Source organism: Kitasatospora sp. NPDC127035 (assembly GCF_042726075.1).
Classification (GTDB): Bacteria; Actinomycetota; Actinomycetes; order Streptomycetales; family Streptomycetaceae; genus Kitasatospora.
In genome coordinates, this window is sequence record NZ_JBHXDN010000062.1 from 7,587 (window position 1) to 58,693 (window position 51,107).

The 51,107-nt window shown below is 75.1% G+C and carries 24 protein-coding genes; 17 read left to right on the forward strand and 7 right to left on the reverse strand.

Annotation, left to right across the window (positions count from 1 at the left end):
• Positions 1-279 precede the first annotated feature (279 nt).
• From ACFWIC_RS31760 to ACFWIC_RS31795, 8 genes are all read left to right on the forward strand, one after another.
• Positions 280-21,756: an SDR family NAD(P)-dependent oxidoreductase gene (locus tag ACFWIC_RS31760; protein ID WP_380520608.1), complete on the forward strand. Its 21,477-nt coding sequence runs from the start codon at positions 280-282 to the stop codon at positions 21,754-21,756.
• A 62-nt stretch (positions 21,757-21,818) separates the two neighbouring features.
• The gene (locus tag ACFWIC_RS31765; protein WP_380520616.1) at positions 21,819-27,794 is read left to right on the forward strand and encodes a type I polyketide synthase; all 5,976 of its coding nucleotides are present in this window, start codon (positions 21,819-21,821) and stop codon (positions 27,792-27,794) included.
• On the forward strand, positions 27,791-28,546 hold the full coding sequence (locus ACFWIC_RS31770; RefSeq protein WP_380361863.1) for a thioesterase II family protein: 756 nt from the start codon (positions 27,791-27,793) through the stop codon (positions 28,544-28,546). Before ACFWIC_RS31765 ends, ACFWIC_RS31770 begins: the two co-directional genes overlap by 4 nt.
• Positions 28,547-28,555: 9 nt before the next feature.
• Entirely contained in the window at positions 28,556-29,611 is a 1,056-nt protein-coding gene (locus ACFWIC_RS31775; RefSeq protein ID WP_329881374.1) for a sulfotransferase, read from the forward strand.
• A gap of 151 nt (positions 29,612-29,762) precedes the next feature.
• Positions 29,763-29,990, forward strand: a complete 228-nt coding sequence (locus tag ACFWIC_RS31780) for a hypothetical protein (RefSeq protein ID WP_329881373.1) — start codon at positions 29,763-29,765, stop codon at positions 29,988-29,990.
• Between the two features lie 34 nt (positions 29,991-30,024).
• Positions 30,025-31,371: a crotonyl-CoA carboxylase/reductase gene (ccrA, locus tag ACFWIC_RS31785; protein ID WP_329951194.1), complete on the forward strand. Its 1,347-nt coding sequence runs from the start codon at positions 30,025-30,027 to the stop codon at positions 31,369-31,371.
• 2 nt (positions 31,372-31,373) lie between these two features.
• Complete coding sequence (locus tag ACFWIC_RS31790) at positions 31,374-32,363, forward strand: beta-ketoacyl-ACP synthase 3 (protein ID WP_329881371.1); 990 nt, start codon at positions 31,374-31,376, stop codon at positions 32,361-32,363.
• 228 nt (positions 32,364-32,591) lie between these two features.
• Positions 32,592-34,610 (forward strand): SpoIIE family protein phosphatase, encoded by a 2,019-nt coding sequence (locus tag ACFWIC_RS31795; RefSeq protein WP_329951196.1) that lies wholly within the window; start codon positions 32,592-32,594, stop codon positions 34,608-34,610.
• Positions 34,611-34,679: 69 nt separating this feature from the next.
• Here ACFWIC_RS31795 and ACFWIC_RS31800 read toward each other — a convergent pair whose 3' ends face one another.
• Entirely contained in the window at positions 34,680-35,423 is a 744-nt protein-coding gene (locus ACFWIC_RS31800; protein WP_329881369.1) for an SOS response-associated peptidase, read from the reverse strand.
• 354 nt (positions 35,424-35,777) lie between these two features.
• Here ACFWIC_RS31800 and ACFWIC_RS31805 point away from each other — a divergent pair, with 354 nt between their 5' ends.
• Both ACFWIC_RS31805 and ACFWIC_RS31810 read left to right on the forward strand, forming a co-directional pair.
• Entirely contained in the window at positions 35,778-36,266 is a 489-nt protein-coding gene (locus tag ACFWIC_RS31805; protein ID WP_380361871.1) for a hypothetical protein, read from the forward strand.
• Between the two features lie 242 nt (positions 36,267-36,508).
• Positions 36,509-37,396, forward strand: coding sequence for a DUF4394 domain-containing protein (locus tag ACFWIC_RS31810; RefSeq protein ID WP_380520609.1), 888 nt, complete (start codon positions 36,509-36,511; stop codon positions 37,394-37,396).
• Between the two features lie 198 nt (positions 37,397-37,594).
• On the opposite strand, the gene ACFWIC_RS31815 is transcribed toward ACFWIC_RS31810, so the two are convergent.
• Both ACFWIC_RS31815 and sigK read right to left on the reverse strand, forming a co-directional pair.
• Complete coding sequence (locus ACFWIC_RS31815; protein WP_329881366.1) at positions 37,595-38,377, reverse strand: anti-sigma factor; 783 nt, start codon at positions 38,375-38,377, stop codon at positions 37,595-37,597.
• On the reverse strand, positions 38,374-38,958 hold the full coding sequence (gene sigK / locus ACFWIC_RS31820; RefSeq protein WP_329951199.1) for an ECF RNA polymerase sigma factor SigK: 585 nt from the start codon (positions 38,956-38,958) through the stop codon (positions 38,374-38,376). The genes ACFWIC_RS31815 and sigK overlap by 4 nt, the downstream gene beginning before the upstream one ends.
• A gap of 471 nt (positions 38,959-39,429) precedes the next feature.
• On the opposite strand from sigK, the gene ACFWIC_RS31825 reads away from it, so the two are divergent.
• Positions 39,430-39,843 carry a hypothetical protein gene (locus ACFWIC_RS31825; protein ID WP_329881364.1) on the forward strand — a complete coding sequence of 138 codons (414 nt, stop codon included), beginning with the start codon at positions 39,430-39,432 and terminating at the stop codon, positions 39,841-39,843.
• A 271-nt stretch (positions 39,844-40,114) separates the two neighbouring features.
• The gene (locus tag ACFWIC_RS31830; RefSeq protein ID WP_329951200.1) at positions 40,115-40,570 is read left to right on the forward strand and encodes an ATP-binding protein; all 456 of its coding nucleotides are present in this window, start codon (positions 40,115-40,117) and stop codon (positions 40,568-40,570) included.
• Between the two features lie 125 nt (positions 40,571-40,695).
• Here ACFWIC_RS31830 and ACFWIC_RS31835 read toward each other — a convergent pair whose 3' ends face one another.
• Complete coding sequence (locus ACFWIC_RS31835) at positions 40,696-41,805, reverse strand: HoxN/HupN/NixA family nickel/cobalt transporter (RefSeq protein ID WP_329881362.1); 1,110 nt, start codon at positions 41,803-41,805, stop codon at positions 40,696-40,698.
• Between the two features lie 378 nt (positions 41,806-42,183).
• On the opposite strand from ACFWIC_RS31835, the gene ACFWIC_RS31840 reads away from it, so the two are divergent.
• A complete protein-coding gene (locus ACFWIC_RS31840) occupies positions 42,184-42,516 on the forward strand; it encodes a metalloregulator ArsR/SmtB family transcription factor (RefSeq protein WP_329881361.1) in 333 nt (110 codons plus the stop codon).
• A 45-nt stretch (positions 42,517-42,561) separates the two neighbouring features.
• Here ACFWIC_RS31840 and ACFWIC_RS31845 read toward each other — a convergent pair whose 3' ends face one another.
• From ACFWIC_RS31845 to ACFWIC_RS31855, 3 genes are all read right to left on the reverse strand, one after another.
• Entirely contained in the window at positions 42,562-43,239 is a 678-nt protein-coding gene (locus tag ACFWIC_RS31845; RefSeq protein WP_380520610.1) for a hypothetical protein, read from the reverse strand.
• A 246-nt stretch (positions 43,240-43,485) separates the two neighbouring features.
• Positions 43,486-45,549 carry a discoidin domain-containing protein gene (locus ACFWIC_RS31850; protein WP_380520612.1) on the reverse strand — a complete coding sequence of 688 codons (2,064 nt, stop codon included), beginning with the start codon at positions 45,547-45,549 and terminating at the stop codon, positions 43,486-43,488.
• Positions 45,550-45,785: 236 nt separating this feature from the next.
• A complete protein-coding gene (locus ACFWIC_RS31855) occupies positions 45,786-46,010 on the reverse strand; it encodes a hypothetical protein (protein WP_329881358.1) in 225 nt (74 codons plus the stop codon).
• A 198-nt stretch (positions 46,011-46,208) separates the two neighbouring features.
• Between ACFWIC_RS31855 and ACFWIC_RS31860 the strand changes: the two genes are divergently transcribed.
• From ACFWIC_RS31860 to ACFWIC_RS31875, 4 genes are all read left to right on the forward strand, one after another.
• Positions 46,209-47,444, forward strand: a complete 1,236-nt coding sequence (locus tag ACFWIC_RS31860; RefSeq protein ID WP_380520613.1) for a GNAT family N-acetyltransferase — start codon at positions 46,209-46,211, stop codon at positions 47,442-47,444.
• 16 nt (positions 47,445-47,460) lie between these two features.
• On the forward strand, positions 47,461-47,922 hold the full coding sequence (locus ACFWIC_RS31865; RefSeq protein WP_380520614.1) for a hypothetical protein: 462 nt from the start codon (positions 47,461-47,463) through the stop codon (positions 47,920-47,922).
• A gap of 106 nt (positions 47,923-48,028) precedes the next feature.
• Positions 48,029-49,801, forward strand: a complete 1,773-nt coding sequence (locus ACFWIC_RS31870; RefSeq protein ID WP_380363304.1) for an oleate hydratase — start codon at positions 48,029-48,031, stop codon at positions 49,799-49,801.
• Positions 49,802-49,971: 170 nt separating this feature from the next.
• Positions 49,972-50,628, forward strand: coding sequence for a GNAT family N-acetyltransferase (locus ACFWIC_RS31875; protein WP_380520615.1), 657 nt, complete (start codon positions 49,972-49,974; stop codon positions 50,626-50,628).
• Positions 50,629-51,107 lie beyond the last annotated feature (479 nt).

Below are 51,107 nucleotides of genomic sequence, written 5' to 3' on the forward strand. Positions count from 1 at the left end.
TTTTTTTTATACGCCCCCGCCAACGGGGCGGCCGCCGCCGCCCGGGGCGGCGCCCCCCCCCCCCGGAACTCCGGGGGCGCGGCCCGCGCGCGTCCGGGGTCGGGCCCGCACCCCGGTCCCAGGGCACCCCGGTCCCGGCAGGGGAGGGGTAGGGGTAGGCCGCCGCCCGGGAGGCGGCCTACGTTCGGCCCAGGCTGGCAGGAGTGCGGACACGCGCTTCGGCGGTCCCCCGCATCGCTTCCCCGCGCTCCGCGCGAACCGAACTTGGTGAGGCCTGAGTTGGTGGCTCAAGAGAAGCTCCTCGACTATCTCAAGCGGGTCACGGCGGATCTGCACCAGACCCGTGAGCGGCTCCACAAGGCTGAGTCCGCCGATCGGGAGCCGATCGCGATCGTGGCCATGAGCTGCCGCTACCCGGCCGGCGTCCGCAGCCCCGACGACCTGTGGCGGCTGGTGAACGCCGGCGCCGACGCCATCGGCCGCCCGCCCGCGGACCGCGGCTGGGACCTCGACGACGCCTACGACGAGGGCTCCGGGACCACCGACGGGCGGTCCTCCGAGGGCGGCTTCCTGGACGGCGCCGGCGAGTTCGACGCGGCGTTCTTCGACATCAGCCCGCGCGAGGCGCTGTCGATGGACCCGCAGCAGCGGCAGGTGCTCGAAGCGTCCTGGGAGGCCCTGGAGCGGGCGGGGGTGGACCCGACCACGCTGCGCGGCAGTCGTACCGGCGTGTTCATCGGCTCCAACACGCAGGACTACGTCCGGCTCATCGGCGGCAGCGTGCAGGCGGCCGAGGGCTTCCTGATCACCGGCACCACCGCGGCCGTCCTCTCCGGCCGGGTGTCCTACACGCTCGGCCTCGAAGGCCCCGCCGTCACGATCGACACCGCCTGCTCCTCGTCGCTGGTCGCCATCCACCTCGCCGCGCAGGCCCTGCGCGCCGACGAGTGCACGATGGCGCTGGCCGGCGGCGTGACCGTGATGGCCACCCCGGGCGCGTTCACCGAGTTCGGCCGCCAGCGCGGTCTGGCCGCCGACGGCCGCTGCAAGGCGTTCTCCGCCGAGGCCGACGGCATCGGGCTCTCCGAGGGCGTCGGCCTGCTGCTGCTGGAGCGGCTCTCCCGGGCCCGGCGGCTCGGCCACCCCGTCGTCGGCGTCATCCGGGGCAGCGCCGTCAACCAGGACGGCGCCAGCAACGGCATCGCCGCTCCCAACGGCCCCTCCCAGCAGCGCGTCATCCGGCAGGCGCTGGCCAACGCCGGGCTCTCGGTCGACGACGTCGACCTGATCGAGGCGCACGGCACCGGCACCCGGTTGGGCGACCCGATCGAGGCCCAGGCCGTGCTCGCCACCTACGGGCAGGACCGCACCGCCGGCCGCCCGGCCCGGCTGGGCTCGGTCAAGTCGAACATCGGCCACACCCAGGCCGCTGCGGGCGTCGCCGGTGTGATGAAGGCCGTGCTGGCGATGCGGCACGAGACCATGCCGAAGTCGCTGCACCTGGACGAGCCCAGCCCGCACGTCGACTGGGCGGCCGGTGACGTCGAACTGCTCACCGAGGCCCTCCCCTGGCCCCGCCGGGACACCCCCCGCCGGGCCGGTGTCTCCTCGTTCGGGGTCAGCGGCACCAACGTCCACATGATCATCGAGGAGCCGCCCGCGCCGACCGAGGCCGGGACCGACGCGGACGACGCGGACGGCGCGGACGACGCGGACGGGGCCGGCGCGGCCGCGGAGCAGCCGGCCCCGTCCGGGCCGGCCCCGCTGCTGCCGGCCCCCGTGGTGCTGTCCGCCCGGGACGCCGACGCCCTGCGCGCGCAGGCCCGGCAGCTCTACACCTTCGTCGAGGACCGGCCCCGGGTGCGGATCGCCGACCTGGGCCACGCCCTGGCGACCGGCCGCGCCGCGCTGGAGCACCGCGCCGTGCTGCTCGCCGACGACCGGGAGTCGCTCCTGAGCGGCCTCGCCGCCCTCGCCGTCGGCGAGCCCGGCTCCGGCCTGGTCACCGGCGAGCCGGCCGAGGGCAAGCTCGCCTTCCTCTTCACCGGCCAGGGCGCCCAGCGGACCGCCATGGGCCGCCGGCTCGCCGAGCGGTTCCCCCGGTACGCGGAGGCGTTCGACACCGTCGCCGCCGCCCTCGACCGCCACCTCGTCCGGCAGCCTGGGGACCTCCCGCTGCGGGACGTCCTCGACAGCGACCTCCTGCACCGGACCGGCTACGCCCAGCCGGCGCTGTTCGCCGTCGAGGTCGCCCTGCTGGAGACCGTCCGCGGCCTCGGCCTGGAGCCCGAGATCGTCGCCGGCCACTCGGTCGGCGAGATCGCCGCCGCCCACGCCGCAGGCGTGCTCTCCCTGGACGACGCCGCCGCCCTGGTCGTCGCCCGCGGCCGGCTGATGCAGGCGCTGCCGTCCGGCGGCGCCATGCTCGCCGTCCGCGCCACCGAGGACGCCGTCCGGGCGGCCGGCCCCGACGACCTCGACATCGCCGCCGTCAACGGTCCGTCCGCCGTCGTGCTCTCCGGCCCCGAGGCCGCGGTCGACCGGTTCGCCGAGAAGGCCCGCGCCGCCGGCTGGAAGACCAGCAGGCTCAACACCAGCCACGCGTTCCACTCCCGGCTCATGGAGCCGATGCTCGCCGAGTTCGGTGCGGTGGTCCGCGGCCTCGACTTCGCCGAACCCACCCTCGCGGCGGTGTCCGCCGTGACCGGCCGCCCGGTCGCCGTCGGCCAGTGGAGCGACCCGCAGTACTGGGTCGACCAGGTGCGCAGCCCCGTCCGCTTCGCCGACGCCGTCCACGCGCTGGACGCCCTGGGCGCCGGCCGCTACCTGGAACTCGGCCCCGACACCGTGTTGGCCGCGATGGCCGCGGAGACGCTGCCGGACGCCGGGGCGTGCGTCGCCGCGCTGCACCGGGACCGCGACGAGGTCACCGCGTTCCTCACCGCCCTGGCCAGGATCCACGCCGCGGGCTCCGCCGTGACCTGGTCGGCCCTGCACCCCGTGCGCCCCGCCGAGCCGCTCGACCTGCCCACCTACCCGTTCCGGCAGGAGCTGTACTGGCCCTCACCGGCCGACCTGGTCACCGTCGACGCCGCCGGACTGGGGCTGACCGCGACCGGGCACCCGCTGCTCGGCGCGGTGCTGACCCTCGCCGACGGCGACGGCAGCGTCTTCACCGGGCGGATCGCCGTCCAGACCCACCCCTGGCTCGCCGATCACGCCGTGCTCGGCACCGCCGTCCTGCCCGGCACCGCGATGGTCGAACTGGCGCTGCGGGCCGGCGAACAGGTCGACACGCCGGTGCTGGAGGAGCTCACCGTCCAGGCCGCGCTCACCGTCCCCGCGTCCGGGGGCGTCGCGCTGCAGGTCGTCACCGGCGCCGCCGACGAGAGCGGCCGGCGCACCGTCGGCGTCCACTCCCGCCGCGAGGACGCGCTGCCCGACGAGCCGTGGACGCTGCACGCCACCGGGTACCTCGCCCCCGCCGGCCCGCAGACCCCGCCGGACGACCTGGACGTCTGGCCGCCGGCCGGCGCCACCCGCCTGCCGGTCGACGGCTTCTACGAACGGCTGTCCGGCGCCGGCTTCGGCTACGGGCCGGCGTTCCAGGGCCTGACCGCCGCCTGGCGGCTCGGCGACGACGTCTACGCCGAGGTGACCCTGCCGGAGTCCGAGACCGGCCAGGCCGCCCGCTTCCAGCTCCACCCCGCCCTGCTGGACGCCGCGATGCACGGCGCGGCCCTCGCCGGGGCCGGCGCCGACGGCTCGGCCCGGATGGCGTTCGCCTTCACCGACCTCGCCGTGCACGCCGTCGGCGCCACCGCCCTGCGCGTCCGGCTCACCCCGTCCGGCACCGACCGGGTCGCGCTCCTCGCCGCGGACGGCACCGGCGCCCCCGTCGTGACCATCGGCTCGATGGTCATGCGGCCGGTCGCCGCCGGCCCGCTCGCGGTCGGGCCGCGCCAGGCACCCCGCTCGCTGTTCGGCGTCGACTGGGTCGAACGCCGGCTGGAGGAGACCCCGGCCCCGACCGGCTGGGCGGCCCTCGGAGCCGTCCGGGACACCGGCCTGCCGCTGGCCGGCCCGGACGCCCCGGCCGACCCGCCGGCCGTCCTGCTGCTGGACTGCCCGCCCGGGCACGCCGACCACGACGACCCGGCCGGTCCGGCCGCCCGCGTCCGCACCGCCACCCGGCGGGTGCTGGCCGCGCTCCAGGAGTGGATCGGCGACGAGCGGTACGCCGGGACCACGCTGGTCGTCACCACCACCGGCGCCGTCGCCGGCGGCCCCGGCGAGGAGCCCACCGACCTCGCGCACGCCGCCGTCTGGGGCCTGGTCCGCTCCGCCCAGTCCGAGTACCCGGCCAGGATCGTCCTGGCCGACGTCGACGGCAGCGCGGCGTCCTGGGCCGCCCTTCCCGCCCTGGTCGCCGCCGGTGACGTCCCGCAGGCCCTGGTCCGGGGCGGCGCCGTCGCCGCGCCCCGGCTGGCCCGCATCCTGCCCGACCCGGCGATGACCCCGCCCGACGCGCCCGCCTGGCGGCTGGAGAAGGCCGCCGGCGGCGACACCCTGGACCAGCTGCGGCTGGTCGCCTGCCCCGCGCCCGAGAGTCCGCTGGAGCCGGGCATGGTGCGGGTCGCCGTCCGCGCCGCTGGCCTGAACTTCCGCGACGTGCTGATCGCTCTCGGCGTCCACCCCAGCGACAACCCGCTCGACCTCGGCAGCGAGGGCGCCGGCGTCGTCCTGGAGGTCGGCCCTGACGGGCCGGACCTCGCCCCGGGCGACCGGGTCATGGGCGCGTTCGCCGGGGGCTTCGGCCCGGTCGCGGTCACCGACGGGCGGCTCCTGGCCCGGATCCCGTCCGACTGGACGTTCGCCGAGGCCGCCGCCGTGCCGATGGCCTACCTCACCGCCTACTACGCGCTGGTCGACCTGGCCGACGTGCAACCCGGCGAGACCGTGCTGGTGCACGCCGGCGCCGGTGGCGTCGGCACCGCCGCGATCCAGATCGCCCGGCACCTCGGCGCCCGGGTCCTGGCCACCGCGAGCCCCGCCAAGTGGGACGCCCTGCGCGCCCTCGGCCTGCCCGACGAGGACATCGCCTCCTCCCGCACCACCGCGTTCGCCGCGGAGTTCGCCCGCGCCACCGGCGGCCGGGGCGCCGACGTCGTGCTCAACTCCCTGGCCAACGAGCTCATCGACGCGTCCCTGACCCTGCTGCCGGCCGGCGGCCGGTTCCTGGAGATGGGCAAGACCGACCTGCGCGACCCGGCCCTCCTCGCCGCCGACCACCCCGGCGTCCGCTACCGGCCGTTCGACCTCTTCGAGGCCGGCCCGGACCGGATCGGCGCGATGCTCACCGAGATCCTCGCGCTGTTCGACGCCGGCGAGCTGCGGCTGCCCCCGGTGCGCGCGTGGGACGTCCGGCAGGCCCGCGACGCGTTCCGCTTCGTCAGTCAGGCCAAGCACATCGGCAAGAACGTCCTGGTGATGCCCCGCCAGGCCCGCGAGAGCGGGACCACGGTCGTCACCGGCGCCACCGGCACGCTCGGCCGGCTGCTCGTCCGCCACCTCGTGCACACCCGGGGCGTCCGCGACCTGCTGCTGCTCAGCCGCAGCGGCACCGACGCGCCCGGCGCCGCCGACCTGTGGTCCGAGCTGACCGACGCCGGCGCGAGGGTCCGGCTGGTCCGCTGCGACGTCGCCGACCGCACCGACCTCGACCGGGTGCTCGACGGCGTGGACGTCCGTGCCGTCGTGCACGTCGCGGGCGTCCTGGACGACACCGTGCTCACCGCACTGACCCCCGACCGGCTCGACGCGGTGCTCCGCGCCAAGGTCGACGCGGTGGTCAACCTGCACGAGGCCACCGCCGGCGCCGACCTCGACGCGTTCGTCCTGTACTCCTCGGTCGCCGGCCTGTTCGGCACCCCGGGACAGGGCAACTACGCCGCCGCCAACGCGTTCCTCGACGCCTTCGCCGCCGCCCGCCGCAGCCGCGGCCTGCCCGGCACCTCGCTCGCCTGGGGCGCCTGGGACACCGACGCCGGCATGGCCCAGAACCTGTCGGAGGTCGACCGCCGGCGGCTCAGCCGCGGCGGCATCGCACCGCTGGCGGTCCCCGAGGCCCTCGGCCTGTTCGACACCGCCCTCGACTCCGAGCATCCGCTGCTGGTGCCGATCCGGATCGACCACACCGTGCTGCGCGCCCGCCAGGGCGACGCCGGCCTGCCCCCGCTGCTGCGCGGCATGGTCCGCGAGAACGTCCGGCGCGCCGCCACCGGCGCCACCGCCGCCTCCCTGCTCCAGCGCCTCGCCGAGCTGGCCCCCGCCGACCAGGACCGGCTGCTCCTCGACCTGGTCCGCACCCAGGTCGCCGCGGTGCTCGGCCACGGCTCCGGTGACGCCGTCCCGGCCGGCCGGGCCTTCAGCGAGCTGGGCTTCGACTCGCTGACCGCCGTCGAACTGCGCAACCGGCTCAACGCCGCCACCGCGCTGCGCCTGCCGGCGACGCTCACCTTCGACTACCCGACCCCGCAGGCGCTGGTCGCCTTCCTGCGCGGCGAACTGGTCGGCGCGCTGGCCGAGCAGGTAGGCCCGGCCACTGCCGTCACGTCCCGGCCCGCCGGGACCGACCTCGACGACCCCGTCGTCATCGTCGGCCTGGGCTGCCGCCTCCCCGGCGGGGCGGACACCCCCGAGGCGTTCTGGCGGCTGCTCGCCGACAGCCGGGACGGTGTCTCCGGCTTCCCCGACGACCGCGGCTGGGACCTCGACTCGCTCTACCACCCCGACCCGGACCACCCCGGCACCTCCTACGTCGACGAGGGCGGGTTCCTCGCCGGGGCCGGCCGGTTCGACGCCGGGTTCTTCGGCATCAGCCCGCGCGAGGCCGTCACCATGGACCCGCAGCAGCGCCTGATGCTGGAGACCTCCTGGGAGGCGCTGGAGCGCGCCGGCATCGACCCGACCGCGCTGCGCGGCAGCCGGACCGGCGTGTTCGCCGGCGTCCTCTACAGCGACTACGGCACGCTGCTGCGCCAGGCCAGCGCCGGAGCCGAGGGCTACGCCGGGGCGGCCAGCGCCGGCAGCCTGGTCTCCGGCCGGGTCTCCTACACCTTCGGGTTCGAGGGCCCGGCGATCACCGTCGACACCGCCTGCTCCTCCTCCCTGGTCGCCCTGCACCTCGCCGCCCAGGCGCTGCGCTCCGGCGAGTGCGACCTCGCGTTGGCCGGTGGCGTCACCGTCATGGCGACCCCGGGCGCCTTCGTCGAGTTCAGCCGGCAGCGCGGCCTCGCCGCCGACGGCCGGTGCAAGGCCTTCGCCGCCGCCGGTGACGGCACCGGCTGGGGCGAGGGCGCGGGCGTCGTCCTGCTCGAACGGCTCTCCGACGCCCGCCGGGCCGGCCACCCGGTGCTCGCCGTGCTCCGCGGCAGCGCCGTCAACCAGGACGGTGCCAGCAACGGCATCACCGCGCCCAACGGCCCCTCCCAGCAGCGCGTCATCCGCCAGGCCCTCGCCACCGCCGGGCTGACCCCCGCCGGGGTCGACGCGGTCGAGGCCCACGGCACCGGCACCTCCCTCGGCGACCCGATCGAGGCCCAGGCCCTGCTGGCCACCTACGGCCAGGACCGGACCGGGGGCGTGCCGCTCTGGCTCGGCTCGGTCAAGTCGAACATCGGGCACACCCAGGCCGCGGCCGGCGTCGCCGGCGTCATCAAGATGGTGCTGGCCATGCACTACGGCGTGCTGCCCCGCACGCTGCACGTCGACCGGCCCTCCCCCCAGGTCGACTGGGCGGCCGGAGCGGTGGAGCTGCTCGCCGAGGGCCGTCCCTGGCCGCGCGCCGCGCACCCGCGCCGGGCCGGGGTCTCCTCGTTCGGCATCAGCGGCACCAACGCCCACATCATCCTCGAGGAGGCCCCCGCCGCCCAGGCGGAGGAGCCGCAGGCCGGCCGCCCGCTGCCCGTCGTGCCGCTGGTGCTCTCCGGGCACGACGCCGCCGGCCTGGCCGGCCAGGCCGCCCGGATGCTGGACTTCCTCGACACGCGCCCCACCGCGCGGCTGCTGGACGTCGGCCACTCGCTGGCCGGCCGGGCGGCGCTGCCGCACCGGGCGGTGGTGCTGGCACGCACCGGCGACCAGACCGTGACGGAACTGCTCGACCTCGCCGACGGCGTGCGGAGCGGAGGCGTCGCCGCCGAGGGCCGGCTGGCGGTGGTGTTCACCGGTCAGGGGTCGCAGCGGGTCGGGATGGGCCGGGAGTTGTACGACACCTTCCCGGTGTTCGCGACCGCCTATGACGAGGCGTGCGAGGCGCTGGGGCTGACGCTGCACGGGCTGGACGCGGAGTCGCTGGACCGGACGGGTTCGGCGCAGCCGGCGATCTTCGCGGTGGAGGTGGCGCTGCTGGCGCTGGTCCGTTCGTGGGGTGTGACGCCGGATGTCGTGGCGGGTCACTCGGTGGGTGAGATCACGGCCGCGTACGCCGCCGGGGTCCTGACCCTGGCGGACGCGGCGAAGCTGGTGGCGGCGCGGGGCCGGTTGATGCAGGCGCTGCCCCCGGGCGGCGCGATGCTGGCGGTCGGGGCGTCGGAGGCGGAGGTGTGCGGGGCGTTCCCGGACATCGACCTGGCTGCGGTCAACGGGCCGGCCGCGGTGGTCGTGTCGGGCGCCGAGGACGAGATCGTGCGGATCGCGGATCTTGCCTCGGAGCGGGGCTGGAAGACGTCGCGGCTGCGGACGAGTCACGCGTTCCACTCCCGGCTGATGGAGCCGATGCTCGACGAGTTCGCGGAGGTCGTCCGGAGCCTGCGGTTCGGTGCACCCCGCCTGGCCGCGGTCTCCACCGTCACGGGAGCCGCAGTCTCCGAGGGGGAGTGGTCGGACCCGGAGTACTGGGTCGACCAGGTCCGCCGCCCGGTCCGCTTCGCCGACGCCGTCACCGCCCTCGACGCCGACCGGGTCCTCGAACTCGGCCCCGACGGCGTCCTCACCGCACTCGTGCAGGACACCCGCCCCGAGCTGACCGCCGTCGCGGCCCTGCGCCGCGACCGCGAGGAGTCCGAGACGCTGCTCACCGCGCTCGGGCGGCTGTTCACGGCCGGCGTCGCGGTGGACTGGGCGGCGGTCTTCGCCGGCACCGGCGCGACCCGGCTCGAACTGCCCACCTACGCCTTCCAGCACGTCACCTACTGGCCCCGCCCGCGCCGCGGGCTGCACGTGACCGACCCGGCCGGCCTCGGCCTGGTCGGCACCGGCCACGCCCTGCTCGGCGCGGCGGTGGAACTGCCCGACTCGCCGACCACCGTGCTCACCGGCCGGCTCTCGGTGGCCACCCACCCCTGGCTGGCCGACCACGTCGTGCTCGACCGGGTCGTGGTGCCCGGTACCGCGCTGGTCGAGATGGCGCTGGCCGCCGGCGACCGGGCGGGCGCCCCGGCGCTGGAGGAACTGGTCCTGCAGACCCCGCTGACCCTGACGGCGGGCGGCGGCGTCCAGGTGCGCGTCACGGTCGCGGCCGGTGCGGACGACGGACGGCACCAGGTCACGCTGCACGCCCGTGCCGACGAGACCGAGCCGTGGACCGTCCACGCGACCGGTTCGCTCACCGCCCAGGGCGAGGAGCCGGCCGACCCCGGACTGGTCGTCTGGCCGCCGGCCGGAGCCGAGCCGGTACCGGTCGAGGACTTCTACCCGGCGCTGGCCGCCACCGGAATGGCCTACGGGCCCGCCTTCCGGGGCCTGCGCAAGGTCTGGCGGCACGGCACGGAGGTGCTGGCCGAGGTCGGCACCGAGGAGGCGGTCGCCGGATACGCGCTGCACCCGGCGCTCTTCGACGCCGCCCTGCACGCCGTCGGAGCCGGCGGGCTGCTGCCCGAGCACGGCGTCCGCCTGCCCTTCGAGTTCGCGGGCGTGCGGATCTCCGGCGAGGCCGGAACGGTCCTGCGGGTGCGGCTCACCCCCGGGACGCGCCCCGACAGCGTGCGGGTGGCACTGGCCGACGAGTCCGGCCTGCCGGTCGCCGAGGTCGAGCAGCTGACGCTCCGGCCGGTCTCCGGGGTCCAGCTCTCGGCCGCCGACCGGCTCCTCTACGGCGTGGAGTGGGTGCCGGAGGAGACCGAGGTGTCCGCGGAGCCCCGTGTCACGATCCCGCTCGGCGCCGCGCTGCCCGCCCCCGCCCCGGTGGTGACGGTCGACGCGACCGCGCCCGGCGCGGCGGGTGAGCGCGCAGCCGCCCTGCTCACCCTGCTGCAGACCTGGTTCGCCGACCCGGCCCGGGCCGACTCCCGGCTCGTCGTGCGGACGTCGGGCGCGGTCGGCGAGGAGATCACCGACGCCGACGGCGCCGCGCTGTGGGGTCTGGTGCGGTCGGCGCAGGCCGAACACCCGGACCGGCTCCATCTGGTGGACGCGGCCGAGGACGTGTTCTATCCGCTGCCGGAGGCCCTGGTCCGCGACGGCGTCGTCCGCGTGCCGCGCCTGGCCCGGATCCGGGCGTCGGGCACGGCGGACCTCGGCGACGGCCTCGTGGTCGTCACCGGTGCCACCGGCACCCTCGGGCGACTGCTCGTCCGGCACCTGCTGCAGACGCACGGCGTCCGTGACCTGCTGCTGCTCTCCCGGTCCGGCGGGGCCGCCGACCCCGACCTCGACCTCGACGGCGTGACCGTACGGTCGGCCGCGTGCGACCTGGCCGACGCCGACGCCGTCGCCGAGGTCCTGCGGGACGAGCCGGTCACCGCGGTGATCCACGCCGCCGGCGTGCTCGACGACGCGCTCCTCGCCGACCTCACCCCGGAGCGGCTGCGGACGGTGTTCCGCGCCAAGGTGGACGCCGCCGCCAACCTGCGCGCCGCCACGGCCGACCGGCCCCTGACGGCGTTCGTGCTGTACTCCTCGGCGGCCGGCCTGTTCGGCGGTCCCGGCCAGGCCAACTACGCCGCCGCCAACGCCTTCCTGGACGCCTACGCCGCCGAACTGCGGTCGCAGGGCGTCCCGGCCACCTCGCTGGCCTGGGGCCTGTGGGACGCCGGGATGGGCAGCGGGCTCAGCGACGCCGAACGGGCGAGGGCCCGGCAGGGCGGCATCGTGCCGCTCGGCGCCGAGCAGGGCCTCGCCGCGTTCGACGCCGCGCTGGCCGCCGACCGCGCGGCCGTCGTGCCGCTCGGGCTCGACCTGGCCGCGCTGCGGACCCGGCCCTGGGTGCCGCCGCTGCTGCGCGGGCTGGTGCCGGCGCCGGGACGGCCCGCGGCGGCCACGGCGGGCGGCGGGTTCGCCGCACGCCTGGCCGGGCTGGCGGAGGCCGAACGCGAGCGGGTCGGCCTCGACCTGGTCCGCACACACGTGGCCGCGGTCCTCGGCCACGCCGACGGGTCGGCGGTCGCCGCGGACCTGCCGTTCAGCGAGCTGGGCTTCGACTCGCTGACCGCCGTCGAACTGCGCAACCGGCTCAACGCGGTGACCGGACTGAGGCTCTCCTCCACGCTGGTCTTCGACTACCCGAACGTCGTCGCACTCGCCGCGTACCTGGCCGACGAACTCGCCGGGGCGGTCGCGGCGGCGGCCCCGGTGGTGACCGCCGCGGTCGCCTCGGACGAGCCGATCGCGATCGTGGGGATGGCGTGCCGCTACCCCGGGGGCGTCGCCTCGCCGGAGGACCTGTGGGAGCTGGTGGCGTCCGGGCGGGACGGGATCGGGTTCTTCCCCGAGGACCGTGGCTGGGACGTGGAGAACCTGTACCACCCCGACCCCGACCACCCCGGTACCTCGTACACGCGTGAAGGTGGATTCCTCTACAGCGCGGGGGACTTCGACCCGGAGGTGTTCGGGATCTCGCCGCGCGAGGCGCTGGCGATGGACCCGCAGCACCGGCTGCTGCTGGAGACGTCGTGGGAGGCGTTCGAGCGGGCGGGGATCGACCCGCTGGGCCTGCGCGGTTCGCGGACCGGAGTGTTCGCCGGTGTCATGTACAACGACTACTCGATGGTGCTGGGGGCCTCGGACGACAGCGCCGAGGGCTTCATGGGCACCGGCGGGAGCATCGCGTCGGGCCGGGTGTCGTACACCTTCGGTCTGGAGGGCCCGGCGGTCACCGTCGACACGGCGTGCTCGTCCTCGTTGGTCGCTCTGCACCTGGCGGTGCAGGCGTTGCGCAGCGGGGAGTGTGACGCGGCGCTGGCCGGCGGCGTGACCGTCATGGGTACCCCGAACACCTTCGTCGGGTTCTCGCGGCAGCGCGGTCTCGCGGCCGACGGCCGGTGCAAGTCCTTCGCGGACGGCGCCGACGGCACCGGCTGGGGCGAGGGTGTCGGCATGCTGCTGGTCGAGCGGCTGGCCGATGCCGAGCGCCTGGGTCACCCGGTCCTGGCGGTGGTGCGGGGCAGTGCGGTGAACCAGGACGGTGCGTCCAACGGTCTGACCGCGCCCAACGGTCCGTCGCAGCAGCGGGTGATCCGCCAGGCGCTGGCCAACGCACGGCTCGACGCCGGCGACGTCGACGTGGTGGAGGCCCACGGGACGGGCACGCCGCTGGGCGACCCGATCGAGGCCCAGGCCCTCCTGGCGACGTACGGGCGCGACCGCTCCGGCGAGCCGCTGTGGCTGGGTTCGGTGAAGTCGAACCTCGGGCACACCCAGGCGGCGGCCGGTGTCGCGGGCATCATCAAGATGGTGGAGTCGATGCGGCACGGCGTGCTGCCCGGCACGCTGCACGTGGACGAGCCGTCCTCGCAGGTGGACTGGTCCGCCGGTGCGGTGGAGCTGCTGACCGAGGCCCGCGACTGGCCCGCGACCGGCCGGCCGCGCCGGGCCGGGGTGTCCTCGTTCGGCATCAGCGGCACCAACGCCCACGTCATCCTCGAAGGCGTGCCGCTCACCGAACCGGCCACCGGGTCGGACGAGTTGCCGCTGCGTGCACGGCCGGCGGCCCCCGTCGTCCTCACCGCCGCCGACGAGGCCGGGCTGCGTGCCCAGGCCGAACAGCTCTACGGACTGGACGCACCGGTCACCGGCCTGGCCCGGGCGCTGACCCGGCGCGCGGCGCTGCGGCACCGCGCGGTCGTCGTGGCCGCCGACCAGGCTGCACTGGACGAGGGCCTGGCGGCGGTGGCCGCCGGATCCCACCCGCTGACCGGGGTCGCCGGGCACGGCCGACTGGCGGTGGTGTTCACCGGCCAGGGGTCCCAGCGGGTCGGTATGGGCCGGGAGTTGTACGAGGCGTTCCCGGTGTTCGCCGCGTCCTTCGACGAGGTGTGCGCCGCGCTCGGCCTCCCGCTGCACGAGGTCCTGGAGGACCGGGAACGGCTGGACCTGACCGGCTGGGCGCAGCCGGCGATCTTCGCGGTCGAGGTGGCGCTGCTGGCGCTGGTCCGCTCGTGGGGTGTCACGCCGGATGTCGTGGCCGGTCACTCGGTCGGTGAGATCACGGCCGCGTACGCCGCCGGGGTCCTCACGCTGAAGGATGCGGCGAAGCTGGTGGCGGCGCGGGGCCGGCTGATGCAGGCGCTGCCGGCCGGCGGCGCGATGCTGGCCGTCGGGGCGTCGGAGGGCGAGGTGCGGGAGGCGTTCCCGGACATCGACCTCGCGGCGGTCAACGGGCCGGCCGCGGTGGTCGTCTCCGGTGCCGAGGACGACATCGTGGCGATCGCCGAGCTGGTGACCGAGCGGGGCTGGAAGACCAACCGCCTGCGGACCAGCCACGCGTTCCACTCCCGGCTGATGGAGCCGATGCTGGCGGAGTTCCGCACGGTCGTGGAGACGATCGGCCTCGTCGACCCGGTACTTCCCGCCGTCTCGACCGTGACCGGCACTCCGGTGACGCCCGGTCAGTGGTCGGACCCCGAGTACTGGGTCGACCAGGTCCGCCGCCCGGTCCGCTTCGCCGACGCGGCCGTGGCCCTGGGCGCGGACCGGATCCTGGAACTCGGCCCGGACAGCGTGCTCGCCGTCCTGGCGGGCCTGCTCTGCCCGGATGCCGTGGCGGTGGCCGGACTGCGCAGGGACCGGGACGAGCCCACCGTGCTGCTGACGGCGCTGGCCGAGCTGTACGTACGGGGCCAGCGGGTCGACTGGCCCGCCGTGTTCGACGGCACCGGCGCCCCCCGGGTCGAGCTGCCCACCTACCCCTTCCAGCGCCGGCGCTACTGGCCCCGGCCGCGGACCGGCGCGAGCCGCGACGCGATCGGCCTCGGGCTGGCCGAGACCGGCCACCCGCTGCTCGGAGCAGCCGTCGAGGCCCCCGACGCGGCGACGACGCTGCTCACCGGCCTGCTGTCGTTGCGCACCCACCCGTGGCTGGCCGACCACGTCGTGCAGGGCAGCCCGCTGGTACCGGGGACCGCGCTGGCCGAGATGGCCCGCGCAGCCGGCGAGCGAGCCGGTGCCCCGGTCGTGGAGGAACTGCTGCTGCAGGCTCCGCTGCCGCTGCCCGAGCGCGGTGGTGTCCAGCTCCGCGCCACCGTCGCCGCGCCCGACGCCGACGGCCGGCGCGCGCTGTCGGTGCACGCCCGCGCCGAGGACGACGACCCCTGGACGACGCACGCCACCGGCGTGCTGGCCGCCGCGGACGAGCGGTCGCCCGCCGAGGTGGACCTGGTCTCCTGGCCGCCGACCGGCGCCGACCCGCTGGACCTCTCCGGTTTCTACCCGGAGACAGCGGCCGGCGGGCTCGCCTACGGCCCCGCGTTCCAGGGCCTCAAGGGCGTCTGGAAGCGCGGTGAGGAGGTGTTCGCCGAGGTCGAGCTCGATCACGCGACCGCCGGGTACGCGCTGCACCCGGCACTGTTCGACGCGGTCCTGCACGCGATCGCCGCCGGCGGCCTGTTCACCGACGGCGACGTCCGGCTCCCGTTCGCCGTCACCGGCTTCCGGTCCTTCGGGCCGGCCGGTACGCGGCTTCGGGCGCACCTGACCCTGGCCGGAGGCGCCGACACCGTACGGCTGCTGCTCGCCGACGCGTCCGGCACACCGGTCGCCGAGGTCGACGGCCTGGTGCTGCGCCCGGTCTCGTCCGTCCGCCCGGGAGCGGCTGCGGCCGAGCGGCTGCTCTACGCGGTGGAGTGGGCCGCGCACGAGGTGGCGGGTGAGGTGCCGGGTGCGGTGATCCGTCTCGGTGACGCGCTGCCGGTGCCGGTGCCGGTGCTGTTGGTGGATGCGACGGCGGCGGGTGCGGCCCGGGAGCGGGCGGCCCGGTTGCTGGTGCTGCTCCAGTCGTGGCTGGCCGACGCGGCGTGGTCCGAATCGCGCCTGGTGGTCCGCACGTTCGGTGCGGAAGGTGCGGAGATCGCCGATGCGGACGGTGCCGCGTTGTGGGGTCTGGTGCGGTCGGCGCAGGCCGAGCATCCGGACCGGCTCCATCTGCTGGACGCGGCTGAGGACGTGTTCTATCCGCTGCCGCAGGCGCTGGTGCGCGAGGGCGTGGTGTCCGCGCCGCGTCTGGTGCGGGTGACGGGTTCCGCGTCCGCGCCGGTGGAGTTCGGGGACGGCACGGTCGTGGTGACCGGTGCGACCGGCACCCTGGGGCGGCTGGTGGCCCGGCATCTGGTCGAGACGCACGGTGTCCGTGATCTGCTGTTGCTGTCCCGCTCCGGTGGGGATGCGGGACTCGTCGAGGAGCTCGCTTCGGCGAAGGTGCGGGCGGTGGCCTGTGACGTGGCGGACGCGGAAGCGGTGGCCGAGGCGTTGCGGGGCGTGCCGGTGACTGCGGTGATCCACGCCGCCGGTGTGCTGGACGACGCCCTCCTCGCTGATCTGACGCCCGAGCGCCTCGACACGGTGTTCCGGGTCAAGGTCGACGCCGCGCGCAACCTCGCTGCCGCGACGGAGGGCCGGACGCTCAGCGCCTTCGTCCTCTACTCCTCGGCGGCCGGTCTGTTCGGCAACGCCGGCCAGGCCAACTACTCCGCGGCCAACACGTTCCTGGACGCCTACGCGACCGAGCTGCGGTCGCAGGGCGTGCCGGCGACGTCGCTGGCCTGGGGCCTGTGGGACGCGGGTATGGCCGGCGGGCTCAGCGAAGCCGAGCTGGCCCGGGCCCGGCAGGGCGGCATCCTGCCGCTGACCGCCGAGCAGGGGCTCGCGGCCTTCGACGCCGCGCTGGGTACGGGCCGGGCGGCCGTCGCGCCGCTGGCGCTCGACACGGCCCCGCTGCGCGAGGCCGCCGCGGCCGGGTTGTTGCCCCCGCTGCTGGCGAGCCTGGTCCGGGTGCCGGTCCGCAAGCGGGCCGACACCGCCCTGGGCCTGCGGCTGGCCGGCCTGCCGGCGCCGCAGCGCGATCGGGCGGTGCTCGACCTGGTCCGGACCCACGTGGCCGCGGTTCTCGACTACGCGGGCCCGGAGGCGGTCGAGGTCGAACGCGCCTTCAGCGAGCTGGGCTTCGACTCGCTCATCGCGGTCGACCTGCGCAACCGCCTGATGGCCGTGACCGGCCTGCGACTGCCGTCCACGCTGGTCTTCGACTACCCGAACACGCTCGCCCTGGCAGCGCACCTCGGTGCCGAACTCGCCGGAGCGGTCGAACGGGCCGACGCCGTCGCCCCGGCGGGCGCGACGGGCCGGACGGTCCGTGCGCTCCGTGCCGACGAGCCGATCGCGATCGTGGGGATGGCGTGCCGTTACCCCGGGGGCGTCGCGTCGCCGGAGGACCTGTGGGAGCTGGTGGCGTCCGGGCGGGACGGGATCGGGTTCTTCCCCGAGGACCGTGGCTGGGACGTGGAGAACCTGTACCACCCCGACCCGGACCACCCGGGTACCTCGTACACGCGGGAGGGTGGATTCCTCTACAGCGCGGGGGACTTCGACCCGGAGGTGTTCGGGATCTCGCCGCGTGAGGCGCTGGCGATGGACCCGCAGCACCGGCTGCTGCTGGAGGCGTCGTGGGAGGCGTTCGAGCGGGCGGGGATCGACCCGCTGGGCCTGCGCGGTTCGCGGACCGGGGTGTTCGCGGGCGTGATGTACAACGACTACTCGATGGTGCTGGGGGCCTCGGACGACAGTGCCGAGGGCTTCATGGGCACTGGCGGGAGCATCGCGTCGGGCCGGGTGTCGTACACCTTCGGTCTGGAGGGCCCGGCGGTCACCGTCGACACGGCGTGCTCGTCCTCGCTGGTGGCTCTGCACCTCGCGGTGCAGGCGCTGCGCAGCGGCGAGTGTGACGCGGCGCTGGCGGGTGGTGTCACCGTGATGGCGACGCCGAACACCTTTGTCGGGTTCTCGCGGCAGCGGGGCCTCGCCGCTGACGGCCGGTGCAAGTCCTTCGCCGAGGGCGCGGACGGCACCGGGTGGAGCGAGGGTGTCGGCATGCTTCTGGTCGAGCGGCTGGCCGATGCCGAGCGTCTGGGTCACCCGGTCCTGGCGGTGGTGCGGGGCAGTGCGGTGAACCAGGACGGTGCGTCCAATGGTCTGACGGCGCCGAACGGTCCGTCGCAGCAGCGGGTGATCCGGCAGGCGTTGGAGTCGGCGGGTCTGTCGGCGCGGGACGTGGACGCGGTGGAGGCGCACGGGACGGGCACCTCGCTCGGTGACCCGATCGAGGCCCAGGCGCTCCTCGCCACCTACGGCCAGGACCGTGCGGAGAACGAGCCGCTGTGGCTGGGTTCGGTGAAGTCGAACCTCGGTCACACGCAGGCGGCGGCCGGTGTCGCGGGCATCATCAAGATGGTGGAGTCGATGCGGCACGGCGTGCTGCCCGGCACGCTGCACGTGGACGCGCCGTCGTCCCAGGTGGACTGGTCCGCGGGTGCGGTGGAGTTGCTGACCGAGGCCCGCGACTGGCCCGCGACCGACCGGCCGCGTCGGGCCGCGGTGTCCTCGTTCGGCATCAGCGGCACCAACGCCCACGTCATCCTCGAAGCCGTGGCTCCGAGTTCCCCGGCCGCCGCGTCGGGTCGGAGCCTTCCGGTGACCCCGATCGTGCTCAGCGCGGCGGACCCGGACGCGCTGCACGCCTACGCCGCCCGCCTGCGCACCGCCGACACGGCGGACCTGTCGCTGGACCGGGTGGGCCGGGCCCTCGCCGGTCGAGCGGCCCTCAGGCACCGCGCCCTGCTCCTCGCCACCGACCACCCCGCGCTCGACCGCGCGTTGGCCGGCGTCGGTTCGGGCGACGAACCCGGGGCCGGGACGCGGTTCGGGGAGGCGCACCGCGCCGCTCTGGCAGTGGTGTTCACCGGTCAAGGGTCCCAGCGGGTCGGTATGGGACGGGAGTTGTACGAGGCGTTCCCGGTGTTCGCCGCGTCCTTCGACGAGGTGTGCGCCGCGCTCGGCCTCCCGCTGCACGAGGTCCTGGAGGACCGGGAACGGCTGGACCGGACGGAGTGGGCGCAGCCGGCGATCTTCGCGGTCGAGGTGGCGCTGCTCGCCCTCGTCCGTTCCTGGGGCGTGGAGCCGGACGTCGTCGCCGGTCACTCGGTCGGTGAGATCACCGCCGCCCACGCCGCCGGGGTCCTCACCCTGGCCGACGCGGCGAAGCTCGTCGCCGCCCGGGGCCGGCTGATGCAGGCCCTCCCGGCGGGCGGGGCGATGCTGGCCGTCGGGGCCTCGGAGGCCGAGGTGCGCCAGGCGGACCCGGTCATCGACATCGCGGCGGTCAACGGCCCGGACGCCGTGGTCGTGTCGGGCGCCGAGGACGACATCGCGCGGATCGCCGGACTCGCGGCGGACCGGAGCTGGAAGACCAACCGCCTGCGGACCAGCCACGCGTTCCACTCCCGCCTGATGGAGCCGATGCTCGACGAGTTCCGCACGATCGTCGGGACGCTCGGCTTCGCCGACCCGGTGACCCCCGCCGTCTCCACGGTGACCGGCGCCCCGGTGGCACCCGGCCAGTGGTCGGACCCGGAGTACTGGGTCCGGCAGGTCCGCGAGCCGGTCCGCTTCGCCGACGCCGTCACCGCTCTCGACGCCGGCCGTGTGCTCGAACTGGGCCCGGACGGCGTCCTCACCGCGCTGATCGGCGACCTGCGTCCGGAGCTGACCTCCGTCGCCGCGCTGCGCCGTGACCGGGGCGAGGTCATGGCGCTGCTCACGGCAGTCGGGGCGCTGTTCGTGGAGGGCCAGGACGTCGACTGGGGCTCGGTGCTCGGCACCGGCCCGCGCGCCGACCTGCCCACCTACGCCTTCCGGCACCGCCGGTACTGGCCGCGGCCCCGGACCGGTTCCACCGGTGACGCCGTCGGCCTCGGCCTCGTCGGCACCGGGCACCAGCTGGTCGGCGCCGCGGTCGAACTTCCCTCCGGTGACAGTGTCTTCACCGGAAGGCTCTCGACCCGTACGCACCCGTGGCTGGCCGACCACGCGGTCTCCGGCCGTACGGTCGTCCCGGGCACGGCACTGGTGGAGATGGCGCTCGCCGCCGGGGAGCAGGCCGGGCTCCCGGTGCTGGACGAACTGCTGCTCCAGGCCCCGCTGACCTTCGGGGACCAGGACGGGGCCCAGGTCCGGGTCACCCTGGCCGCGCCCGAGGACGGCCGCAGCGCGGTGACGATCCACTCCCGGCACGAGGACGACGCCGCGTGGGTGCTCAACGCCGAGGGCGCGCTGAGCGACGCCGCCGAGCCGTTCCCGGACACCGCCGCCGCGGCGGCGGTCTGGCCGCCGGCGGGCGCGGACGAGATCGACGTCGACGGCTTCTACCCGGCGGCGGCAGCCGCCGGGCTGGAGTACGGGCCGGCGTTCCAGGGTCTGAAGGGCGTCTGGAAGCGCGGCGAGGAGGTGTTCGCCGAGGTCGAGCTCGATCACGCGACCGCCGGGTACGCGCTGCACCCGGCACTGTTCGACGCGGCGTTGCACGCGATCGGCGCGGGTGGCGCGCTCCCGGTCGACGGCGGTGTCCGGTTGCCGTTCGGCTTCTCCGGGGTCCGGGTCGCGGGCCCGGCCGGGACGAGCCTCCGGGTCGAGATCGCTCCCGCGCCCGGTACCGACACGGTCCGGCTCACGTTCACCGATTCGTCGGGTGGTCCGGTCGCGGCCGTGGAGAGCCTCGTGCTGCGTCCGGTCGCGGCCGGTCAGTTCGGCGGCCTCGCCGACCGACTGCTGTTCGGTGTGGAGTGGGCCTCGCAGGAGGTGGCGGCCGAGGTGCCGGGTGCGGTGATCCGTCTCGGTGACGCGTTGCCGTCGCCGGTGCCGGTGCTGTTGGTGGATGCGACGGCGGCGGGTGCGGCCCGGGACCGGGCTGCCGCGTTGCTGGTGCTGCTCCAGTCGTGGCTGGCCGACGCGGCGTGGTCCGAATCGCGCCTGGTGGTGCGGACGTTCGGTGCGGAAGGTACGGAGATCACCGACGCGGACGGTGCCGCGTTGTGGGGTCTGGTGCGGTCGGCGCAGGCCGAGCACCCGGACCGGCTCCATCTGGTGGACGCGGCCGAGGACGTGTTCTACCCGCTGCCGCAGGCCGTCGTTCGCGAGGCCGTGGTCACTGCGCCGCGTCTGGTACGCCTGTCGGGTTCCGCGTCCGCGCCGGTGGAGTTCGGTGACGGCACGGTGGTGGTGACCGGTGCGACCGGCACCCTGGGGCGGCTGGTCGCCCGGCATCTGGTCGAGACGCACGGCGTCCGTGATCTGCTGTTGCTGTCCCGCTCCGGTGGGGATGCGGGACTCGTCGAGGAGCTCGCTTCGGCGAAGGTGCGGGCGGTGGCCTGTGACGTGGCGGACGCGGAAGCGGTCGCCGCAGCGCTGCGGGGCGAGCCGGTGACCGCGGTGATCCACGCCGCCGGTGTGCTGGACGACGCCCTCCTCGCCGATCTGACGCCCGAGCGCCTCGACACGGTGTTCCGGGTCAAGGTCGACGCCGCGCGCAACCTCGCCGCCGCGACGGAGGGCCGGGCGCTCAGCGCCTTCGTCCTCTACTCCTCGGCGGCCGGTCTGTTCGGCAACGCCGGTCAGGGTAACTACGCCGCGGCCAACGCCTTCCTGGACGCCTACGCGACCCAGCTGCGCGCGCGGGGAGTCCCCGCGACCTCCCTCGCCTGGGGCCTGTGGGACGCGGGGATGGGCGAGTCCCTCACCGACGCCGACCGGGAGCGGATGCGGCGCGGCGGTGTCCTGCCGCTCACGGCGGAACAGGGCCTCGCCGCGCTCGACGCCGCGCTCGGCACCGGCGAGCCGCTGGTCGCCCCGCTCGCCCTCGACCCGGCCGCGCTCGGCCAGGCGGCCGAGGTCGGCCTGCTGCCCCCGCTGCTGGCCGGGTTGGTCCGCGCACCGCGTAGCCGCCGGGACGTGTCGGCGGGGCCGGCACTGGGCCGGCGCCTGGAGGGCCTGCCCGCCGAGGACCAGGACCGGATCGTGCTCGAAGCCGTCCAGGGTCAGGTTGCGGCCGTGCTGGGGTACGACTCCGGCGCCGCCGTCCCGGTCGCGCGGCCGTTCAGCGAGCTGGGCTTCGACTCGCTCATCGCGGTCGACCTGCGCAACCGCCTGATGGCCGTGACGGGCCTGCGACTGCCGTCCACGCTGGTCTTCGACTACCCGAACACCGCCGCTCTCGCCGCTCACCTCGCCGAGCGGCTCAGGCCCGCCACGGTCTCCTCGGTGGCGGCCCTCCTGGCCGAACTCGACCGGCTCGAAAAGGGGTTGCAGGCGGCGTCGGCCGGTGACGACGAGCGGTCGCGGGTGACCGCCAGGCTGCACGGCCTGCTCGCCGCCTGGCAGGGCGCGGACACGGTGCCGACCGGCGGCACCGGCGGCGCCGTCCTCGTCGACGAGTTGGAAGCCGCCACCGACGACGAGATGTTCGACCTGATCGGCAAGGAATTCGGAATCTCCTGACCCGCCGCAGCAACGAGAGGCAACAGCACATGAGCGAGCCAGGCCGGGTCCCCGAGGATCGGCTGCGTTACTTCCTCAAACGAGTCACCGCCGAGCTCCACGACACCCGGGAGCAGCTCCGCGGGGCCGAGCAGGCCGCGTCCGAGCCGATCGCGATCGTCGGGACGGCCTGCCGGTTCCCCGGCGGGATCGGTTCGCCCGAGGACCTGTGGGAGCTGGTGGCCGCGGGCCGGGACGCGATCGGGACGTTCCCGACCGATCGTGGCTGGGACGTGGAGAACCTCTACCACCCCGACCCCGACCACCCGGGTACGTCGTACTCCCGGGACGGCGGATTCCTGTCCGGGGCCGCCGACTTCGACCCGACGGCGTTCGGGATCTCGCCGCGCGAGGCGCTGGCGATGGACCCGCAGCACCGGCTGCTGCTGGAGACGTCGTGGGAGGCGTTCGAGCGGGCCGGGATCGACCCGCTGGGGCTGCGTGGCTCGCGGACCGGTGTGTTCGCGGGCGTCATGTACAACGACTACGCGCTGGTGATGGGCAACTCGGCGGAGGCGGCCGAGGGATTCCTGGGCACCGGCGGGAGCATCGCGTCCGGCCGGGTCGCCTACACCTTCGGTCTGGAGGGGCCGACACTCACCGTCGACACCGCGTGTTCCTCCTCCCTGGTCGCCCTGCACCTGGCGGTGCAGGCGCTGCGGAACCGGGAGTGCGAGCTGGCGCTCGCCGGGGGCGTCACCGTGATGGCGACCCCGAACACGTTCATCGGGTTCTCGCGCCAGCGCGGCCTGGCGCCCGACGGCCGGTGCAAGTCGTTCGCCGAGGGGGCGGACGGCACCGGTTGGGGCGAGGGTGTCGGCATGCTGCTCGTGGAGCGGCTCTCGGACGCGCAGCGCCTGGGCCACCCGGTCCTCGCGGTCGTCCGGGGGAGTGCCGTGAACTCCGACGGCGCGTCGAACGGCCTGACCGCCCCGAACGGGCCCTCGCAGCAGCGGGTGATCCGCCAGGCGCTGGCCAACGCACGGCTCGGCACCGGCGACGTGGACGTGGTGGAGGCCCACGGCACGGGCACGCCGCTGGGCGACCCGATCGAGGCCCAGGCCCTCCTGGCGACCTACGGCCAGGACCGTGCGGAGAACGAGCCGTTGTGGCTGGGTTCGGTGAAGTCGAACCTCGGTCACACGCAGGCGGCGGCGGGTGTGGCCGGCATCATCAAGATGGTGGAGTCGATGCGGCACGGCGTGCTGCCCGGCACGCTGCACGTGGATGAGCCGTCGTCGCACGTGGACTGGTCGGCTGGCTCGGTGGAGCTGCTGACCGAGGCGCGTGACTGGCCCGCGACCGGCCGGCCGCGCCGGGCGGCGGTGTCCTCGTTCGGGATCAGCGGCACCAACGCCCACGTCATCCTCGAAGCCGCACCGGCCACCGAGCCGGCCGCCGCCCCGGCCGAGACGCCTCCGCCGGCCACCCCCGCGGCCCCGGTCGTCCCCGTCGTCCCGGTCGTCCTCGCGGCGGCCGACGAGACCGCGCTGGACGCCCAGGCCCGCCGACTGGCCGCGTTCCTCACCGACCGTCCGGACGTGCAGCCGGGCGCGGTCGCCCGTACGCTCGCCGACCGGTCCCGGTTGCCGCACCGGGCCGTCGCCCTCGGCCCGGACCGGCCCGCGCTGGCCGCCGCGCTGTCCGAGGGCGGCACCGTCCGGGGCACCGCACGCCCCGGCCGGCTCGCCCTCGTCTTCACCGGCCAGGGCGCCCAGCGGGTCGGCATGGGCCGCGAGCTCTACACGGCGTTCCCGGTGTACGCGGCCGCGTTCGACGCCGTGTGCGCCGCGCTCGGCCTGCCCGCCCACGACCTGCTCGACGACGAGGAGGGGATCCACCGGACCGGGACGGCCCAGCCCGCCCTCTTCGCCGTCGAGGTCGCGCTGGCGGCCCTGCTGGAGCACTGGGGCATCAGGCCGGACGTGGTCGCCGGACACTCGGTCGGCGAGATCACCGCCGCCCACGTGGCCGGGGTCCTCACCCTGGCCGACGCGGCCCGGCTGGTCACCGCACGCGGTCGGCTGATGCAGGCCCTGCCGGCCGGGGGCGGGATGCTCACGGTGCGCGCCGCCGAGGCCGACGTCCGGGCGGCGTGCGGGGACATCGACGTGGCGGCCGTCAACGGGCCCCGCGCGGTCGTGCTCTCCGGATCGGACGCCGCCATCGAGCGGGCCGCGACGGCCGCCGCCGAGCGCGGCTGGAAGACCGGCCGCCTGCGGACCAGCCACGCCTTCCACTCCCGGCTCATGGAGCCGGTGCTCGCCGACTTCGCGAAGGAGGCCGCCGGGCTGACGTTCGCCGAGCCGAGGGTGGCCGCGGTCTCCACCGTCACCGGTGCGGCGGTCGCCGGGGGCGAATGGACCGACCCCGACTACTGGGTCGACCAGGTCCGCCGCCCGGTCCGTTTCGCCGACGCCGTCCACGCACTCGCCGCCCAGGGGGTCACCCGGGTCCTGGAGGTGGGGCCCGACGCGGTGCTCACCACCCTGGTCCAGGAGACGGATGCCGGGCTGCTGGCCGTGCCGGCGCTGCGCCGCGGGCACACCGAGCCGCTGACCCTCCTGACCTCGGTCGCCACGCTGTTCGTCGACGGCGCCGACGTCGACTGGCGGTCGGTCGTCGGCGGGGCGGGCCGGGCGGACCTGCCGACCTACCCGTTCACCCACCGCCGGCTCTGGCCCCGCCCGCGCCCCGGTGGCGGCGACGCCCACGGCCTCGGCCTGGACCCGACCGGTCATCCGCTGCTCGGTGCCGCGGTCGACCTCCCGGACACCGCCACGGTGGTCCTCACCGGAACGCTCACCGCGGCCACCCAGCCCTGGCTGGCCGAGCACACCGTGCTGGGCCGCGCCGTGCTGCCGGGCACCGCGCTGGTCGAGCTGGCGCTCGCCGCCGGCGAACGCGCCGGCGCGCCGGCGCTGGACGAACTCCTGCTCCAGGCGCCACTGACCCTGTCCGAGCGCGGCACGGTGACCCTCCGGCTCACCGTGACCGAGGAGGACGGCCGACGCCCGGTCACGATCCACTCCCGCGCGGACGACGGCGAGCCGTGGGTCCTGCACGCCACCGGTGTCCTCTCCGCCGCCGAAGCCGCCGACGTCGACGCCGACCTGGTCGACTGGCCGCCGGCCGGAGCCGAGGAGCTGCCGTTGGCCGGGCTGTACGAGGCGTTCGCGGACGCCGGCCTCGACTACGGGCCGGCCTTCCGGGGCCTGCGCCGGCTGTGGCGGCGCGGCGAGGAGGTGTTCGCCGAGGTGCGGACCGACGCGCCGGACGACGGATTCGGGCTGCACCCGGCGCTGTTCGACGCGGTCCTGCACGCGATCGGCCCGGCGGCGCTGCTGTCCGGTGACGGGCTGCGGCTGCCGTTCGCGTTCTCCGGGGTCCACCGGTTCGCCCCGGCCGCCGGTACCTCGCTGCGGGTGCGGCTGACGGCCCGGAGCGGCACCGACACGGTGGGACTCGACCTGGCGGACCCGACCGGCCTGCCGGTCGCCCGGGTCGACCGGCTCACCCTGCGGCCGGTCGCGGCCGGCCAGTTGGGCGGCGGAGCGGCCGAGCGGCTGCTCTACGCGGTGGAGTGGGCCGCGCAGGAGGTGGCGGGTGAGGTGCCGGGTGCGGTGATCCGTCTCGGTGACGCGCTGCCGGTGCCGGTGCCGGTGCTGTTGGTGGATGCGACGGCGGCGGGTGCGGCCCGGGAGCGGGCTGCCGCGTTGCTGGTGCTGCTCCAGTCGTGGCTGGCCGACGCGGCGTGGTCCGAATCGCGCCTGGTGGTGCGGACGTTCGGTGCGGAAGGCGCGGAGATTTCCGATGCGGACGGTGCCGCGTTGTGGGGTCTGGTGCGGTCGGCGCAGGCCGAGCATCCGGACCGGCTCCATCTGGTGGACGCGGCTGAGGACGTGTTCTATCCGCTGCCGCAGGCGCTGGTGCGCGAGGGCGTGGTGTCCGCGCCGCGTCTGGTGCGCCTGTCGGGTTCCGTGTCCGCGCCGGTGGAGTTCGGTGACGGCACGGTGGTGGTGACGGGTGCGACCGGCACGCTCGGTGGCCTGGTGGCCCGGCATCTGGTCGAGACGCACGGTGTCCGTGATCTGCTGTTGCTGTCCCGTTCCGGTGGGGATGCCGGACTCGTCGAGGAGCTCGCTCCGGCGAAGGTGCGGGCGGTGGCCTGTGACGTGGCGGACGCGGAAGCGGTCGCCGCAGCGCTGCGGGACGAGCCGGTGACCGCGGTGATCCACGCCGCCGGTGTGCTGGACGACGCCCTCCTCGCCGATCTGACGCCCGAGCGCCTCGACACGGTGTTCCGGGTCAAAGTCGACGCCGCGCGCAACCTCGCCGCCGCGACGGAGGACAGGACGCTCAGCGCCTTCGTCCTCTACTCCTCGGTGGCCGGCGTCGTCGGCAACCCGGGCCAGGCCAACTACGCCGCCGCCAACACGTTCCTGGACGCGTACGCGACCGAGCTGCGCGCCCGGGGCGTCCCGGCGACCTCCCTCGCCTGGGGCCTGTGGGACGCGGGCATGGGTGAGAGCCTCACCGACGCCGAGCGGCGGCGGCTGCGCCAGGGCGGAGTCCTCCCGCTCACCGACGAGCAGGGACTCGCCGCCCTCGACGCCGCGCTCGCCGAGGGACGTCCGCTCGTCGTCCCGGTCTCCCTGGACCTGGCCGGACTCCGTGCCGCCGGGGCCGCCGGGGCGCTCCCCGAGATCCTGGCCGGGCTCGCCCCGGCGGGCCGGTCCGGGGGAGGTGTGCCGGACCGGTCCGCGCTCGCGGCCTTCCAGCGCCGGCTGGCGCAACTGCCCGCCGACGAGCGGCGGGAGGCGCTGGCCGACCTGGTCGCCCGGCAGGCCGCCGTCGTCCTCGCCCACACCGGGTCCGACACCGTCGACCCGCACCGGCCCTTCCTGGAGGCCGGATTCGATTCGCTCACGTCGGTGGAACTGCGCAACCGGCTCGGCGCGGCCACCGGACTGCGGCTGCCGACCACGCTGCTGTTCGACCACCCCACCCCCGATGCCCTCGTGGCCCACCTCGCCGGGCAGTTCGCGCCCGGCGACGGGGACCGGCCCGCGCCGGAGGAGGCCGCCGGCACCCTCGGCACGCTGTTCCGGGAAGCCTCCGCCACCGGGCGCAGCGGCGACTTCTTCGGCCTGCTGGTCGCCGCGTCGGAGTTCCGCCCGGCCTTCCGGACGAGTCGCGAGCTGCCCGCGCCGGTTCCGGTGGTGCGGCTGGCCGGGGGCACGGACGCGCCCGGCCTCGTCTGCCTGCCCTCGATCCTGGCCATCTCCGGCCCGCACCAGTACGTCCGGTTCGCCGGCGCCCTGCGCGGCCGGCGGGACGTCGCGGCCGTCGCCGCGCCCGGGTTCGGCCGTGGCGAGCCACTGCCGGCGACGGTGGAGGCGGTGGTCTCGGCGCAGGCCGAGGCGATCCTGGCGCACACCGGCGGGTCGCCGATCGCGCTGGTCGGACACTCCTCGGGCGGCATGCTCGCGCACGCGGTGGCCGCCGAACTGGAGCGTGCCGGCGCGGCCGTGGACGCGCTGGTGCTCATCGACATCTACTCGCACGACGTCGAGGCGCTCGCGGGCATCCAGCCGGTCCTCAGCGCCGGCATGATCGAGCGGGAGGACGGCTACGTCCCGATGGACGACACCCGGCTGACCGCGATGGGCGGCTACGTCCGGCTGTTCCACGGGTGGCAGCCGACCCCGATCCGGGCCCGCACGCTGCTCGTCCGGGCCACCGAGCCCATGTTCGGCTGGTCGCGCGACGGTGACTGGCGCTCGTCGTGGACGCTGCCGCACAGCACGGTGGACACCCCCGGCAACCACTTCTCGGTCATGGAGGAGCACGCCGCGACCACGGCACGGGCGGTCGACGACTGGCTCGCCGCGTCGGCCGGATCCCCCGCAGCCCCCGGTCCGTCCTCCTCCGCTCCCGTTTCCTCCTTCTCCTCCACGCCCTCGTCCCCTCTCGAACCGAAAGCCTCCTCCCGATGACCAACGTCGAGTACGACAACCCGTGGGTCCGCCGGTTCCACCACGAACCGAGCGAGGCCACCCTGGTCTGCTTCCCGCACGCCGGTGGCTCGGCCAGCTTCTTCTACCCGGTCTCCGACGCGATGCAGTCGACCGTCCAGGTGGTGGCGCTGCAGTACCCGGGCCGGCAGGACCGGCGGCACGAGCGGCCGCTGACCACCGTCGCCGAGCTGGCCGACGAGGCCTTCGCCGCGCTGCGCCCGCTGATGGACCGCCCGCTGGCGTTCTTCGGCCACAGCATGGGCGCCACCGTGGCGTTCGAGGTCGCCGTGCGGATGAAGCGCGAGCAGCTCGAAGCCCCCGTCACGCTGTTCGCCTCGGGCCGCCGCGCCCCTTCCCGGCACCGGGACGAGAACGTGCACAAGCTCGGCGACGACGAGATCGTCGCGGAGCTGAAGACCCTCAGCGGCACCGATGCCCGCATCCTCGGTGACCTGGAGCTGCTGCGGATGATCCTGCCGGCGATCCGCAGCGACTACACGGCCGCCGAGACCTACCGGTACCGGCCCGGACCGGTGCTCGACTGCCCGATCATCGCGCTGACCGGCGACAGCGACCCGAAGGTGACCCTGGACGAGGCCGGCGCGTGGGCCGACCACACCACCGGGGAGTTCGAGCTGCGCTCCTTCGAGGGCGGCCACTTCTACCTCGCCAAGCACCAGCGTGCGGTGATCAACCTGATCAGCGACCAGCTGCTCTCCCTCTCGCTCTGAGGACGGTCCATGACTCCGACGTTCGTCATCAGTACCGGCCGGTGCGGGTCGACGCTGGTCTCCCGGATGCTGCGCGCCCACCCCGAGGTGCTCAGCCTGAGCGAGCTCTTCAGCACCGTGCGCAGCCGTGGCTACCTCGACGGGGCCCCGGACGGCGCGCAGTTCTGGCGGATGCTCAGCGAGCCCGAGCCGACCATGGACATCATGGTCGCCGAGGGACTCAAGGTCTCCGAACTGATCTACCCGTACGGGACCGGGCGGTTCGACCCGGTCGAGGGTGTCCCGGCGATCTGCCACATGACGCTGCCGATGCTCTCCGACGACCCGGACGCGCTCCACGACGAGCTGGCCGGAGAGGTACCGGGCTGGCCGGCCCGTCCGATCGCGGACCAGTACCGGGCGCTCTTCGCCCACCTGGCCGAACGCTTCGACCGGCCGGTTCCCGTGGAGCGGTCCGGAGGGTCGCTGGGGATGCTGCCCGCGCTGCGGGCGCAGTTCCCCGAGGCCAGGTTCGTCTACCTCACCCGGGACGGTGCCGACTCGGCGCTGTCGATGAGCCGGCACCCCGGGTTCCGGCAGATGCTGCTGGGCCAGGAGGCCGCCCGGATCGCCGGGGTCGCCTCCCCGGGGGAGCTGGGGGAGGCCCAGTTCCGGCTGCTCCCGGAGGAGTTGGGCCGGTTGCTGGCGCTCCCGTCGGAACTGCCGCGGCTGATGCGCCGGGACATCCCGGTCACCGCGTTCGGTGCGCTGTGGTCCACGATGGTCAGCGAGGGCGCCGACGAACTGCTGCGGCTGCCCTCCGAGGAGTGGACCATGATCTCCTACGAGGCCCTGGTCGCGGACGCCCCGGCGGAGCTGACCCGGTTGGCCGGGTTCCTGGGTGTGCCGGCGTCCTCCGCATGGCTGGCGGAGGCCGCCCGGCTGGTGGACCCGGGGCGGCGGGCCGCCTCGGCCCGGCTGGACCCGCGGCTGCTGGCCGCCCTGCGGCGCTCCTGCGCACCCGGCGAGGCCGCCGACGCGGCCCTCGCGGCGGCGGCGGGTGTGACGCTCGTACCCGCCGCGTGAGCGGTCCCGGGGCGCCGGCGGCCGTCCCGTCCGGCGGCGCCCCGGGTCCCACGGAAGGCGTCGGACCCGTAGGGGCGACGCTGGGGTGTGAACGGGCACGGTCGGCCCCAAGGATCGGGGTGGGGAGCACGGCAAGCGGGGGGAGAGCCGGATGCACACGCCGACCGGGACGGCGACGTCCACCCGGTGGCCCGGTGCCGGCGTCGCGCCGGCCCTGCGCGGGCGGTCCTCCGGCGAACCGTCCGGCCGTCCGCACCGCCCCGGGGCCGCCGGCGCCGGCCGCGAGGGCGCACCGGTCCGGCCCGGCGCGGCCTCCCCCTTCCCGGTGCCGGCCGTCGGCGACGTCGGTGACGCCGCCGCGTTCGACGCCACCGGCTGACCGCACACCCGTTCGCGAACGCGAGGACTCTTCCATGGATATCTTGGCCGAAGCGGTGCTCTCCGGTGCCTCCCCGGAGGAACTCGGCGCGCTCCCGCTGCCCGATCTGTTCCCCGCGGCGCACCTGCGGGCCTCGGACGTCGGGATCTTCGACGGCGACGCCGACCCCGACGTCCGGCGGTCGCTGCACGTCGGCCCGGTGCCGATGCCCCGGCTGGCCCCGGACGAGGTGGTCGTCGCGGTGATGGCCAGCTCGATCAACTACAACACCGTGTGGTCGGCGATGTTCAAGCCGATCTCGACGTTCACGGCGCTGAACCGGCTCGCCCGGCAGGGCGGATACGCGGCCCGCCACGACCTGCCGCACCAGATCGTCGGTTCGGACGCCGCCGGCGTGGTGGTCCGGGTCGGCGACGGCGTGCGGCACTGGAACGTCGGCGACCACGTCATGGTCAGCCCGGCCTACGTCGACGACCAGGAGCCGGGCGCGCACGACGACGGCATGATGGGCCCCGGCGGGCGGGCCTGGGGCTACGAGACCAACTTCGGCGGCCTGGCCCACTACACGGTCGCGCGGGCCAGCCAGCTGGTGCCCAAGCCGCCGCACCTGACCTGGGAGGAGGCCGCCTCGATCACGCTGTGCGCGGGCACCGCCTACCGCATGCTGGTCGGCGACCACGGCGCGCAGATCAAGCAGGGCGACGTCGTGCTGGTCTGGGGCGCGACCGGCGGCCTGGGCGGGTTCGCCGTGCAGATGGTCAAGAACGGCGGCGGCATCGCGGTCGGGGTGGTGAGCTCCGACCGGAAGGCGCAGATCCTCCGCGAGCAGGGCTGCGACGTGATCATCGACCGGCGCGAGATCGGCATGGGCGACGACTCGGACGGCACGGCGGACGCGATCGAGTACGGCAAGCGGCTCGGCCGCAGGATCCGGGCCGAGCTCGGGGAGGACCCCAGGGTCGCCTTCGACTACGTCGGCCGGGCCACGTTCGGCACCTCGGTGCACGTCGTGCGGCGCGGCGGCATCGTCGTCACCTGCGGGTCGAGCACCGGCTACCAGCACCAGTACGACAACCGCTACCTGTGGATGAACCTCAAGCGGGTGATCGGCAGTCACATCGCCAACCTTCAGGAGCAGTTCGACACCGCCAGGCTGTTCCGGCAGGGCGGCCTGGTGCCGATCCTCACCGACGTCTTCCCCCTCGCGGAGACCGGCGAGGCGCTGCGCCTGGTGCAGACCAACCGGCACATCGGCAAGGTCGGCGTGCTCTGCCTGGCGCCCGCGGAGGGCCTGGGGGTGACCGACCCGGACGCCCGCGCACGGATCGGCGCCGAGCGGCTCACCTCCTGGCGCCGGTACGCGTCGACGGCGCGGGTGTGACGATGGGCGGGACCGGGATCCTGGCCACCGGGTCGTACGTCCCCGAGCGGATCGTGACCGGCGCCGACATCGCCGGGCCGGCCGGTGTCACCCCGGAGTGGATCGAGCGGAAGACGCGGATCGCCGCCCGCCGCTACGCCGCACCGGACCAGGCCACCTCGGACCTGGCGGCCGAGGCCGCGGCACGGACGCTGCGGCAGGCGGGGCTGCCGGCCTCGGCGCTGCGCTACCTCATCGTCTCCACCTCGACGCCCGACTCGCCGCAGCCGCCCACCTCGCACCTGGTGCAGGACGCACTCGGCGCGCACGGCGCCGCGTGCTTCGACATCAACGTCGTCTGCAGCGGCTTCGTCTACGGCCTGGCTCTGGCCCGGGCCCTGGTGGCCCAGGAGCCCGGCGCGTACGCGCTGGTGGTCGCCGCCGACGTGTACTCGCGGATCCTGGACCCCACCGACCGCAGGACGGTGGTGCTGTTCGGTGACGGCGCCGGGGCGGCGCTGGTCGGTGCCGTGCCGGAGGGCGGTTTCGTGGACGTGGAGCTGACCGGGCACGGGCACGCGCACGGGCTGATCGGGGTGGAGGCCGGCGGCAGCCGGCACCCGGCCACGCACGACACCGTCGAGAACGGCGGCCACTTCTTCCGGATGAAGGGCCGGGCCGTCCGGGACTTCGCCGTGGAGCACGTTCCCGGAGCGGTCCGGACGCTGGTCGAGCGCACCGGCCACCGGTTGGCCGACGTCGACCACTTCGTGCCGCACCAGGCGAACGGCGTGCTGCTGGGCGAGCTGGTGACCCTGGCCGGCCTGGACCACGCGCACACGCACCGGACGCTGGAGCGGTACGGCAACACCGGCAGCGCGTCGGTGGCCCTGGCCCTCGACGAGGCCCACCGGGGCGGCCACCTGCGCGCGGGCGACCTGGTGCTGCTCGCCGGGTTCGGCGGCGGCATGTCGCTCGGCGCGGCCCTGCTGAGGTGGACGGCCACGGGGTGACCGCCCGACGGCGCCCCGGCCCCGACCCGGGGCGCCGTCACCCGCGGTGACCGCGCGAGGCGGCGCCTTGGATGCGGAGTGCGGCCCATCGGTGGTTCCATTGCATCGGAACCTGCCGACCGAACGGCGGTCCCGCCTGCCGCCGACACCGGGCCTGAGCGTCCTGCCGTCGTCCGTCGTCCGTCGTCCGTCGTCCGTCGTCCGGAAACCGGAAAGGGGCCGTCACGGGTGTTCGAGCCGCAGTTGACCCCGGAGGTCTTCGACCGGGCGATCGTGGCGATCGCGCTGACGGCCGGCCGGGAACACCGCCTGGTCTACCGCAACGACGCCTTCCGTGACCTGTTCGGCCCCCGGCCGCTCGGCGTGCCCGTCGGCGAGCTGTTCACCGAACCGCAGGAGGAGGGACTCGTCGACACCCTCGACCTCGTCCTCGCCGACACCACCGCCCGACAGGTCACCACCCCGCGCACCCTGGAGGGCTCCGGCGACGGGGAGCGCGAGCACCGGCACTTCGTCTACAGCTGCTCGCCGGTCGCCTCCCGCTTCGGCCCCGGCGTCCTCGTCGCCGCCATCGACACCACCGGGCAGGTGCACTCCGCCCAGCGCGCCCAGCGCCTGTCGACGGAACGCCTGCACGCCCTCCAGCGCTACGAGGCCCTCGTCTCGGCCGTCTCCCAGCTGGTGTGGACCGCCCAGCCGGACGGCGCGATGACCGAGCTGGTCCCCGGCTGGGAGCGGCTGACCGGGCACCCCTGGCGCGACACCATGGACGAGGCCTGGATGTCGTTGGTCCACCCCAACGACCGCGCCGGCCTGCGGGAACGCTGGATGGAGGCGGAGGCCGGTGAGCCGGCCATGTTCGAACACACCTACCGGCTGCGCTTCGCCTCCGGCGAGTACCGCCACATCACCGCCCGCGGCGTCCCGATCGTGCGCGAGGGCGAGCTCGTGGAGTGGGTCGGTGCGACCGCCGACGTCGAGGACCGCTGGCGCACCCGGCTGCGCGAACGGCTCCTCGCCGACACCATGGCCGTCACCGAGAGCGTGGGACCGGAGGACGCCTTCGCGGCCGTCGCGGGGCTGGTGGTGCCCGAGCTCACGGACGCCTGCACCGTGTTCCTGCTCTCCGAACGGGGCCACGGGGCGACGACCGGCACCCGCATCGCCTCCACCTCCCGCGCGGGCCTGCCCCCGCTGCCCCCGCTCCGGGGGCAGACGTTCCGGCTCGGACCCGTGGCCCTGCGCGCGGTCGCCGACCGCACCCCGGCCCTGCTGACCTTCCCGCCGGGCGAGATCCCCTCCGGCGTGGTGCCCGAGGAGTCCGCGCGCTGGCTGGCCGCCGCCGGCGCCACCAGCCTCACCCTGCTGCCCCTGGTCATCGACGGCACCCCCACCGCCCTCGCCGCGGCCGCCACCTGCCAGGGCTCGCCCCCGCCGGGCCGGGGCGACATCGACCTCCTCCAGGAAGTCCTCCAGCGCGCACAGGGCGCGCTGGGCCAGACCCTGGAGCTCCAGCGCACCCGCCACGCCGCGCTGATCCTCCAGCGGGCCCTGCTCACCGAGCCGCCGGCCGTCCCCGGCGCCCGGCTCGCCGCCCGCTACCAGCCGGGCAACCGCACCGCCGAGGTCGGCGGCGACTGGTACGACGCCTTCCTCCTGCCCGACGGGTCCCTCACCCTGACCATCGGGGACGTCGCCGGCCACGACCTCACCGCCGCCACCACGATGGGCCAGTTCCGCAGCATGCTGCGCTCGGTCGCCTACAACGCGACGCCCGGGCACACGCCCGCCGACACCCTGTCCGCGCTCGACCGGGCCGCCGAGGGCCTCGGCATCGGCTCCTTCGCCACCGCGGTCCACGTCCAGCTCACCCGCTCCGGCCGGGGCTGGTTCGCGGCCTGGTCCAACGCCGGACACCCGCCCCCGCTGCTGCTGCCCGCCGACGGCCCGGCCCGCTACCTCACGTCGGACCTGACGGACGTGCCGCTCTGCGTGGCCCCCGCCGAGGAGCGCCGGACCCACCGCGCCGGCCTCGCCGCCGGTGACACCCTGATCCTCTACACGGACGGACTCGTCGAAGTCCCCGGTGAGCACCTGACCACGGGCCTGGACCGGCTCGCGCACACGGCCGGCCGGGCGCGCGACCGTCCGTTGGACGATCTGTGCGACCACCTGCTCGCCCAGGTCCCCGACGCCCGCGACGACATCGCCCTCCTGGCCTTCCGCCCCGACGTCCCGCCCGCCTGACCGCCCCCGTCCGGCGCGCCTCCGGTCGACGCGTCACCGGTCGCGCCGCCGGAACCGCCGGCCCGGCCGCTACCCGGCGAGGCCGAGCGGGTCCGGCACCTCGTCCAGCAGCTGCGGGCCGTCGGAGCGGACGCTGTTCACCGCGGTGGAGACGGCGCGGACGGTGAGGTCACCGCCGCCCGGGGTGTGCAGCAGGTGGTGGAGCTCGTCGGGATCCGTGGTCGCGGGGTCGAGCCAGGTCGCGAGGTCGGCGGTGGCGATGGTCAGCGGCATCCGGTCGTGGATCCGGCCGGCGCTGTCGGTGGCGTCCCGGGTGACGACGGTCGCGGTGGCCAGCCACGCGGCCGGGTCGTCCTCGGGCACCGCCGGGTCGCGCCAGAACTCGTACAGGCCGGCCATCAGCATCGGTTCCCCGGTGGTGAGGAAGTACGGCTGCTTGTACGCCTTGCGGCCCTCGCCCGCCGGGACGGGCCGCCACTCGAAGTAGCCGTCGGCCGGGATCACGCAGCGCCGCTCGGCGAAGGCCTTCCGGTAGGCCGGCTTCTCGTGGACGGTCTCCGACCGCGCGTTGATCATCCGCGCGCCGCCGGACGCGTCCTTCGACCAGGACGGCACCAGACCCCAGCGCACCGGGCGCACCTGCCGCACCAGCTCACCGGACTCCCGGTCGAGGCGCTCCAGCACGGCCGCCACCGGGTCGGTCGGTGCGACGTTCCAGTTCGGGGCGAGGGTTTCGGCGGGGTCCCAGCGCATCTCCCCGAGCAGGGCGACCAGGTCGACGGGAGTCGTGGTGGAAACGAAGCGTCCGCACATGGGTCCACGATGTCATGCGACGGAAGCCGGGACCCGGCGCGGGTGCCCGCCGGGCGGATACCGGGGCCGGTCGGGGCCGCCGGAAGTGCGCGGCGCGGTCCGACGGCGCGGCGCTGTCCCGCTGGCCGTACCGTGGACGGCCCGGTGCGAGGCCCTTCCCGCGCCCCGGCGGATCCCGGCCCACTGGTCCCGGAGGTGGCGCAGGCCGCACCCCGCGGCGGCCGGACGGGCCCTCGGCCGGGGGACCCGACCGATGTGCGGGGCCGCCGCCCGGCTGCGATGCTGGGGAAGATCCTCAGCTCCGGCGGGCGCAGCGCCCGGGACCGGGCGGAGCGACGCGGGCGGAGGTCCCCGATGGCGAAACTCGTCGAGGTCGTCCTGGAGGAGCTCTACGCCGAGACCGGCGGGTTCGGATCCGACGACTACGTGGACGTGTCGGGCGGCCTCCGGGGAGTGACCTACAACAAGGTCCTGATGACCGGCGGAGCCGTCACGGCGGTGGAGATGGCACGGCACGACGTGTTCACCTTCCCGGAGGGCCCCCTCCGCCTCTTCCGGGGCGAGGCCACGCCCGTCGACGCGGGGATGCGGATCGCCCTGTCCGTCGGGGAGAACCTCGATCCCTCGGAACCGAAGTACTTCGGCTACTTCCTCGACTTCGGCGGGGAGCTGTTCGCGGAGGACATCGCACCGCTGTCCCTGGGCGAGTCCTTCGGGACGATCTCCAGCGCGGACGTCACGCAGCCCGGCCTGGCCCGGCACCAGGACGTGACCTTCGCGCACGAGGGCGCGGGAATCGCCGTGCAGGCCCGCTTCCGGCTGGCGGTGGTCCACTACTTCTAGGCCCTCCCCGCGCTCCGGGCGCACCCGGGGTGCGGTGCCCCTGGGCCGGGGCGCAGCGCCCCGGCAGCGGAGTGTTCGCACACCGAGGGCCGCCGGACTGGTCGGGCCACGGGTTTCACCCCGACCCGGCCTCCTCCCGGGTGAACCACGGCCGCGCCGCGCGACGGGAGCGGCCGACGCCGTGCGTTGCTGGGTGGCGGGCCCCCCCCCCGGGGGCCCGCCACCCACCGGAGGAAGCACCCATGCGCAACCGTCTGGCGGCAGCCGTCGCCACCGCCCTCACCGCCGCCTCGCTCGGCCTGACCTTCGCCCCCGGCGCCACCGCGCTGACCCCCGCCGACGCCAAGGGCGGGGAGAGACTCCACGCCATCGGCCTCACCGCCGACCAGACACTCGTGGACTTCCCGGTCACCCACCCCGACCGGGTCCGCACCGTCGGGGCGGTCACCGGTCTCACGGGCGACGCGAGGATCGTCGGCATCGACTACCGCGTGCAGAACGGCCTGCTCTACGGGGTCGGTGACCAGGGCGGCATCTACACCCTCGACGACACCAGCGGCTGCGCCACCAAGGTCTCCCAGCTGACCGTCCCGCTCCAGGGCGCCTTCTTCGGAGTGGACTTCAACCCCGCCGCCAACCGGCTGCGGGTCATCTCGGACACCGGCCAGAACCTGCGCCACAACCTCGACGACCCGGCGGGCACCCCGGCGGCCGGCACCACCGTCGCCGACGGCACGCTGACCAACCCGGCCGTCCCCCCGGCGACCACCGGCACCACCGCGCTCGGCGTCACCGCAGCGGCCTACACCAACAACGACCTCGACCCGGCCACCGCCACCACGCTCTTCGACCTCGACACCACCCTCAACCGGACGGTCCTGCAGTCGCCGGCCAACGCCGGGACCCTCGCCCCGACCGGTGCGCTGGGCGTCGACCCCGCCGTCGACGCGGGCTTCGACATCTACTACTCGACCGGGCAGGGCACCAACCACGGCTACGCCGCGCTCGAGGTCGGCGGCACCCGGTCGCTCTACCGGGTCGACGTCCTGACCGGACGGGCCACCGCGCTCGGTGCGTTCGCGGTCGGCTCGGCCGTCACGGACCTGGCCCTGCCGATCGCCCAGGACTGACCTCCGCCCACGGGTGACGCCTGACGGGTGACGCCGGACGGGCGACGCCTGACGGGTGACGGGTGCGACGACGGCACGGTCGACGTACGCGTCACCCGTCGAACACCGGCGAGGACAGGTGTGTGAAGGACGGGGGGAGAGAAGGCCGTCACGGTGGCGCGACCGGCTCCCGGCCCCGGCGCGCGGCGCCCGCGGCGGTCAGGCGAGGCGGACGACGAGCAGGGGGTCGGTGGTCGGTGCGGGGGAGCCGCCGAGGGGTTCCGCCGTGACGGCGACGGCCTTCGCGCCGTCCAGCGGACCGGCGAGCACCACGGTGCCGCGGGACTGCGGGAGCAGGCCGGCCGGCCGCGGTTCGTCGTCGACGTACCAGAGTTCGTAGACGCGATCGGGCGGGAGGGGGGCCAGCCCCGTGGTGAGGAAGGCGGCCTGGTTGCGGTCCGCGGACCAGACGACGGTGCCGCTCCCCTCGTCGGAGCCGGTGGTGCTGCTGCGGGCGTCGGGGGCGGTGACCAGCGCGGCGACCTCCTGGAGTTCGGTCCGCTGGTGTGCGGCGGCCGTGCGGGCCCGTTCGGCCTGGTCGTGCTGCTGCACGGCGACCCCGCCGAGGGTGGCGGTGAGCGCGAGGCAGGCGGCCAGGACGAGCTCGCGCGCGCGGCGGCGCGGGCGGCGGGGCGCCGGTACGGACGGGGCCGGTTCGTGGCCCGGCTCCGGGGGTGCCGGTGGACGCGGGTCCGGGGTGCGGCGCGCCGGAGGGAGTTGGCGGATCCCGGTGACGGCGGTCATCGCGCGCGCCTCCATGCCGTCCGGCAGGGGCACGGCGTCGGCGGCGGCGAACCGGGCCAGGGTGTCGGCGAACTCCGCGGCCTCCTGGACGCAGGACGGGCAGGCGGCCAGGTGCGTCTCGAAGAGCGCGGCCTCGGCGGGTTCGAGGGCGTGGAGGGCGTGGGCGCCCCCGAGGGTGTGGGAGTCGTGCGCGGTCATGAGCCGGCCCCCAGACAGTCGCGCAGGCGGACGAGTCCGTCGCGCATCCGGGTCTTGACGGTGCTCAGCGGGGCTTCGAGGAGGTCGGCGACCTCCGGGTAGGTCAGCCCGCGGTAGTAGGCCAGGACGAGTGACTGGCGCTGGAGTTCGGTGAGCCGGCCCAGGCAGCGGCGCACGCGCTCACGCTCCAGCCGGTTCTCGATCTGCTCCGCGACCTCGTCGAAGGCGCGTTCCTGGAGGTGGGCGGCGGCCTTCTCCTCGCGTGAGGCCTCGGCCTGGGAGCGCCGGACGCGGTCGACGGCGCGGTGGTGGGCCATGGTCATCACCCAGGCCAGGACGCCGCCGCGGTCGGGGCGGTAGCGGGCGGCGGAGCGCCAGACCTCCAGCATCACCTCCTGCGCGACCTCCTCGGACTGGGCCGGATCGCGCAGGACGCGGCGCACCATGCCGAGGACCTGGCCGGCCAGGGCCCGGTAGAGCGTGCGGTAGGCGTCGTGGTCGCCGACGGCGGTGCGGGCCACCAGCTCCCGCAGTCGCCGGTCCGCGGCGGTGGGGCCGGGCAGTGCTAGCGGCTCGGACACCGTGGCTCCCTTCGTCGCCGGAGCCGGGGCGGCACGGACGGCGCCCGGGTACGGCTGCGTCCGTGCCGTCGCTCACCCCGGCGGTTCCGACTCGCACGGCCCGGCGAACGGTCGCACGCCGGGCGCGGGGGCTCTCACGCGCGCCCGCACTGGTGATTCGTGACCGACGGGCCCCGCGGACTGGTCTCCCGGCAGGAATCACCCGGGCGGGTCGACCGCGGGTCGCCGCAGCGGGGTGCGGGGTGCGGGGGCGGGCAGCGGGGTCCCCTGTCCGCCGGGCGGGTCGCCAGTGCTTCCTTTACCGGTGAAAAGTAGAACATTCCCCCACAATTTATGCCCGCGTGACCCGTCCGGCGCCCGGTCCCGTGCGAATCAGTGGCAGAGAACAAGTTCCGGCGTCCGCCCGTCAGAGCACCCGAACAGTGCGGCGGGAAGGGCCGGATGACATCGGATCAGGAAGGAGGACGGGCCATGCGCGCAACACGGACCAGGAAGTCGCTGGCCGTCGCCGCCACCTGCGTGATGCTCGGCGGCGGCGCAGCGGTCGCCACGTCCGCCGGCGCGGCCTCGGCCGCCTCGGCGAGTACCGTCCGGACGACCGACCACGGAGACCGGCAGCACCAGGACCACCGGCAGCACCAGGATCACCGGCAGTGCCGCTGGTACCCGGCGCACTGGGAGAACAAGCTGGTGCCCGGCCACTCGGAGCCGGTCCGGCAGTCCGGCCACTGGCACAACGAGTGGCACCCGGGCTGGTGGGACAACCACCACCACTGGCACGACGGCTCCTGGCACAAGGTGTGGCACAAGGCCGGTTGGGAGAACAAGTGGACCCCGGCGCACTGGGAGCGCGTCTGGGTGTCCGCCGGCTGGCACTGCCGCTGAACGGCACCGCCGTCTACACCGCCGTACGACACCGCCGTCGGCTGCCGTCAGGCCGCCGCAGGCCCCGCCACCAGGTCCTCGCCACCGGGCCCGCCGACCGTGCGCCGTGTCCCCGCGGCGTACGGTCGGCGACGGGTCGGACGGGCGGTCGGGGCGTCGCCCCGCCCCCGTTCCGGCCCCCGCGCCCGTTCCCGCCGCCGGACCCGGACCCCTCACCTCCGGACCACCGGCCGGGCCGCCGCCCGGCCGGCTCCCGAAAGGCCGTCAGGCCATGGACACCGTCGCACCCCTGTCCGCCCCCGCCCGGATCCCGCCGCCGGCGTGGACCGATTCCTTCCCCGGCCGGCCCTCCGGCGTCGCGGAGGTCCGCGCGCAGGCCCGGGCCTTCCTCGCCCGCAGCCGCGTCCCGCCCGCGCTGTACGAGGACACCCTGCTGGTCGTCAGCGAACTCGTCACCAACGCCGTCCGTCACACCGGCGGCCCCGGGAACGTCCGCCTGAGCAGCGACGCTTCGGGGATCGCCGTCACCGTGAGTGACACCAGCCGCCTCCTGCCCCTGCCGCGACCGGCGGAACCGGGCGTCGCCACGAGCGGTCTCGGACTGGGCCTGGTCGCGGCCCTCTGCGACTGCCTCTACACCACCCTCGGCCCCGGCGGCGGCAAGACCGTGCACGCGCACCTGCCGGCCCCGGTCGCGGGGCCCGCCGGGCCCGGCGCCCGGACGTGACCTCCGCACGGAGCGCTGCGCCCCGTCGGCCCCGCCGCAAGCACGGCGCCCCCGGGCCGCCACCACGCGGTGGCGGCCCGGGGGCGCGCGTCGGCCGGGTACCGGGGCCGGCCGGGGTGCTCGGCTCAGCCGGTCTTCTCGACCCGGGCGGCCCAGCGCTGCTCGACGTTGCTGATGCGCCAGTAGCCGAGGGCGCAGGCCCAGACCACGACGAACAGTCCGACGATGACGTAGCCGACGTTGTCGAGACTGATCTCGGCGATCCAGGTACTGACCGGGTCGGTGAGGTCGAGTTTCTCGTGCAGGACGGAGACCAGCTCGATGGTGCCGATCAGGAAGGCGACGGCGATGGAGAGGCCGGTGATGGTGAGGTTGTAGTAGACCTTGCGCACGGGGTTGGAGAACGCCCAGTGGTAGGCGAAGTTCATGAAGGTGCCGTCGAGGGTGTCGAACAGGCTCATGCCGCAGGCGAAGAGCAGCGGCAGGCAGAGGATGGCGTACCAGGGCAGGCCGGAGGCGGCGCCGGATCCGGCCATCACCATCAGGGCGACCTCGGTCGCGGTGTCGAAGCCGAGGCCGAAGAGCACGCCCAGCGGGTACATCTGGCCGGGGCGGGTGATGGACTTGGTGAGGCGGCCGAGGATCCGGTTCATGAAGCCGCGCTCGTCGAGGTGCTTCTCCAGCTGCCGCTCGTCGAACTGCCCGGCCCGCATGGCCTTGTAGACCTTGTAGATGCCGGCGAGCGCGAACAGGTTGAGCGCCGCGATCAGGTAGAGGAAGGTGCCGGAGACGCTGGTGCCGATCACGCCGAGCACACCGTGGACGCTGGATTCCTCGTCGACGAGGGTGCCGGCGAACTGGGCGCCGCCGGCGACCAGGGCGGCCATCGCCATGACGATGCTGGAGTGGCCGAGCGCGAACCAGAAGCCGACCGAGATCGGGCGCTGCCCGTCCGCCATCAGCTTGCGGGTGGTGTTGTCGATGGCGGCGATGTGGTCGGCGTCGAAGGCGTGCCGCATGCCGAGGGTGTAGGCGGTGACGCCGAGTCCGACGCCGAAGACCTGGGTGCCGACGGTGTAGTCGTTGGGCGCGACCAGCAGGAACAGCGTGCCGAAGGCGACCACGTGCATGGCGGCGATGACGCCCAGCAGGACCGCGGTGCGGACGGTGTCCCGGCGCTGCCAGCGGGGCGGCTGGGCGAGTGTCGTTCCGGGGGACTCATTGGTCAGGGACATGGGCGGGCAGCCTCTCCAGCTCCTCGATGGGGGGCACCCCCGGGTGAGGTCGGGGGAGTCGTGCACGCCGTGGCCGGTCTCCTGGCTCTGGGTGGACGGCTCCGCCCGCGTCCGGGCAGGGCCGAGCGCGTCCCTGACTCGTCTTCCCGGCGCCGTGCGGCACCGGTGACTGCCCGCGTGCGCGGACCCGGCAGGGACGCTCCCCGTTCACAGTGGCGAGGGCCGCTCCGGACTGGCTCCCGAAGGAGCGTCACCGGTCTTCCCGAGCACCACGGCGGGACCACCGTAGGGGCATGCCGCACTTCTCGACAAGGTTGCGCAGTTGCGCATATGTTGCAATAACGCAACGTGGCGGCATGCGTACGAGTGGGGGACGGGGTGGCACGGGCGATCGACGACGCCGCGGCACGCGCGGCGGCCGAGGCCGTGGCCGGCCGGGACGGGCTGCGCCGGGCGGCGGCCCGGTTCGCGCTGCTGGCCGAACCGGGGCGGCTGGCCGTGCTGGTGGCCCTGCGCGCGGCCGGGCCGATCCCGGTCTCCGACCTCGCCCTCGCCTGCGGCGTGAGCCCCACCGCCGTCTCGCAGACCCTGCGCCTGCTGCGGGCGTCCGGCGCCGTCACCGCGGTGAAGGAGGGCCGGGTCGTCCGGTACGCACTGGCCGACGAGGCGCTGGGGCACCTCCTCGACGAGGTGCCCCGCGCCGGCGCCTGACGAGCGCCCGGTGACGGGCGGCCGACGGCCGTCCGCCCGGTGTCCTCAGCCGGTGAGCTGGCCCGGTCGGCCCGGCACCCAGAGCGGGGCGGGACCGTCCTGCCGCATGAACCGCGCCGCGTGCTCCTCCAGGCACGCGGCCGTAGCCCCCGGGTCGTCGTCGCTCAGCTCGCCCAGGGCGCCCGCGGCGCACCGGGCGCAGGCCAGCACGAGCGCGAGCGTGTCCTGGCGGCGGTGCCGCCCGCGGACGTACGCCTCGCACCGTTCGGCGATGCGCGTGCGGTGGAGTTCCCGCTCGGTCTCGGCGCCGTGGCCGGCGGACGCGGCCTGGACGCCGTGCCAGACGAGGGCGAAGGCGTCGGGTTCGGCCGGGTGGGAGGCGTCGTCCCGCCGGGCCCGCTCGCGGGCCTCGGCGGCCTGCCGGCCCAGCCGGTCGAGCGCCGCCGGGCCGTCCCCGTCGTGCGCCTGGAGGACCAGCTCGGCCGCCCGGTGCACCACCGACTGCAGGACGGCCTCCGCGGGCACCCGCAGCCCGGGCGCCGCCGGGTCGGCGAAGGCCAGCCAGGCGTCCGCGAACGAGGCCGCCCGCATCTGCCACAGCCAGGGCCGGGTGCCGGCCCCGCCGCTCTGCCGCTCCTCGGCCGCAAGCCGGATCAGGCCCGCCGCGGCGAGCTCCGCCGCACCCTCGTCCGGCCGGAGACCGAACAGTCGTCCACTCCTCAACACGCACCCCCGCGTCAGTGACCATCACCTGGTGACGGCACATCCCACCACATCGGAACGCGGACGAACCGGCCCGGGCCGCCGATGAGACCTACGACACGTGGCCGGTCGACTACACCGTGCACTCTTCGGGCGCCGTCGGCGGGCGGTGCCCCGGACGCCCCCGTCACCGTGGGTCACACGCGCCGCGACCGCCCCCCGCCGCGACGCGCTGCGGGAGGCGGCCGTGGCCGTGCTCCGGGACGGTCAGCCGCCGTAGACGCCGACCTCGTGCAGCGAGTAGCCCCAGGAGGTGCCGCGCTGCAGGCCGTGGACGCGGACCTGGCGCGCCGGGACACCGGCGAACCGTGCCGTGTCGAGGCCGCCGTCACCGTCGGCGGTGGCCCAGACGGGCTGCCAGGTCGCGCCGTCGGTGGAGACCTCGATGCGGTAGGACCGTCCGAACGCGCGCTCCCAGTCCAGGGTGACCCGGCCGACCAGGGTGGTGGCCCCGAGGTCGATCCGCAGCCACTGGTCGTCGCTCCAGTCGCTCGCCCAGCGGGTGGCCGTGCTGCCGTCCACGGCCCGGCCGGGTGCGTAGCTCGTGAACGGGTTCCACTCGCTGGAGCTGGCGGCGGCGGGTGCTCCCGCCGCCAGGTTCACGGTGGCCCGGTGCTGTTCGGCCGCGCCCCAGGTGGTGAGGTAGGACTCCGCGCCCCGGAAGAGGTCGTCCACCACGTCCTGGCCGCCGACCAGCCGGACGTCCTCCAGCCAGTCCGGGACGAGGCCGTAGTGGGCGGCGCCGTCGGTGTTGAGGTCCCAGGTGCGGCTGCCGGTGGTCTGACGGTCGATCAGGGAGCCGCCGTCCGCGCTGCGGAACGGGTAGCGCACCGGGTTCGCGGTGTCCGCCCCGCGCGGGCCCGGCCAGCCGCCCACGCCGTTCATGTCGGTGCCGTAGCCGTACCCGACGCGGTACTTGTCGCGCAGCGCGTCGGTGCGCCCCGCCTCCGCGCTGAACCCCTCGGCGCCGTGCATGTACTGGGCGACGAAGCCGCCGAGCCGGTAGACCCGCTCGGTCCAGTCGAGGTCCATCCAGCTGTGCGAGGAGAGGACGCCGGGGTACGACTGCGATTCGAGGACGTCGAAGGCGCGGCCCGCCGCCTTGACGCTCATGTGGTCGACCTCCAGCATCATCTTGCGTTTCATCAGGCCGCGCACGGCGTACTCGCCGAGCTCGGTCAGGCCGCGGGTGTTGCACTGCGCGTCCCCGGCGTACGAGGGGACCGTCACGCCCGGGGGGAGCTGCTGCTGCACGGAGGCCGTCACCGGGGCCAGGCCGATGGGGTTGTCGTGCTGCGGGCCGGTGCACCGCTCGGTCTGCCAGAAGGTGCCGGTCGACAGGAACTGGCCGGCGTTGATCGCCGTGCCGAGGCCGCCCTCGTCGAACCGCACCCCGCACAGCGCGTTGTCGAACTTGTGGCAGAGGAACATGCTGCGGACGCCCAGCCGGTGCAGCTCGTCCAGTCCCCGGTCGATGTCGTCGCGGCTGCACTGGGCGACGTCCAGGATCTGCTTGCAGCCGAACGGCTCCGAGGTCTCCACGCCGAGGACGACGGCCAGTTTGCCCTGGCGGACGACCTCGCGGGCCTGCGCGCTGTCGGTGACGATCCGGAACCAGCCCCTGCCCGGTCCGCCGTACATGCGGTCGATGTAGGCCTGGAGGTCGTACGTCTTCTGCGCCTGGAGGCGGATGGAGGTCATCTCGTCGCAGCTGCGGTCCTTGAAGAAGTAGACCGAGCAGATCACCCCGTTGGTGACCAGGTCGTTGACGAGGACCCGCTGGCCGCCGCGCCAGGCGCGTTCGACCCAGGCGTAGTAGTTCTGCTGGTGGGTCAGCGAGTCGTGGGCCGGCCAGTCGGCGAACGTCGGCCAGCCGTCGGGGTCGTGCCGGCCGTCGCCGCCCTTGGTGATGAGGTCGAAGAAGGCGAGCGACCCGTCGGGGTAGTGCTCGGGACAGTCCTTCAGGGCGTCCGCGACGCCGGCCTCCGAGAAGGCCTTGCCGCAGATGAGCCGGCCGCCGAAGGCCTCGTTGGACATCAGGTGGTTGTGCGCGTCGACGAAGCCGCGGACCCTGCCCTGGGCGTCGGTGCCCCGGAAGGGCTCGCCCGTGACGTCGATCCGGGAGTCGGGCGCCGGGCGGGAGGCGGGCTCCCACCAGTCGGCGCCGCTCGCCGCTCCGGGCGCCGGGGAGGCGAGCATCGCGGCGGCGAGGGCGAGGAGGGAGATCAGCAGGGTGACGATTCGTGGCCGGGCGTGGGGGAGTCGGGTCATGGTCACCACTCAGTTCCGGACGAGCGGACGACGCGGTCGAAGGGCCGTCCGCTCGGAGCGCGAGAACCCCGCCGGATCGACTGTCATGTCCCGCGTACTCGGTGTGACGAGAATCGCCACTGTTGGAATCCGCGTCAATAGCTCGGGACGGAACGGGTGGACCGACGGCGGACGGCGGGCAGCCGGAAGGGTGCCCGGCCGGACGTTCCGGCGGGGCACCCTGCTGCCCGGCACGATCAGCCGGCGGTCGCCGCCATGCTCTCGCGCACCGTGACGAGGCACGGGTCGCAGTAACTGTCCGGCAGCCCGGGCTGCCCGTCGGAGCCGCCCGGCACGACGCGCTGACCCGGTTCCAGGAACCGGCCGCAGAGCGACTTCGACGCATCCTCCTTCGCCACGACGTGCCAGACCAGGGACGGCGGGTTCACCGCCGGATCGTGCTCGGCCCACATCTCGTACATGGCACCCTCCCGGAACAGTGGGGTCGGTCCCTCCATGCAATCCCCCGCGGCCCCGGTCGGCCATCGGAGGGGGCCCGGTGGGATGGCGGCACGCCCCGCCGTGCGGCGTTCGGGCGACGGCGCCCCCGTCCGGCCGCCCCGGAGCGGTGCCCGGAAACTCGATGGACGCGGCGGAGCGACGGGTGCAATAGTCCGGGCGTGACCGAGACCACAGGATCCTCCGTGTCCGTATCGCTGGCCGACGGCCTCGTCCTGCGGGAGGCGGGGCCGGCCGACCTGGAGCAGATCGGCGCGCTCCTCACCGAGCGCGGCGAACCGGGGGACGCGCTGGACCACCGCCTGGTGGTCGACGACCCCGACGCCGGGTACCCGTCCTGCGCGGTGGTCGTCGACGGGGACCGGGTGGTCTCCACCGCGACGCTGCTCGACGAGGAGGTCCGCATCGGGAGCGTCCGGCTGCCCGCCGGCCAGGTCGAACTGGTCGCCACCGACTCCGCGTACGAGGGGCGGGGTCTGGTCCGGGCCCTCATGCGGTGGGCGCACGACCGGTCCGCCGCCCGGGGGCACCTCGTCCAGGTGATGATCGGGATTCCGTACTTCTACCGGTTGTTCGGCTACGAGTACGCCATCGACATACCGCGGACGCAGGCCGTGCGGAGCCTGCCGACCGGGGAGGGCGCGCCGCTGCTCCGTGCCGCCGGACCGGCCGACATCCCGGCCGTGACGGCGCTGCAGGACGCGGCACAGGCCGGGTTCGACGTCGCCGTCGCCCACCCCGAGGCGCGCTGGCGGTGGCTGCTGGAGCACGACGCCAGCAGCCTCCGAGTCCTCGAACGCGCCGGGTCGGTCGCGGCCGTCGGGCGGATCACGCCCCCGGGCGAGCAGATGCTGCTGGCCGAGGCCGCGGCGGTCGACGAGGCGGCGGCGCGGGAGCTGCTCCGCGCCGCCGCCGCCCTGGTGCCCGAGGGCGGGCTGCGGGTCGTCCACCGGGCCGGCACCGTGACCGCCGCCGCCTGGCAGGAGTTCCTCGACGACGGGCCGCGCCGCACGGCGGAGCAGTACTACGTCCGCATCCCGGACGTCGCGGTGCTGCTCGACCGCCTGCGGCCGCTGTTCTGGGAGCGCCTCGCCGCGGCCGGCGTCGACCGCGTCGGCCGGGACGTCGTGATCTCCACCTTCGGCGCCCACTACCGGATCCCGGTCCTCGCGGACGGACTCGGCGAGGTCGTCACCGGCGGCCCGATGCAGGGGCCCGGCCTTGCGAAGGGCGCCGGGGTGGCGCCCGACCAGCTCCCCGCGCTGCTGTTCGGCCCGCACGGCATCGAGGGGCTGGCCCGGATCCGCCCCGACGTCTACGGAACGGACGAGGAGCTGTTCCCGGTGCTGTTCCCGCCGCTCACGGCCGACTTCCTGAGCTACTACCTGCCGTACTGAGGCCCGGACCCGGGCGGTGTGCCGCCCGGACGTCCGCCCGGGGGCGCGTCGGACCGGACTCGCTGCTGCGGACCGGCGCGGGGCGCGCGGCGTCTTCGCGACGACCCCGGTCGTCCAGGCGCTGGCGACCGCCGCCTTCGTCCTGGTGGACGCCTTCTGGCCGTTCGTCCTCGCGGTGTGCGCGGCCACCGGTGCCGGGGCGGCCGGACTGGCCGCGCGCAGCCCGCTCATCCGGCATCACGGCGGCGACCGGCCGCAGGAGTTCCGCGCCCTGTCGGCCGGCTGGACGGTCCAGGTGGGTACGGTGACCGCCTACCGGCCGCTGGTCCTCGGCAACGCGGTCGCCTTCGCGGCGTCCGCCGCGATCCTGCTGTTCCTGCCGCCGGTCGCGCCGCCGCCGGCCGTCCGCTGGGCGCGGCGCGAGCAGCGGGCATCGGACGCCCGCGCACCGCGGCCCGAGAGCGCGCGGGCGGTCTGACACCCGGGCCGCGACCGCCGTCCCGTCACCCGTTCGGTCCTGCCCGCGAGGCGGTGGGCACGTGCGCCACGAGTGAATGGAACGGCCTGCGAGCAAGGGAGTCGACGTGTACTACAGCAGTGGGAACTACGAGGCGTTCGCCCGCCCCCGCAAGCCGGACGGCGTGGAGCGGAAGAGCGCCTGGTTCGTCGGGGCGGGGCTGGCGTCGCTGGCCGGGGCCGCCTTCCTGGTCCGGGACGGGCAGCTGCCGGGGGAGCGGATCACCGTCCTGGAGCGGCTGAAGCTCCCCGGGGGCGCGCTGGACGGTATCAAGGAGCCCGGCAAGGGCTTCGTGATCCGCGGCGGCCGGGAGCTGGAGGACCACATGGAGTGCCTCTGGGACCTCTTCCGCTCCGTCCCGTCGCTGGAGATCGAGGGCGCCTCCGTCCTCGACGAGTTCTACTGGCTCAACAAGGACGACCCGAACTTCTCGCTCCAGCGGGTGACCGAGCGGCGCGGCGAGGACGCCGGCACCGACGGGCTCTTCGCACTCGACGACCGCGCGCAGAAGGACCTCGTGCGGATCTTCCTCACCACCCACGAGGAACTGGAGGGCAAACGGATCGACGAGGTGTTCGGGCGGGAGTTCCTGGAGAGCAACTTCTGGCTCTACTGGCGCACCATGTTCGCCTTCGAGGAGTGGCACGGCGCCCTGGAGATGAAGCTCTACCTCCACCGCTTCGTCCACCACGTCGGGGGACTGCCGGACCTGTCCGCACTGAAGTTCACCAAGTACAACCAGTACGAGTCGATGGTGCTCCCGCTGACCCGGTGGCTGCTGGACCAGGGCGTGGTCTTCCGCTTCGGGACCGAGGTCACCGACATCGACTTCGACCTCGCCCCGGGGCGCAAGCTGGCGACCAGGATCCACTGGACCGAGGCCGGGCGGCCGGGCGGCGTCGACCTCGGGGCGGACGACCTGGTCCTCACGACCATCGGCTCGCTCACCGAGAACTCCGACAACGGCGACCAGCACACCCCGGCCCGGCTCGACGAGGGCCCCGCCCCGGCCTGGGACCTGTGGCGCCGGATCGCCGCGAAGGACCCCTCCTTCGGGCACCCGGAGGTGTTCTGCGGCAACATCGCGCAGAGCAAGTGGGAGTCGGCGACGGTCACCACCCTCGACCCGCGGATCCCGCGGTACATCCAGAAGGTCGCCAAGCGCGACCCGTTCTCCGGCGGTGTCGTCACCGGTGGCATCGTGACCGCCCGGGACTCCTCCTGGCTGCTCAGCTGGACGGTCAACCGGCAGCCGCACTTCAAGCAGCAGCCGGCGGACCGGATCGTGGTCTGGCTCTACTCGCTCTTCGTGGACCGGCCCGGCGACTTCGTCCGCAAGCCGATGCAGGAGTGCACGGGGGAGGAGATCACCCGGGAGTGGCTGTACCACCTGGGCGTCCCCGTGGAGGAGATTCCCGACCTCGCGGCCGAGGGCGCGCGGTGCGTGCCGGTGATGATGCCGTACGTGACGTCCTTCTTCCTTCCCCGCCATGCCGGGGACCGGCCGGACGTGGTGCCGGAGGGCGCGGTCAACTTCGCCTTCATCGGCCAGTTCGCCGAGACGACCCGGGACACGATCTTCACCACCGAGTACTCCGTCCGCACCGGCATGGAGGCGGCCTACCGTCTCCTCGGCATCGAGCGCGGTGTGCCCGAGGTGTTCAACTCGACCTACGACCTGCGCAAGCTGCTCGCCGCGACGAGCCGGCTGCGCGACGGCGAGCAACTCGACCTTCCGGGGCCGGCGTTCGTGCGCAAGCACCTGCTGCACCGGCTGGACGCGACCGAAGTCGGCGCGCTGCTGGCCGAGTTCGGCCTGATCGCCGAGCCCGAGGAGTAGCCGGCCCGGCCCGGGCGCGTCCCTGTCCGGCGCGGCCGACCGTACCCCTGCCGAACGGCGGGGGTACGGCGGCTTCGCGGCGGCGGCGACGCCGGTCCGGCGAACGCATCGACCGCACCGGGCACGGTCGGGTAAGCTTTGCATGACTATTTTGACTATTACGGGGGTGGATGATGCAGGGGCTCACCGTCAACGAACTCGTCCGGATGTGGATCGAGGGCTGGATCGTCTCGCGGGGCGCGAGCGACCCCGTGGACGAGCCGTGGGGGTGGACCGTCGACGTCGGACAGAAGGCCCAGGTGTCGCGGCACGTCCTGCCCGAGCCCACCGAGGCCGACGTCCGGAAGATCGTGGCCGGTACCAGCGCGCCGGGGACGTGGCTGAAGCTCTTCGCGGACGACGACACCGTCCGTCCCTGGCTCGGCCCCGGCTGGCAGTTCGACGTGCCGGGCTTCCTGATGACCGTGCCGCTCGCCGCCGAGCGTCCGACGGTGCCGGCCGGCTACACCCTCACCTCGTGGAGCCGGGGCGGCGTGGTCCGGGTGCTGGTCCGCACCGCCGACGGCCACTTCGCCGCGCGCGGTCAGATCGCCTGCACCGGCGCCACCGCCGTCGCCGACCAGATCGAGACCGCGCCCGAGCACCGCCGGCGCGGTCTGGGCGGCCTGGTGATGCGCACCTTGCAGGACGCCGCCCGCCGGAGCGGGGCCGACACCGGTCTGCTGGTCGCGACCCCGGACGGCCGCGCGCTCTACGCCTCCCTCGGCTGGACCGCCCGCGCCACCATGGCGAGCCTCTGCTTCGCCCCGGAGGCCGCCGGCCGCTGACGCCCGACTCCTGACGCCCTGCCGCTGGGGTGCTGCCGCTGACGCCCGGCCGCTGTGGTCCGAACGCGGGCCGGCCCGGAGCACGTCGGTGCTCCGGGCCGGACACCCGGCCTCACCCCGGGCGGCGGTTCAGCACTGGGGCCGCCTGCCGTGGTTCGCGGCGTGCTTGCGGCGGGCCTTCTTCTTGCGGCGTCGCTTGGACGACATGGCGCCTCCTCCATGGTTCCGACCCCCGACCAACGTCTCACATCACCGGCCCGCCGTCGCGCCGTGCCGGGAGGCGGCCCGGGGTGCACCGCGCGTGGGCCCGGGGGGGGCCCCCGGGGGGCGGCCGGGGGGGCGGCCGGGGGGGCGGCCCCCCCCCCCGCCGCCCCACGCCCGGGGGGCGGGGCCGGGCGCCCCCCCCGGGGGGGGGGGCGCCCCGGGCCACCCACGAGGGGTCGACCGGCCGACGGGTGTCCACGCTCGGAGGCTAGACC

What these genes read in the sequence shown, in the direction of transcription:
- ACFWIC_RS31770 (WP_380361863.1), top strand. Translation starts at nt 27,791, where the DNA reads ATGACCAACGTCGAGTACGACAACCCGTGGGTCCGCCGGTTCCACCAC.
- ACFWIC_RS31775 (WP_329881374.1), top strand. Translation starts at nt 28,556, where the DNA reads ATGACTCCGACGTTCGTCATCAGTACCGGCCGGTGCGGGTCGACGCTG.
- ACFWIC_RS31780 (WP_329881373.1), top strand. Translation starts at nt 29,763, where the DNA reads ATGCACACGCCGACCGGGACGGCGACGTCCACCCGGTGGCCCGGTGCC.
- ccrA (WP_329951194.1), top strand. Translation starts at nt 30,025, where the DNA reads ATGGATATCTTGGCCGAAGCGGTGCTCTCCGGTGCCTCCCCGGAGGAA.
- ACFWIC_RS31790 (WP_329881371.1), top strand. Translation starts at nt 31,374, where the DNA reads ATGGGCGGGACCGGGATCCTGGCCACCGGGTCGTACGTCCCCGAGCGG.
- ACFWIC_RS31800 (WP_329881369.1), bottom strand. Translation starts at nt 35,423, where the DNA reads ATGTGCGGACGCTTCGTTTCCACCACGACTCCCGTCGACCTGGTCGCC.
- ACFWIC_RS31805 (WP_380361871.1), top strand. Translation starts at nt 35,778, where the DNA reads ATGGCGAAACTCGTCGAGGTCGTCCTGGAGGAGCTCTACGCCGAGACC.
- ACFWIC_RS31810 (WP_380520609.1), top strand. Translation starts at nt 36,509, where the DNA reads ATGCGCAACCGTCTGGCGGCAGCCGTCGCCACCGCCCTCACCGCCGCC.
- ACFWIC_RS31815 (WP_329881366.1), bottom strand. Translation starts at nt 38,377, where the DNA reads ATGACCGCGCACGACTCCCACACCCTCGGGGGCGCCCACGCCCTCCAC.
- ACFWIC_RS31825 (WP_329881364.1), top strand. Translation starts at nt 39,430, where the DNA reads ATGCGCGCAACACGGACCAGGAAGTCGCTGGCCGTCGCCGCCACCTGC.
- ACFWIC_RS31830 (WP_329951200.1), top strand. Translation starts at nt 40,115, where the DNA reads ATGGACACCGTCGCACCCCTGTCCGCCCCCGCCCGGATCCCGCCGCCG.
- ACFWIC_RS31835 (WP_329881362.1), bottom strand. Translation starts at nt 41,805, where the DNA reads ATGTCCCTGACCAATGAGTCCCCCGGAACGACACTCGCCCAGCCGCCC.
- ACFWIC_RS31850 (WP_380520612.1), bottom strand. Translation starts at nt 45,549, where the DNA reads ATGACCCGACTCCCCCACGCCCGGCCACGAATCGTCACCCTGCTGATC.
- ACFWIC_RS31855 (WP_329881358.1), bottom strand. Translation starts at nt 46,010, where the DNA reads ATGTACGAGATGTGGGCCGAGCACGATCCGGCGGTGAACCCGCCGTCC.
- ACFWIC_RS31875 (WP_380520615.1), top strand. Translation starts at nt 49,972, where the DNA reads ATGATGCAGGGGCTCACCGTCAACGAACTCGTCCGGATGTGGATCGAG.